43 protein-coding genes and 1 tRNA gene (1 of these 44 running past the window's edge) are annotated in these 57,671 nt (G+C 33.1%); 28 read left to right on the plus strand and 16 right to left on the minus strand.

Going from position 1 to position 57,671, the window contains the following annotated elements; all coding sequences use genetic code 11:
- Nucleotides 1-102: 102 nt before the first annotated feature.
- Nucleotides 103-2,049, minus strand: a complete 1,947-nt coding sequence (locus Q1A73_RS23300; protein WP_299610866.1) for a tetratricopeptide repeat protein — start codon at nt 2,047-2,049, stop codon at nt 103-105.
- A 262-nt stretch (nt 2,050-2,311) separates the two neighbouring features.
- On the opposite strand from Q1A73_RS23300, the gene thrS reads away from it, so the two are divergent.
- The 14 genes from thrS (at nt 2,312) to Q1A73_RS23370 (ending at nt 17,853) form a co-directional block, all read left to right on the plus strand.
- Nucleotides 2,312-4,258: a threonine--tRNA ligase gene (gene thrS / locus Q1A73_RS23305; protein ID WP_299610868.1), complete on the plus strand. Its 1,947-nt coding sequence runs from the start codon at nt 2,312-2,314 to the stop codon at nt 4,256-4,258.
- An 80-nt stretch (nt 4,259-4,338) separates the two neighbouring features.
- Entirely contained in the window at nt 4,339-4,854 is a 516-nt protein-coding gene (gene infC / locus Q1A73_RS23310; protein ID WP_280139552.1) for a translation initiation factor IF-3, read from the plus strand.
- Nucleotides 4,855-4,905: 51 nt separating this feature from the next.
- Nucleotides 4,906-5,103, plus strand: a complete 198-nt coding sequence (rpmI, locus tag Q1A73_RS23315; protein ID WP_027394180.1) for a 50S ribosomal protein L35 — start codon at nt 4,906-4,908, stop codon at nt 5,101-5,103.
- A 107-nt stretch (nt 5,104-5,210) separates the two neighbouring features.
- Nucleotides 5,211-5,555: a 50S ribosomal protein L20 gene (rplT, locus tag Q1A73_RS23320; protein WP_219010935.1), complete on the plus strand. Its 345-nt coding sequence runs from the start codon at nt 5,211-5,213 to the stop codon at nt 5,553-5,555.
- A 170-nt stretch (nt 5,556-5,725) separates the two neighbouring features.
- Complete coding sequence (locus Q1A73_RS23325; RefSeq protein ID WP_299610875.1) at nt 5,726-6,532, plus strand: RNA methyltransferase; 807 nt, start codon at nt 5,726-5,728, stop codon at nt 6,530-6,532.
- A gap of 59 nt (nt 6,533-6,591) precedes the next feature.
- Complete coding sequence (locus Q1A73_RS23330; protein WP_299610878.1) at nt 6,592-7,824, plus strand: M48 family metallopeptidase; 1,233 nt, start codon at nt 6,592-6,594, stop codon at nt 7,822-7,824.
- A gap of 138 nt (nt 7,825-7,962) precedes the next feature.
- A complete protein-coding gene (locus Q1A73_RS23335; protein WP_299610881.1) occupies nt 7,963-10,170 on the plus strand; it encodes a RelA/SpoT family protein in 2,208 nt (735 codons plus the stop codon).
- A gap of 84 nt (nt 10,171-10,254) precedes the next feature.
- Nucleotides 10,255-10,722, plus strand: a complete 468-nt coding sequence (locus Q1A73_RS23340) for a transcriptional repressor (RefSeq protein ID WP_299610884.1) — start codon at nt 10,255-10,257, stop codon at nt 10,720-10,722.
- The gene (locus tag Q1A73_RS23345) at nt 10,722-11,993 is read left to right on the plus strand and encodes an adenylosuccinate synthase (protein WP_299610886.1); all 1,272 of its coding nucleotides are present in this window, start codon (nt 10,722-10,724) and stop codon (nt 11,991-11,993) included. The genes Q1A73_RS23340 and Q1A73_RS23345 overlap by 1 nt, the downstream gene beginning before the upstream one ends.
- Before the next feature lie 183 nt (nt 11,994-12,176).
- On the plus strand, nt 12,177-12,566 hold the full coding sequence (locus Q1A73_RS23350) for a hypothetical protein (RefSeq protein ID WP_299610888.1): 390 nt from the start codon (nt 12,177-12,179) through the stop codon (nt 12,564-12,566).
- 220 nt (nt 12,567-12,786) lie between these two features.
- Nucleotides 12,787-15,117: a TonB-dependent receptor gene (locus Q1A73_RS23355; protein ID WP_299610890.1), complete on the plus strand. Its 2,331-nt coding sequence runs from the start codon at nt 12,787-12,789 to the stop codon at nt 15,115-15,117.
- Nucleotides 15,118-15,218: 101 nt separating this feature from the next.
- The gene (locus tag Q1A73_RS23360; RefSeq protein ID WP_299610892.1) at nt 15,219-16,466 is read left to right on the plus strand and encodes a PepSY domain-containing protein; all 1,248 of its coding nucleotides are present in this window, start codon (nt 15,219-15,221) and stop codon (nt 16,464-16,466) included.
- Nucleotides 16,467-16,535: 69 nt separating this feature from the next.
- Nucleotides 16,536-16,973, plus strand: a complete 438-nt coding sequence (locus Q1A73_RS23365; RefSeq protein ID WP_299610894.1) for a hypothetical protein — start codon at nt 16,536-16,538, stop codon at nt 16,971-16,973.
- Nucleotides 16,974-17,043: 70 nt separating this feature from the next.
- The gene (locus Q1A73_RS23370) at nt 17,044-17,853 is read left to right on the plus strand and encodes an OmpA family protein (protein ID WP_299610896.1); all 810 of its coding nucleotides are present in this window, start codon (nt 17,044-17,046) and stop codon (nt 17,851-17,853) included.
- A 64-nt stretch (nt 17,854-17,917) separates the two neighbouring features.
- Here the strand turns inward: Q1A73_RS23370 and Q1A73_RS23375 are convergent, their stop codons facing one another.
- Nucleotides 17,918-18,763, minus strand: coding sequence for a helix-turn-helix domain-containing protein (locus Q1A73_RS23375; RefSeq protein ID WP_299610899.1), 846 nt, complete (start codon nt 18,761-18,763; stop codon nt 17,918-17,920).
- 588 nt (nt 18,764-19,351) lie between these two features.
- On the opposite strand from Q1A73_RS23375, the gene Q1A73_RS23380 reads away from it, so the two are divergent.
- On the plus strand, nt 19,352-20,761 hold the full coding sequence (locus Q1A73_RS23380; RefSeq protein ID WP_299610902.1) for a vanadium-dependent haloperoxidase: 1,410 nt from the start codon (nt 19,352-19,354) through the stop codon (nt 20,759-20,761).
- 137 nt (nt 20,762-20,898) lie between these two features.
- Here the strand turns inward: Q1A73_RS23380 and Q1A73_RS23385 are convergent.
- The 3 genes from Q1A73_RS23385 to Q1A73_RS23395 form a co-directional block, all read right to left on the minus strand.
- Nucleotides 20,899-20,973, minus strand: a tRNA-Pro gene (locus tag Q1A73_RS23385).
- A 31-nt stretch (nt 20,974-21,004) separates the two neighbouring features.
- Nucleotides 21,005-22,042, minus strand: coding sequence for a cytochrome d ubiquinol oxidase subunit II (locus Q1A73_RS23390; RefSeq protein ID WP_299610905.1), 1,038 nt, complete (start codon nt 22,040-22,042; stop codon nt 21,005-21,007).
- 3 nt (nt 22,043-22,045) lie between these two features.
- Nucleotides 22,046-23,347 (minus strand): cytochrome ubiquinol oxidase subunit I, encoded by a 1,302-nt coding sequence (locus tag Q1A73_RS23395; protein WP_299610907.1) that lies wholly within the window; start codon nt 23,345-23,347, stop codon nt 22,046-22,048.
- Nucleotides 23,348-23,680: 333 nt separating this feature from the next.
- Here Q1A73_RS23395 and Q1A73_RS23400 point away from each other — a divergent pair, with 333 nt between their 5' ends.
- The 5 genes from Q1A73_RS23400 to Q1A73_RS23420 all read left to right on the plus strand — a co-directional run bounded on the left by Q1A73_RS23400 (nt 23,681) and on the right by Q1A73_RS23420 (nt 29,250).
- Nucleotides 23,681-25,582, plus strand: a complete 1,902-nt coding sequence (locus Q1A73_RS23400; protein ID WP_299610909.1) for a tetratricopeptide repeat protein — start codon at nt 23,681-23,683, stop codon at nt 25,580-25,582.
- On the plus strand, nt 25,575-26,228 hold the full coding sequence (locus Q1A73_RS23405; RefSeq protein ID WP_299610911.1) for a response regulator transcription factor: 654 nt from the start codon (nt 25,575-25,577) through the stop codon (nt 26,226-26,228). Before Q1A73_RS23400 ends, Q1A73_RS23405 begins: the two co-directional genes overlap by 8 nt.
- An 11-nt stretch (nt 26,229-26,239) precedes the next feature.
- On the plus strand, nt 26,240-27,001 hold the full coding sequence (locus Q1A73_RS23410; protein WP_299610961.1) for a class I SAM-dependent methyltransferase: 762 nt from the start codon (nt 26,240-26,242) through the stop codon (nt 26,999-27,001).
- 164 nt (nt 27,002-27,165) lie between these two features.
- On the plus strand, nt 27,166-28,095 hold the full coding sequence (locus Q1A73_RS23415; protein WP_299610913.1) for an alpha/beta hydrolase-fold protein: 930 nt from the start codon (nt 27,166-27,168) through the stop codon (nt 28,093-28,095).
- 114 nt (nt 28,096-28,209) lie between these two features.
- Nucleotides 28,210-29,250, plus strand: coding sequence for an alpha/beta hydrolase (locus tag Q1A73_RS23420; protein ID WP_299610915.1), 1,041 nt, complete (start codon nt 28,210-28,212; stop codon nt 29,248-29,250).
- A gap of 50 nt (nt 29,251-29,300) precedes the next feature.
- Here the strand turns inward: Q1A73_RS23420 and Q1A73_RS23425 are convergent, their stop codons facing one another.
- From Q1A73_RS23425 to Q1A73_RS23460, 8 genes are all read right to left on the minus strand, one after another.
- Entirely contained in the window at nt 29,301-30,620 is a 1,320-nt protein-coding gene (locus tag Q1A73_RS23425; RefSeq protein ID WP_299610917.1) for a DUF6242 domain-containing protein, read from the minus strand.
- 178 nt (nt 30,621-30,798) lie between these two features.
- Complete coding sequence (locus Q1A73_RS23430; RefSeq protein WP_299610919.1) at nt 30,799-31,218, minus strand: hypothetical protein; 420 nt, start codon at nt 31,216-31,218, stop codon at nt 30,799-30,801.
- 1 nt (nt 31,219) lies between these two features.
- Nucleotides 31,220-32,959 carry a hypothetical protein gene (locus Q1A73_RS23435; RefSeq protein WP_299610921.1) on the minus strand — a complete coding sequence of 580 codons (1,740 nt, stop codon included), beginning with the start codon at nt 32,957-32,959 and terminating at the stop codon, nt 31,220-31,222.
- 27 nt (nt 32,960-32,986) lie between these two features.
- Nucleotides 32,987-34,246: a DUF3289 family protein gene (locus Q1A73_RS23440; protein ID WP_299610923.1), complete on the minus strand. Its 1,260-nt coding sequence runs from the start codon at nt 34,244-34,246 to the stop codon at nt 32,987-32,989.
- Nucleotides 34,247-34,250: 4 nt separating this feature from the next.
- Nucleotides 34,251-35,045, minus strand: coding sequence for a hypothetical protein (locus Q1A73_RS23445; RefSeq protein ID WP_299610925.1), 795 nt, complete (start codon nt 35,043-35,045; stop codon nt 34,251-34,253).
- A 37-nt stretch (nt 35,046-35,082) separates the two neighbouring features.
- A complete protein-coding gene (gene vgrG, locus Q1A73_RS23450) occupies nt 35,083-36,873 on the minus strand; it encodes a type VI secretion system Vgr family protein (RefSeq protein WP_299610927.1) in 1,791 nt (596 codons plus the stop codon).
- A gap of 688 nt (nt 36,874-37,561) precedes the next feature.
- Complete coding sequence (locus Q1A73_RS23455) at nt 37,562-40,945, minus strand: starch-binding protein (RefSeq protein ID WP_299610929.1); 3,384 nt, start codon at nt 40,943-40,945, stop codon at nt 37,562-37,564.
- A gap of 380 nt (nt 40,946-41,325) precedes the next feature.
- Nucleotides 41,326-43,656 (minus strand): UvrD-helicase domain-containing protein, encoded by a 2,331-nt coding sequence (locus Q1A73_RS23460; RefSeq protein ID WP_299610931.1) that lies wholly within the window; start codon nt 43,654-43,656, stop codon nt 41,326-41,328.
- 265 nt (nt 43,657-43,921) lie between these two features.
- On the opposite strand from Q1A73_RS23460, the gene Q1A73_RS23465 reads away from it, so the two are divergent.
- The 8 genes from Q1A73_RS23465 to Q1A73_RS23500 all read left to right on the plus strand — a co-directional run bounded on the left by Q1A73_RS23465 (nt 43,922) and on the right by Q1A73_RS23500 (nt 53,840).
- Nucleotides 43,922-44,209, plus strand: a complete 288-nt coding sequence (locus Q1A73_RS23465) for a hypothetical protein (protein WP_299610933.1) — start codon at nt 43,922-43,924, stop codon at nt 44,207-44,209.
- Nucleotides 44,210-44,436: 227 nt separating this feature from the next.
- On the plus strand, nt 44,437-44,973 hold the full coding sequence (locus Q1A73_RS23470) for a DsrE family protein (protein WP_299610935.1): 537 nt from the start codon (nt 44,437-44,439) through the stop codon (nt 44,971-44,973).
- A 13-nt stretch (nt 44,974-44,986) separates the two neighbouring features.
- A complete protein-coding gene (locus Q1A73_RS23475; RefSeq protein ID WP_299610937.1) occupies nt 44,987-46,270 on the plus strand; it encodes an amidohydrolase in 1,284 nt (427 codons plus the stop codon).
- Nucleotides 46,271-46,280: 10 nt separating this feature from the next.
- Nucleotides 46,281-47,855, plus strand: a complete 1,575-nt coding sequence (locus tag Q1A73_RS23480; RefSeq protein WP_299610939.1) for an FMN-binding glutamate synthase family protein — start codon at nt 46,281-46,283, stop codon at nt 47,853-47,855.
- Nucleotides 47,856-47,861: 6 nt separating this feature from the next.
- The gene (locus tag Q1A73_RS23485) at nt 47,862-48,386 is read left to right on the plus strand and encodes a hypothetical protein (protein WP_299610941.1); all 525 of its coding nucleotides are present in this window, start codon (nt 47,862-47,864) and stop codon (nt 48,384-48,386) included.
- Between the two features lie 35 nt (nt 48,387-48,421).
- Complete coding sequence (locus Q1A73_RS23490; RefSeq protein WP_299610943.1) at nt 48,422-49,486, plus strand: serine hydrolase; 1,065 nt, start codon at nt 48,422-48,424, stop codon at nt 49,484-49,486.
- Between the two features lie 67 nt (nt 49,487-49,553).
- Nucleotides 49,554-50,465, plus strand: a complete 912-nt coding sequence (locus Q1A73_RS23495) for a YitT family protein (protein WP_299610945.1) — start codon at nt 49,554-49,556, stop codon at nt 50,463-50,465.
- Nucleotides 50,466-50,975: 510 nt separating this feature from the next.
- Nucleotides 50,976-53,840 carry a PKD domain-containing protein gene (locus tag Q1A73_RS23500; protein WP_299610947.1) on the plus strand — a complete coding sequence of 955 codons (2,865 nt, stop codon included), beginning with the start codon at nt 50,976-50,978 and terminating at the stop codon, nt 53,838-53,840.
- Nucleotides 53,841-53,968: 128 nt separating this feature from the next.
- On the opposite strand, the gene Q1A73_RS23505 is transcribed toward Q1A73_RS23500, so the two are convergent.
- The 3 genes in view from Q1A73_RS23505 to Q1A73_RS23515 are tightly spaced (at most 8 nt apart) and all read right to left on the minus strand, a layout consistent with a single transcriptional unit that may run on beyond the window.
- The gene (locus tag Q1A73_RS23505) at nt 53,969-54,892 is read right to left on the minus strand and encodes a patatin-like phospholipase family protein (RefSeq protein ID WP_299610949.1); all 924 of its coding nucleotides are present in this window, start codon (nt 54,890-54,892) and stop codon (nt 53,969-53,971) included.
- Between the two features lie 3 nt (nt 54,893-54,895).
- Complete coding sequence (locus tag Q1A73_RS23510; RefSeq protein ID WP_299610951.1) at nt 54,896-55,792, minus strand: patatin-like phospholipase family protein; 897 nt, start codon at nt 55,790-55,792, stop codon at nt 54,896-54,898.
- A gap of 8 nt (nt 55,793-55,800) precedes the next feature.
- Nucleotides 55,801-57,671 carry the 3' portion of a M1 family metallopeptidase gene (locus Q1A73_RS23515; protein ID WP_299610953.1) on the minus strand. The gene runs 250 nt beyond the window's last position, so only the last 1,871 of its 2,121 coding nucleotides appear in the window; the start codon falls outside the window, past its right edge; its stop codon occupies nt 55,801-55,803.

The following is a 57,671-nucleotide window of genomic DNA, read 5'->3' on the forward strand; positions in this document are numbered from 1 at the left end:
CAACAAAAAAATACAACTATTTTTTAACCTTTTTGTAAAACACTCTAAACATTAAAGTTACAAATCAAAAAAAATAAAATATTTAGAAAAGGAACCAAAACATTATGCTTTTACTCCCGTAATTTCTATATCTAATATAGTACCTCTACCAATAACAGAATCCACAACTAAACTCCCGTTTAACTTTTTAAGCCTATCTCTTACACTCCTCAAGCCTATACCCTCTTGCTTTACCGCAGACTTAAACCCTACTCCATTATCTTCATAGATCATATGAAAGTTATTATTTAATAAATCTAACTGCAATGAAATCTCTGTTGCTTTTGCATGTTTCAATGTATTCGTTAACAATTCCTGAACAACTCTAAAAACTTCTAGTGACAATTTCTCATTCAGTTGATCTATTTCTTTTTTAGGAAATACACTTAATGTTATTTTAATATTACTATTTATAACCATTTCATTTAGATACTCCTCTAAAACCTCCGAGAATCTATTACCATAAAAATTATCAGGAATTAAATTATGAGAAATCTTTCTTACCAATTGATACGTTTCATCCACTTGTTTCTTAATTAAGCCTAAATCTTCATTCTGCTGAGTGTGCGAACCTAATTTTAGATTAATGGCCGCTAGATTACCACCTATACTATCATGCAAATCTTGCGCAATGCGTCTTCTTTCTGTGTTTTGAACATCTAAAGATGTTTTTATCAACTTTAATTCTTGTTCTTTAATCAACGATTTAATTCGCTCTTCATTAATTTCTTCCTGCTGTTTACTCAGCTTATTTTTCGCAGTCAATTTTTGCTTATATATAATGATAAGTATAATGCTCGAAATTGTTACTAATAAAAAACCATAAACAAGAAACCGCATATACCTTCTTTCAGATGTTAATAGATTATCTTTTATCTCCTGATTTTTACGCAATAACTCTATCTTTTTTTCACGATCAAGAATATCGTACTTTACTAATAACTCTGCAATCTCTTTATCCTTCTGTATTTTACGAAGACTATCTTTTAGCTGATATCTTAATGTAGTGTATTCTTCTGCTTCCTTATATTTATTTTGTTTTTTTAAAGTATTACTGAGGTTTTCTAAAATCTGAATTTCAATATCAATAAATCCTTTAGATTTTACTCTTTCTAACAAACCCGAATAGATTTCTATTGCTTTTTTGAAGTTATTTTTTTCATGGTAAGCTTGGGCCATTGTTATTCCTGACAACAGTACAAATTTCAAATTCTTATCTTCAAACATATTTTGTACGAGCTCACCATAATATATAGCCTCATCAAAATCACCCATTTTAAGATAACAGGCACTTATACTCTCTAAACAATATCCCCTAGCCTTATAACCTTCTGGCGCCTCACATGCTTTATTTAAATAAAACAAAGCTTCTTTAAATTTTCCTTTTCTAGAATAAATCTGCCCCAAATTGTTATACGAAAAATACACAGTACTATTATTCTTATCAACCTCTATACTTTTCTTATAATATGGTATTGCCTTATCATATTCTTTTTGATCCAAATAGTAATCCGCTAATCCTCTTATATGATGAACAGACATCTGATTACCCACTACTTTTTTCTCGTATAAATCCAACCCTTTTAAGTGGTATTCACCTCTTATAGTCACCAATCCCTTAAAACCATACCCAACAGCCAACATATTATAAGCTTTGCTTAACCATTGATAAGACAACGAATCTTTTTTTCCTATAGATAGTTCATAAATCTTATTTCCGTAATAAATGGTGGAATCGGCATATTCTTTTTCCATATAGTATCTCCCCAAGTAATCCAACCCCCAGATACGAGCCTTTTTATCATTTAATAAGGGTTTTACTAAAGGAAAGAATTCATCTGGGTTTAGATTATTCATATTCTTAAGTTTCTTCTCCAAATCCTTACGGACGTAATCTAACTCCTGAGAAAACATGGCTTGACAACCTAAAAACAATCCAATCAGAAATATTGTTTTTAAATAGTAATTATGAATGAAGATTTTCTGTTTTTCTGCAAGCGTGTTCATCATGAAATTGTAGGGCAAAGATGCTTACTCTTAACACAAATGAACAAAAAAGAATACATATCTCATTATTTGATGAAGTTTTTTTTAAAGATTTGATAAAAGAATTTGACACCTACTGATAGTATAGTATTCTTTTTCTACTGTAAAGGATGATATCAATTTTCCCTTTAATTGAATTCTTTATTTTATTTACTTTAAATAATTAGTAATTATTGTGAAGATTTTCATTATCGTATTATCTTTGCGCACTTAATAACAAATTATAATGATTAAGATCACCTTACCTGACGGTTCAGTTAGAGAATACAATAGCAGTTTAACTGCTATGGATGTAGCAAAAGATATAAGTGAAGGATTTGCAAGAAATGTTATTTCTGCAAAATTCAATGGTACCACTATAGAAACCTCTACAGAATTAACAACCGATGGTGATTTGGTATTATTTACCTGGAAAGATGATGAAGGTAAGGCGGCATTTAGACATTCTACTTCTCACGTATTAGCACAAGCCTTAGAAGAATTGTTTCCAGGAGTTAAACTCTCTATTGGTCCGGCGATTGATAATGGTTTTTACTATGATATAGACCTTGGAGATCAAACTATATCTGAAAAAGACTTCAAGAAAATTGAAGATAAAATGCTTGAGATTGCGAGAGGGAAACATGATTTTAAAATGAGATCTGTTTCCAAGGCTGACGCTTTAGCAAAATATAAAGAAGAAGGCAACGAATATAAAGTAGAGCTTATTGAAAACCTAGAGGATGGAACGATTACTTTCTGTGATCATGACACATTCACAGATTTATGTCGTGGAGGACACATTCCGAATACAGGAATCATAAAAGCTGTAAAGATCATGAGTGTTGCGGGTGCGTATTGGAGAGGAGATGAAAATAACAAGCAACTCACAAGAGTTTACGGAACTTCTTTCCCGAAGCAAAAGGAACTAAAAGAGTATCTTGAACTCTTAGAAGAAGCCAAAAAACGTGATCACAGAAAATTAGGTAAAGAACTTGGTTTTTTTACTTTTTCCCAAAGAGTAGGACAAGGATTACCTCTTTGGCTACCAAAAGGTGCCGCTCTTCGCGAACGTTTAGAGCAATTTTTAAAGAAAGCTCAGAAAAAAGCGGGTTACGAAATGGTTGTGACTCCTCATATTGGACAGAAAGAGCTTTACGTAACCTCTGGCCATTATGCTAAATATGGTGAAGACAGCTTCCAACCGATTAATACACCTGCAGATGGTGAAGAGTTTTTGTTAAAACCTATGAACTGTCCGCATCATTGTGAAATATACAAAAGTGGACCGTGGTCATATAGAGACTTACCAATTCGTTATGCTGAGTTTGGTACTGTATATCGTTATGAGCAAAGTGGAGAACTACATGGTCTTACTAGAGTAAGAGGATTTACGCAGGATGACGCACATATTTTCTGTACTCCTGATCAACTCGATGAAGAATTTAAAAAAGTAATCGATCTTGTACTTTATGTATTTGGCTCTCTTGGGTTTCAAAATTTTACTGCTCAAGTATCTGTTAGAGATCTCGATAAACCAGAAAAATATATTGGTGATGTTGTAAATTGGGAAAAGGCTGAAAATGCTATTATAAGTGCAGCGAAAGATAAAGGTTTAGACTATGTAGTTGAAAGTGGCGAAGCAGCATTCTATGGTCCTAAGCTCGACTTTATGGTCAAAGATGCTTTAGGAAGGAGTTGGCAATTAGGAACTATTCAGGTAGATTATAACTTACCAGAGCGTTTTGATTTAGAATATAAAGGTAGTGATAACGAAATGCACAGACCTATAATGATCCATAGAGCTCCTTTCGGAAGTATGGAAAGATTCATTGCAATCTTACTAGAACATACTGCTGGAAACTTTCCACTTTGGTTAATGCCCGAACAAGTTATTGTCCTATCAATCAGCGAGAAATATGAAAAATACGCTGAAAAAGTTTTAAATTTGTTAGAAAATAACGAAATTCGCGCCCTTGCCGATCATAGAAATGAAACCATGGGTAAAAAGATAAGAGAGGCAGAAATGAAAAAAATTCCTTACATTGTAATTGTAGGGGAACAAGAAGAGAAAAACAACACGATATCGGTTAGAAAACATGGAGGTGAAGATATCGGAGCGATTAGTATCGAAAAGTTCACAGAAATAATAACAGAAGAAATAAATAAGACGTTATTACCATTTAATGGATAACCGAAATAAATTTTAAGTTTAATTTAAATTTTTAAGTCATAGCAATAAGAAGAAGAAGGTCTCAGAAACCACTAAGAGTAATTAAAGAAGATGCTCACAGAATCAATCACAAAATTAGAGTTGATGAAGTGCGTCTTGTAGGCGACAATGTAGAAGTTGGTGTTTATCCAACTAAAAAAGCACTAGCACTTGCTGAAGAGCAAGAATTGGATCTTGTAGAAATTTCTCCAAAAGCGGTACCTCCTGTTTGTAAAATAATGGACTATAAAAAGTTCTTATACGAGCAGAAAAAAAGGGACAAAGCTCTTAAAACCAAAGCAACCAAAGTAACCATTAAGGAAATACGATTTGGTCCAAATACAGATGAACATGATTATGAGTTTAAGAAAAAACACGCAATCAAGTTTTTAAGTGAAGGAGCTAAATTAAAAGCTTATGTTTTCTTCAAGGGACGTTCTATTATTTATAAAGATCAGGGGCAAATTTTATTATTAAGACTTGCACAGGAACTTGAAGATTATGGTAAGGTAGAGCAAATGCCGAAACTAGAAGGGAAAAGAATGATTATGTTCATTGCACCTAAAAAGACTAAATAAGTAAAAAGAAGTTTAAAATAATAAGTGAGATTATTATAAAAACAAGGATCAATGCCTAAAATGAAAACAAAATCCAGTGCTAAAAAGCGTTTTAAGCTTACAGGAACTGGTAAAATCAAAAGAAAGCACGCTTTTAAGAGTCACATCTTAACAAAGAAGTCTAAAAAGCGTAAGCTAGCTTTAACGCACTCTACGTTAGTGCATAAAAGCGATGAAAATAGTATTAAAGAACAATTACGTTTAAAGTAATTATTTTTTAATCAGGTTAAAATTATTATAAACCCAGGAGTTGGGCCTTTTATAAAAAAGACAAAGTGTCAAATTATTGACCGCCTACTACTAAAAAATTTAAAATTATGCCAAGATCAGTAAATTCTGTTGCGAAAAGAGCTAGAAGAAAAAGAGTTCTTAAGCAAGCAAAAGGATACTTCGGACGTCGTAAAAACGTTTGGACAGTAGCAAAAAATGCAGTCGATAAAGCAATGTCATATGCTTATAGAGACCGCAGAAACAAAAAAAGAACTTTCCGTGCTTTATGGATCACTCGTATTAATGCAGGTGCTCGTTTACACGGTATGTCTTATTCTCAATTTATGGGAAAAGTGAAAGCTAATAATATCGAATTGAATCGTAAGGTTCTTGCAGATTTAGCAATGAACAACCCAGAAGCTTTTAAAGCGATTGTAGAAAAAGTAAAGTAATTTTTTAAACAATAATATTATCTCACTTATAAAAAAACCTCGTCATTTTTGACGAGGTTTTTTAATTGCATCTTGTTTTACAATAGTTTTCAATAAAATTAAAAGAACAATTATTGTATAGGAATAAGAATTACCTTTATTTTACGGATTGATCAAAAGTTATACGATTCATGCTCTTAATATCCAGTTTACAAAATCCAAAAATCAAGTTTTTACATCAGCTAAAAGAAAAATCTAGGTTACGTAAAAAAGAGCAAAAATTTGTGATCGAAGGAAAAAGAGAAATCTCTTTAGCTATTCATGGTGGATATCAGCTATTACAAATTTACTATTGCCCCACAATTATTCCGAATGAAGATGTATCCGCTATAATAGATAGAACTTCTCGTACTATTGACACTTTTGAAATTACTACAGAAATTTATCAAAAATTATCACATAGGTCAACTACCGAGGGAATTTTAGCCATTGCAAAATCTAAAGAAGCGTCATTAGACAATCTTGATTTAGATAATAAAAACCCATTGATTTTAGTGGCTGAATCCCCAGAAAAACCAGGGAATATAGGCGCGCTATTACGTACAGCAGATGCAGCAAAAGTGGATGCCGTTCTCATTGCTAATCCTCGAACAGATCTCTACAACCCAAATATCATTAGATCTAGTGTAGGATGTGTTTTTACAAATAACATAGCTATGGGCACAACTGCGGAAATAATCGCCTACCTAAATCATAGAAACATTGCTATTTATGGAGCTGCATTACAATCTTCAGAAAATTATTACACACAAAATTATACTAAACCAACAGCAATTGTCGTTGGTACTGAAGATAAAGGCTTAACCGATGAGTGGTTAAAGAACACTACCCAAAATATCAAAATCCCCATGAGTGGTGTTATAGATTCGATGAATGTTTCAGTAGCTGCAGGAATTTTAATTTTTGAAGCAAAACGGCAACGTGATTTTGTTGTCTGATATTTAAAAAATCATTAACTTACTTAACCTACAAATCCCAAAGCTACAAACCTATACAAATGACATCAAATATGCTCTTTAATCTATTGATAGCTATTATCATAATAGTTTTTCTCATAGATTCTTTACTAGATATACTGAATGCTAGGCATTACAACAATAACATCCCTGAAGAACTTTCTGATGTATATCCAGAAGATGAGTATCAAAAATCGATTGCGTATAAAGAAGCTAATTATAAATTCAAGTTAGTTTCCTCTTCTATTTCCTTATGTATCATGTTACTTTTCTTTTTCCTAGATGGTTTTGCGTGGGTGGATGGGATCGCAAGAAGTTTTTCTGACAACTCAATCGTAGTTGGGCTTATTTTTTTTGGGATCATTATGATCTGTAGTGATATACTATCTACTCCTGCATCGTATTACAAAATTTTTGTTATTGAAGAGCAATTTGGTTTTAATAAAACTACGATAAAGACCTTTTTCATAGATAAGATAAAAGGTATTGTGATGATGATTATTGTTGGAGGCGGACTATTAGCTCTAATTATGTGGTTTTATGAAATTACTGGTCAATATTTCTGGTTATACGCTTGGGCGCTTATCTCTATTTTTACACTTGCCATGAACATGTTTTATGCAAAACTTATAGTACCTTTATTTAATAAGCAAACACCTTTGGAGCCTGGAGAGTTAAGAGATACTATACAAGAATATTCAATGAACGTAGGTTTTCAGTTAAAGGATATTTTTGTTATTGATGGATCCAAAAGAAGTACTAAAGCCAACGCTTATTTTTCTGGTTTAGGTAGTGAAAAACGAATTACCTTATACGATACTTTGATTAAAGATTTAAACAAAGAAGAAATTGTAGCTGTACTTGCGCATGAAGTGGGACATTACAAAAAAAGACATGTAATTATCAATCTCCTTTTATCCATTTTACTAACAGGAATAACACTTTGGTTTTTGTCTCTTTTTATCGCAAACCCTCTTCTTTCTGAAGCTCTATCCGTAGAAGTTCCTTCTTTTCATATCGGATTAATAGCCTTTGGAATTTTATATAGTCCGATATCAGAAATTACAGGTCTAATTATGAACATTGTTTCTAGAGCATTTGAGTACCAAGCGGATGATTACGCAAAAAACTCTTATGATGGAGAAGCACTCATCAATAGTTTAAAAAAACTATCTAAAAACAACCTAAGTAATCTGACTCCACATCCAGCAATGGTTTTCATACATTACTCACATCCAACACTTTTGCAAAGGATTAAAAACATACGCAAATAAATCAAGTGAAATAGACTTGGTGGTTACAATTCTTAGTTGTATTTTTAACTATTACTCTAGTATTTTTCTAGACAAGAAAATTTCTGGAGTTTTTCGCACAATCATATTGAAAAAGGCTTTCTAAGAAAACTTTGTAGTATGACCGAAGCCGCTATAGAACAGGAAAACAAACAAATTGCAAAGCAATATAAAGAATTGCTTCGTATAAGTTATAGAGACCTAAGTAAGGATGATAAGAAACTTATACGACAAGCATTCGATGTTGCTGTAGATGCGCATAAAGACCAACGTCGAAAAAGTGGAGAAGCCTATATCTTCCACCCTATTGCTGTTGCTAAAATTGTAGCAAGTGAAATTGGGCTAGATGCCACTTCCATAGCTGCAGCATTGTTACACGATGTTGTAGAAGATACCGAATATACCTTAGTGGATATCGAGCAAATGTTTGGAGAAACAGTTGCTCGAATTGTAGATGGATTGACAAAAATATCTTCTCTAAAAAAGGATAAAGATATTTCGCTACAAGCGGAAAATTTCAGGAAGATGCTACTTACCCTTAATGATGATGTTAGGGTTATTATCATTAAAATTGCCGATCGACTACATAATATGCAAACTATGGATGCGATGCGACCAGATAAACAGGTCAAAATTGCTTCCGAAACATTATATATTTATGCTCCTTTAGCTCATAGAATTGGGCTTTATAATATTAAAACAGAGTTAGAAGACTTAGGATTAAAATACACAGAACCTGAGGTATACAAGGACATTTTTGAAAAAATAAAAGAAAGTAAAGAAGAGCAAGATGCTTATATCAAAAGGTTTTCTGATAAGATCAAAGAAGGATTAGACAAAGAAGGGCTAGATTACGAAATCAAAGGAAGACCTAAATCTATCTTTTCTATTAGACGTAAAATTGTAAAACAAAATATTTCCTTCGATGAAGTATATGATAAATTCGCAATTCGAATTATCTATAAAGCGGAAGATATTGAAAATGAAAAGTTCATTGCTTGGAAAATCTATACTATTGTTACCGATTATTATCGCCCTAATCCAATAAGGCTTCGAGATTGGATTTCTCAACCAAAATCTACTGGTTATGAAGCATTACACATTACTGTTATTGGTCCAGATAGCAGATGGGTAGAAGTACAAATTCGTAGTGAGCGTATGCATGAAATTGCGGAAAAAGGTTATGCTGCCCACTATAAATATAAAAACACCGAAGAAAAACAAGATCAAGGATTAGATGGTTGGTTAAACAGGCTCCAAGAAGCATTAGAAAACTCTGAGGCAAATGCGGTAGATTTTGTAGAAGAGTTTAAATTAAACCTATATTCCAAAGAAATCTTTGTTTTTACTCCAGAAGGTGATCTTAAATCACTACCAAAAGGAGCTACCGCTTTAGATTTTGGTTTTAGTGTTCATACAGAAGTTGGACTTAGAACCAGAGGCGCACGAGTAAATAATAAATTAGTCCCACTAAGTCATGAACTAAAAAGTGGAGATCAGGTCGAAATCATAACCTCTGCAAAATCAAAACCAACATCGACTTGGTTAGATTATGCTACCACTGCAAGAGCACGATCTAAAATTAAATCTGCTCTACGAGATGAGAAAAAACAGATCGCCGAAGAAGGAAAAGTAATCCTTAAAAGAAAACTACGCTCTCAAAAAATCACTATGGGAGAAAAAGTGGTTAATGAACTGGTTTTATATTTTAAATTAAAAACTAGTCAAGATCTTTTCTATAGAGTTGGAATAGGTACGATCGATAACCAGAAAATCAAGGAGTTTGCTACTGCGCGAAGTAATGTTTTTATGAATTTTATTAAAAACAGAATTCGTCGTGGCAATGCAAAAGATGTCAACAAAGATGAAATTACTTCTAAATATGATTTATTAGTATTTGGTAAAGACTCAGAAAAATTAGAGTACAAACTATCTAATTGTTGTAATCCTATTGCAGGAGACAATGTTTTTGGTTTTATTACTGTAAATGAAGGTATTAAAGTTCATAAAAAGGACTGCCCGAATGCCTTACAAATGCAGAGCAATTATGCTTACAGAATTATTCAAGCAAAGTGGATAGATTCTAGCCAAGAAGAGTTCAAGGCAGTAATTAGACTTAACGGAATTGATAATATCGGTGTAGTTAATGAGGTGACACAGATCATTTCTAATAATATGCACCTAGCTATTTACAATATGAATTTTGATACTAATGACGGTGTTTTTACAGGAAAAATAACCGTTGGTGTGAAAAACAAAAATACTCTTAAGACTGTTATTCAAAATCTTTCTAAGATCAATGGAATCGACAAAGTCATTCGAGAATAATTGATCTTACTTTTTTATTAATAAGTATTCATAAATTGGTCTCTCACTAATAAAAAATAATGTAAATTTGTTTTTTAAATCATTATGAGTACCAAAACAACTACGCAAAACGATCAAAATATCGTTAAAAATGTGTTTACTAGTTTTCTAGAAGAAAACGGTCATAGAAAAACACCTGAGCGTTACGCTATACTTCAAGAAATATATGAAAGTGAAGAACATTTTGATATAGAATCACTTTACATCAAAATGAAAAACAAAAACTATCGTGTTAGTAGAGCTACTCTATATAATACTATAGAATTACTCTTGGATTGCAAATTAGTACGTAAGCATCAATTCGGTCAGAGTCAGGCACAATACGAAAAATCTTATTTCGATAGACAACATGACCATCTTATCTTAACAGATTCTGGTGATGTTTTAGAGTTTTGTGATCCTAGAATACAATCCATAAAAAAAACAATCGAAGAAATTTTTGATGTAGAAATAACAAATCATTCATTGTATTTCTACGGAACTAAAAAGAAACCAACTAATCAAGAAAACTAATGGCGGTAAACTTATTACTTGGTCTTCAGTGGGGAGACGAAGGTAAAGGAAAAATTGTAGACGTTCTTACAAAAAATTATGATATTATAGCGAGATTCCAAGGCGGACCAAATGCGGGACATACCTTAGAATTTGACGGAATCAAACATGTTTTACACACGATTCCTAGTGGAATTTTTCATGATAAAGCTGTTAACTTAGTAGGAAACGGTGTGGTAATCGATCCGGTAATCTTTAAAAAAGAACTTGATAATCTTGCAAAGTTTAATATCGATTACAAATCAAAACTTCTTATATCCAGAAAAGCACATTTAATTTTACCAACACATAGAATTCTAGATGCGGCCTCAGAAGCTTCTAAAGGAAAAGCGAAAATAGGTTCTACACTAAAAGGAATTGGTCCTACATATATGGATAAAACGGGTAGAAATGGTATTCGTGTTGGAGATCTAGAATTAAGCGACTGGAAAGAACGTTATCGCAATCTTGCGAATAAGCATGAGGCGATGATCGATTTCTATGATGCAAAAATCGAATACGATTTACAAGAACTAGAGCAAGATTTTTTTGAAGCTGTAGAAACTCTAAAATCATTAACATTTATTGATAGTGAAGAATATCTACATAAAGCGCAAAAAGATGGTAAGAAAATATTAGCTGAAGGAGCACAAGGTTCATTATTAGATATTGATTTTGGAACATATCCGTTTGTAACTTCTTCTAATACTACTGCTGCTGGTGCTTGTACTGGTTTAGGTGTGGCTCCTAATAAAATCAAAGAAGTATTTGGAATCTTTAAAGCATATACCACACGTGTAGGAAGTGGTCCTTTTCCAACTGAATTGTTTGATGAAGATGGAGAAACAATGGGACGTGTTGGGAACGAGTTTGGTGCTACTACTGGTAGACCTCGTAGATGTGGTTGGTTAGATTTAGTAGCCCTAAAATATGCTGTTCATGTTAATGGAGTTACACAATTAATGATGATGAAAGGTGATGTTTTAAGTGGTTTTAATACGCTTAAGGTTTGCACCGCTTATAAATATAAAGGAGAAACTATTGATCACCTTCCTTATAATATCGAACCAGAGAATGTTACTCCAATCTACTCAGAAATGAAAGGTTGGTCGGAAGATCTTACTAAGATGAGTGATAAATCAGAATTTCCTAAGGAATTAAATGAGTATATCGAGTTTTTAGAAAAAGAATTAGAAACTCCTATTACTATCGTTTCTGTAGGACCTGATAGAACACAAACAATTCACAGGTAAAACTATCGATTTTTATAATATTAAATCTCTCAAATGACAATGATTTGAGGGATTTTTTTGTTTATCAAAACAAACTAGCAATTAAAACTTCTTTGATAAACATTCACATTTTTTATAGTTTGGCTTTCTATTAATTTCTGTCTAGAGTAGTATATTTGCAAAAAATATTAGAACCTACACTCTTTGAGAGTCTTTTTTTCCATATTAATCTTTATTGCCTTTGTGTTACGACCTACTATAGAAATTAGTAACATACTCTATTATCAATTAAATATTGATAGTATTATAGAGAAGTATTGTATTAATAAAGAAAGACCCAAGTTAAACTGTAACGGTAAGTGTTATTTGATGACTCAGATGAAAATGAGTTCGATGGCTGATAATAACAATTCAGAAGCTTCGATTCCAATTCTAGAAGCTTTTCTCCCATTATTTTTTGAGGATAACACATTATGTATAGCAAGTGTTCCTAATTTTCAGTTCTCACTTCAAAAAAATTGGAAACCGATGAACTTTCATCCAAAAGATGTTTCCAAAGTTATAGATCATCCGCCAGAGATATATTTTTCATAATTATCAATCACTAATTGATTGTGATTTTTTTACAAACCGCTTATAACAATTATTTGTGGGCACAATACTCTATGCATTATTGTAACAAAAAGCTAAGAATTTTTTGATGGTTTTATATACCTAAAAATGAATTCGTGATAGCGTATTAATTTAACTCTAATCATTCAACTTAACAAATAAGCACACATCAGTCTAAACTGATTGCTTACAGAATTTAATAATGAAAAATATCATACTATTAGCTATACTTCTTTGTGTAGGAGTATATAGCTATGCACAAACTTTTCAAGGAAAAGTTGTGGATAATTCTAACAATCCATTACCAGGAGCAACCATATCGGAAACCAGTACACCTTCTAATGGTGTAATGTCAGATCTAAATGGATCTTTTGAAATTAACCTTCAAAACTCAACTAAAGTAACCGTTAGTTTTTTAGGATACATTACCAAAACAGTACAGCTTACAACTGGAACAAATATCATTCGCTTAACTGTTGACAACGTAGCTTTAGAAGAAGTATTAGTAACGTCAGCTAGTAGAGAAATTCAGAAACGTTCTGAAGTACCTGGATCTATTGCTACGATATCTGCCAAAAACATAGAAGAAACCAAAGCTTTTGGTATCGATCAATTAGTAAATCAAGTACCAGGTGTTTTTATGTCTACATCCAGAGCTGCGAGTAATGAACAACATTTTATGGCTGTTCGATCTCCGATCTCCACAAAAGCATTGTTCCTATATCTAGAAGATGGATTACAGATTCGTCCTACTTCTGTATTTAATCATAACGCTTTACTAGAGATGAACGATGTTTCTTATGAGCGAATTGAAGTTCTAAAAGGTCCTGCTTCAAGTATCTACGGAAGTGAATCTATCGGAGGTAGCTTTAATTTCATCACCAAGAATCCAACAGAAAGTCTAAGCGGAAGTCTAGGATTCCAAATTAATGATATCGGTTTATCTCGTTATGAATTAGAAGTATCTGATAAAACAAGTGATAACTTCGGTTTTTATTTAGGAGGTCATTATGTACAAAGAGAAAATGGGACAATAGAACATAGTGATTATGAAAAACTTGCTGTGACTTTTAAAACTGTCTATGACTTCTCCCCTTCTACAAAATGGACTACGGTTTTAGATATCATAGACTATAGATCAGACATGACCGGTTCTCTTAGTGAATCAGATTACTTAGGAGGAAACTTTGAAAGTGATCAAACATTTACAGAGCGAGAAGCTTTGGCTTTAAGAGTCAGAACTACCTTAGATAAGTTCTGGAATGAAAATAATAAGACATCATTCAATTTTATATTCAGGGATAATACTATGGATCAAAATCCGTCATATAGAGTTCGTCAGTTTAGAGATCAAGGACAGTTAACAGGTTTTGGATCTGGAGAAGTAAACTCTAATCAATTTAAAAGTTTTGTGGGATTGATTCAGCATAAACTAGATTTCAACTTTGCAAATTCATCATTAATTCTTGGCGCGACTGGAGATTTTTCTCCTCAGAAATACGTTGCCGAAACTACCAGTATTATTGTTGATCCCGAAACCGGAAGAAATATTGACTTCAGTATTAATTCTGGAGATTTTCTGTTAAACTACGAAGCAGATATCTTTAATTATGCGGGATTTTTACAGTATGAAATTTCTCCTATCGATCCACTAAAAATTACCGCAGCAATACGATATGACGGTTTTGAATATGATTACGATAACAAAGCAGATGGTATTGTAGGTGTAGAAGATACCGTTGATAATTTTAACAATCTAACTCCTAAACTTGGAATTAATTATAATTTCTCTTCCAAAGCTGGAATGTACGCAAATTACTCTCAAGGTTTTACGCCTCCGCAAGTATCTACATTATATAGAAATACAAATCAAGTACAGGGAATAAAACCTAGTCGATATAATAACTATGAAATTGGAGGATATTTTACGATTCCTTCTAAACTAAAACTAGATGCTGCCGTATATCTATTAGAAGGTAAAAATACTTTAATCACTTTACGAGATGATGATGACAACTTTTTTAATACGAATGCTGGTAAAACCAGATCTTATGGTATAGAATATGGAGTTACATGGAACGTATTAAAAGAGTTATCTATATCTCATAATGGTAGTTATGCAAAACATCGTTATGTAGACTTTTTTGATAGTGGAATTGATTACTCAGATACCGAAAGAGAAACAGCACCTAATCTATTAGGAACTTCAGGAATTACATATCGTAATACCTTTGGAAAACTTGGTTTTACGATTACCGCAGAACACGAACTTGTTGGAGAATACAATACAAGCTTTGAAAATCAAGTGGAAAATGAAGATGGAACTTTTGGGACAGCAACCTATGATGGACATAATGTATTTAATCTCAGAGCTACTTTTAATTATAAAGGCATTGAAATTTGGGGGCATGCACTAAATGTTTTTGATGAATTATATGCTGCCAGAACCTCTTTCAACAGATTTAGAGGAGAAAATAGTTTTACGATTGGAAATCCTAGAGCATTTCATCTGGGGATGAGATATAATTTTTAATAAACCATTTAAACGAATTTCTGCTGCTACAATAACCAATATAGCATATCTATTAAAGTGTAGCAGTAGACTTTTTAAGTTTTCTTTTTAATAATTACATTATGAAAAAAAAATCGAAATTGAATGCTTGGCTTTGGAAATGGCACTTTATAGCAGGATTAATATCGCTTCCGTTTGTTCTTTTGCTTTCTTTAACCGGAATCATTTATTTGTTTAAATCGGATTATGAAACGCCCAGACAAAAACATATTAAAGAAGTTACGGTTACAGGAACTCCCATTTCATTACAAGAACAATGGGATATTGCAAATAAAAACGCTATTAAGAAACCAAACTCACTTGTATTAAAAATATCTCCAAACCAAGCCACAGAGTTTGTTTCTGGAAGATTTAGTAATAAAAGTAGCATTTTTATCAACCCTTATACTGGTGAAGTTTCTGGAGAAATCATCGGAAAAAATACTACCATGTATAGCATACGAAAATTACACGGAGAATTACTAATGGGTGGATTCGGCACTAAAATCATTGAGCTTATTGCAAGTTGGATGGTTGTACTCATTGTAACTGGATTATACATTTGGTGGCCAAAAAGAGGATGGAAATTAAAAGGGTACTTTATACCAAGAACCAATATAGACAAAAGAACATTTTACAGAGATTTACATGCAGTTTCTGGATTTTGGATATCCATCCTATTGCTAATGATTCTTGCTGGAGGTTTTCCATGGACGGATGTTTTTGGGCAAAATTTTAAAACCATACAAAAAGTAACAAACACCGGATATCCCAGTACATGGCACGGACATCAACTAAAATCTACTATTTCTGGAAAAGCTTTTACACTAGATCAAATGGTAGTTACCGCAAAAGCTTTAGAGCTATCAGGAGTTGTAAGCTTAGGATTTCCGAAAGGACCATCTGGAGTGTTTAGCGTTTCAAACTTCAATCCTTCAGACTTAACATCTCAACAGAGTATCCACTTTGATCAATATTCAGGAGAACCTATACTCAAGCACACCTGGAAAGATGTAGGGATTTTAATGAGAGGACGAATGTGGTTTATGGCTTTTCATCAAGGAGAGTTTGGAGGTTGGAATTGGTGGTTAATTCTAATCACAGCCATTTTATTAACCATTATGAGTGTTTCAGCTTTAGCATCATATATATTAAGAAAAAGAAAGGGAAGCTGGGGAGTTCCAAAAGTTCCTGCTTCCTTTAAAGTTGGGTACGGAGTTATACTACTAATTGGTATATTATCTATTATTTTTCCGTTGTTTGGTGCCAGTATTCTAATCATTTTAGCAATAGAATATCTAAGAAAATACAGATTCTCTAAAATTTCTTAATCCATTATGATGATAGTAAGCCGATTATTTAAAAAAACAATACATTTGAAATATTAAAAAAACATACCAATGAATACCAATAAGTTATGGTCCCTATTATTAATCGTGGGACTTATTTTCAATTTTTCTTGTAATGAATTATCTAAAGAAGAACAAGAATTCGATGCACTTATGCAAAAAGTAATCGATGTTCATGATGAAGTAATGCCCAAAATGGGAACAATGAGTTCTTTAATAAAAGAATTAGGTACTAAAATTGATACTACAGCCGCTGGAAAAAATTATGAAAAAGCACAAAAGGATCTAAAAGACTCTTACGATTTTATGATGGATTGGATGAGTGATTTTAGTTCTAAATTTCCACATGGAGAAGATGTTACTACCGAGGATATGGAAAAATTTACTGCTAAGATGAATATCTTAAAAGAAGAAGAAGTAGAAGTAAATAAATTGAAAGAGCAAATCAATTCTAGCATTGCAACTGCAGAAAAGCTGCTAAAAAAGTAGTAATCCTCTTTTGAAAAGCATAGTTTATAAAATTGTTTATTTTTGCCACTGCAACAAATCGCTTAAACCCATGAGAAAAATTATTTTATTAGCCTCTGTACTTTTTTTAACCAATACTGTGGTACAAGCTCAAAAAAAGAAAGATTTATTAGCTGAAATTGATAAGCTTAGACAAGAACTTAGAACTAAAGATGGAGAGCTTGTAGAAGCCAGAAAGAATGAAAGAGTAAGTCAGTCCAAAGTAAAAACTATGGAAGCACAGGTAGCAGATCTTAAAGAGACCAATGCTACTCTGCTTGCTAACATGAATAGTTTTACTGAATTATCAAACAAAAAAGCGAGTAATCTACAGACATCTCAAGAGATTATAAAGGAAAAAGATAGACAATTAAACGTTATTAACGATGCAATAACTGCCAATGACTCTATTAACCTTGCTGTATTTAGCAAATTTAAAAACGCTATCGGTGGTGATAATCTAAAAATTAGTAACGGTACTATCCATATTATTTTACCAAATACTACTCTTTTTGGAGAAAATGATAAAAGTTATATCGTTGATGATAAGGCGAAACCTACACTAGAAAAAATTGCGGCAACATTAAATGCGAATCCTGATTTAAACATAATCGTAGAAGGAAATAGTAATGCCTTAAAATTAGATGGCAAAAAGTTAATCGATAATTGGGATTTAAGTTCTAGACAAGCTGCTTCTGTAGTTAGAGTACTACAGACAGATTATAAAGTAGATCCTAAAAGAATGGAAGCTTTAGGAAAGAGTGAGTATGGTACCGAAGGAATTGAAACTGTCACTAGGATTATCATAGATCCTAAGTTTAATGACTTTTACAATTTGGTAAAAGACAATATGAAGAATTAAATAAAATTCTATTTATAACTGAAAAACCATCTGCCTGAGGTAGATGGTTTTTTTATATCTTTTTTTATGAGCTTGCTAATTTTTTACTCTTAAATTCTGATGGGTTCGATCCAGCGTGTTTTTTGAAAAATTTCGAAAAATGGCCTGCTTCTTTATATCCCAACTCATAAGCAATTTCTTCTGATGTTTTATCAGAGTATAATAATAACCTTTTTGCTTCTACAACAATACGTTCATTAATCGTAGCTAATGGAGACTTATCACTGTACTTATGAAATAAGTTGGATAATGTCTTAGGAGATTTAAAAAGTAAATCCGCATAATCAGCTACTTGATGTTTTTCTCTAAAATGCTTTTCGACAAGAACATTAAATCTTCGAATAATATCTAATTGATTATTGGGCAATCCAGGATCTGGTAATTCTTGTTTAATCAGTCTCCTCGATTTAATTAAAAAACTTTTAAGGAGTGTTCTCAACATTTCACCTTGTATTTGATCCTTATTCTTAAATTCTTCCTCAAAAGAGTCAAACATAGAGCAGAAACTATCTTTATCCTTACCTTTTAATGTTAATATTTGCGGAACCGAAGAACCAAAAAACAAAAAACCATTACAAGAAACTTCCTGATCATGATCCTGAATACAATAGAACTCTCTATTAAAAACTAAAGAAACAATCCCTTCAGTATCCTTATCTATTTCTAACACATTAATAGGTGTACAAAAAATGATCTGATCTTTCTCTAATTCGATCAGTGAACCATCAACTCTAAAACTTACAGCTTGTCCTCGACTCCATAGAATTTTATAAAGTCCTTTATCTTTCAGTAAATCTAAAGCAGGAGTACAATTAAAGTCGGTTAGAATAAAGGTGCTCTCATCTTTTATACTAGCATAATCTAATCTCATATTCAAATTAACAAATAAATTTCATCATAAAATAAAAATCCTTTGTTCTTAAGGAATAATTTACATTCTTTAACCTTTTCTAATTTTCAAAAACATAGAATTACTTTAATAGGTTAAATTCATATCATCCTTCAAAAAGTATTTTCTATTTCGTCATAATTTTTTTCTTTTCCTTTCTCTTTTTTTAAAATAATTATGGGTTTCACATTACTCCTAAAATGGTGAACCACAACTGTTATGATTTTAGGTAAAAATGCTCATTTACTGAAAATAAACATCGATTCACTGAAGATAAAACATCATTCAATAGTCCTCGGAAACATTCTGCTGAAAGGGTAATATCCCCTTGCAATATAAATCCAAGATCTTAAGTTATTCTTTCTGTAACACACTTAGCTAAGCTTCGAAAAAGGTTTGTATATCCGCTCTAAAAATGTTCGAGCAAACTATAACAAATTCCTTTTTGAATTCAACACTTACATTTTTTAAAAATTGCTTGGTACCAAAGCAATTTTTAAAGGAAAATAATCTTCTTTTTCTAACATGAAAGGTGAAGATTTTTAGTCTAACAATTAACTATTCAAATTTATGAAACTAACAAATTTCAGAATACTACTGATATTCTCGATAACAGCAATTTTAATACAATCTTGTTCTTATGATAATGAGGAATTAGATGAAGAAGCTTTAGGATCCGAAAGTATTGACGATGCTAGTAAAGGATCCAATGATTCTGATACTACTACTGATCTAATTATGGATTGGAATTCTTTATGGGTAGAACTAGATCAACATGCCTTCGGAATGCGACCAAATGCCACTGCAAGAGCTTTGGCGTATATACACTTGGCTGCATATGAAACTGCTGTACAAGATATGCGTGGATATAGATCTGTAGAAAACAGATTTGATGAATTACAAATAGACCAACGAGAAAGAGACAGAAATATCAGTTTAGATCTGGCATTAAACACGTGCTATGCTCTTGTCTTTGATCATTTCATGAATAACATTGATCCTATAATAGACGCTAAAATTGGTCAATTACAATCCGAATATGAAGACGAGCTTTCTAAACGCTTAAGAAGACGTGACATCCGAAATTCTATTGAATGGGGAACTCATGTGGCAGAACAAGTTATTGCATATAGCCAAACAGACACTGAAGCTGAAACACAAATTCTAGAGCCACAACCATTAGATTATGAACCTCCTATTGGTCCAGGTTTATGGAGTTATAGCGCAGAGCAAGAACGTGGTTTATTTCCTTATTGGGGAAAAGTAAGGACTTTTATAATTTCTTCTGAAGAAACAAGCAGTATTCCACCACCAATTACTTATAGTACCGATCCACAAAGCGATTATTATGCTGAGATGGATGAAGTTTATACTGTAAGTACAAAAGCCGCTGAAGAAAATAACGAAGATCTATGGATCGCAGAATTTTGGTCTGATGATGTTGAAGGTTTAATGGTAAGTCCTCCAGGTAGGCAAATCGCTATTGCCTATCAACTTATTGATCAATATAACCTTGATTATGCTAAATCATTGGCGATGTTACTCAAATTAGGTTTTTCTCTAAATGATGCTGCAGTTTCATCTTGGGCAGATAAATATGAATATTTAGTTATGCGTCCTAGTGTATATATTCAGGAGTTTATTAATCCTGATTATCAGACAAATTTATTCAAGTTTATTTTTTGGCCAAATCCAACATTTCCTGGCTACCCATCTGGCCACTCAACATTTGCATCTGCTGCTGCAGGAATATTCATAGATGAGTTTGGAAACGATATTAACTTTACAGATCGTACACACGAAGGAAGAACTGAGTTTTTAGGAGATCCAAGACAATTTGATTCCTTTTCTGAAATGGCAGAAGAAAATGCATTCTCCAGAATTCCTCTGGGAGTTCATATTAGAATGGACTGTGTAGAAGGATATCGTCTAGGTTATGAAATATCAGATGCAGTGAATAAATTCCGATTAAGGAACTAGTAGTACTGGTATCAAATAACTTGCTATAAAACTGCTCTTTTGCTTTTCTAAAATGATCATGAATATTGATCTTTTGTAAAAGAAAAAAGAAAAATAAAATCCAATAGTCTACTAAATCAGACTATTGGATTTTTTTGTCGGGTAGAGAGGATTCGAACCTCCGATCTCTGGTCCCCCAGACCAGCACTTTAACCGGACTAAGCTACTACCCGAAAATGGGACACAAATATAAAAATACTTTCGTTATTGCGAAGGATTATTATGGCGTTCTAAAATCTTAATCATTTTAAATGATTTTAATAAATGAAACAACCCAGGAAGAATAACTGCGCCACCGATAATTAGTGATATCCCAAGTACATTAATTACACTATCAGGAGCTATATTATCTAATAAACTCACCTCATTGGTTTTGGTAATAATTATGTTCGGAAAATGGGCTACAAATGCTGCGAGAAGAATTAAAAAAACCTGTAAACCTGCAAAAAATCTGCTTAACACTCTACGTCCTTTTTTTATAGTAATCCAAAGAGGAATTAAAAGTAATCCTGAGATAAACATAGCAACAATAGCATAAGGATCTGTAACAAATACGGTAACAAAACTATATTCGCTGATATATCCGTAAATAAAAGTTATTAAACCTGTTATAAAAACTACAATAGTGGCTATTCCTGCCTTTCGGATATAAATATTTTCCTTTCCTCTTACCGATTCCCCAATAAGCAATACAGAAGATAAAAACGCACATAAAGCTGCAAAAAACAACCCAACTAAAATACTGAATACATTAAACCAAGGTTTTATAAAAACATCATAGAACGAAAGATTCTCGACATCTTCTGTTAGTATAATTTGTCCGCTAATCAATCCTCCGAAAACCATACCTAAGAATATCGGTGTAATCAAACTAGATATTTTAAACATAGCATCGTATAATTTCTGCGAATTATCAATGACAGCATCATAATGTCTAAATACAAAGGCAACACCTCTAAGGGTAACTCCTAATAAAACTATCGTTAATGGAATATGTAGATTCACTACTAAGATATTATAATACGCAGGAAATGCAATCCATAATATTACTATGAGAATAATGATCCAAATATGATTGGCTTCCCATACGGGTCCCATGACTCTATAAATTGTTTTTTTTGTGATTTTTTGGTTTTCCTCTGAGGAAAACATCTCTACAATCCCTGCTCCATAATCCGCACCACCTAGAACAACGTATAAGTACAAGGAAAATATTAAGAAGAATAAAACGACGTATAGCATAGACTAGTTATTTTGAGCATTAAGAACTTTGATCTGGCGAATCATTAACCAGGTAACTGCAATCGATAGTGTAGTATAAACCACAATATAGGTATAGAAACTTACCACAATTCCTGGCATAGGTGTCACTGCATCTTTTGTTCGCATTATTTTATGAATAATCCAAGGTTGTCTTCCAACTTCTGTTACAATCCAACCAGCTTCTAATGCTAAAAATCCAAGTGGTGCTAGTACTATAAACAATAACCAATATTTTTTATTGGTAAGCCATTTTTTCTTTTTTAAAGAAACAAAATATAATAATCCTGCTAGCATCAGGATACCACCAATACCAACCATCACCTGAAACGCATAATGAACCATAGGAACATTAGGGCGTTCATCTTCCGGAAAATCATTTAATCCTTTTACTTCAGCATCAAAATCTCCAAATGCCAAGAAAGATAGCATTCCAGGAATAGCAAGCTTGTATTTTACTTCTTGAGTTTCGGCATCTACAATACCTCCGATATATAAAGGAGCTCCTTTTTCTGTATTATAATGAGCTTCCATCGCTGCTAATTTTACAGGCTGTCTTTCTGCAATATCTTTTGCCGAAATATCTCCACTAATCGGTTGCAAAATTGCCGCTATTGCTCCAAAAGTGATTGCTATTTTAAATGCCTTGGTATGCAAAGCCACTCTTCTACCCTTAAATATTTGATAGGCATGAATTCCTGCTACGGCAAAACCCGTTGCTGTAAAAGCGGCTAAAGTCATATGCAAGGCTTGGGTAAACCATGCAGGATTAAGCATTGCCTTAACAGGATCAATGTTTAAGAACTGTCCATCTACATAATCAAATCCTGACGGTGAATTCATCCATCCATTTGCCGCAACTACTAGAATTCCTGAGGCTACTCCAGACAATCCTATAATGACCCCAGTAAACCAATGAAACTTTTCCGGTAATTTATTCCATCCGTACAAATAAAAACCAAGTGCTATCGCTTCTACAAAAAAAGCAGCACCTTCTAAGGAAAAAGGCATTCCAATAATAGGACCCGCATGTTTCATAAATTCGGGCCATAACAGCCCCAACTCAAAAGACAAAGCAGTTCCGGATACGGCACCTGTGACGAAAAAAATTGCCACCCCTTTTTGCCAGGCTTTTGTTAATGTTAAATATAGTTGATCTTTTGTTTTTAACCACTTATAATGTGATACTACCATAAAAAAAGGCATGACCATTCCAATACAAGCAAAAACGATATGAAATATAAGCGTAAATGCCATTTGGAGTCTTGCTGCATCAAGGTTTTCCATAGAAAATATTTAGAGAAAGAGTGTGATTCTAATTACTCTATAAAGATACGACACAAAGCCCATTTTAAGAAGAAAAAACCTGAGTCTTTTCGGTTTTTTGAAGCTTTTTTTAATCACAATTTTAGTCATTTCCAAAACACCAAAAACCGTATTTAAAAGCAACAAAAAATTGCATCTTTTACTTACCTAAAAGACAGTTAATTAAACTCCCAACAAACGTTAATATGACTAATAAGACATTGTAATCCATGAAATACTACTATATTTAAACTAACCTAATTAATAAACCTTTTCTTTAATTAGAAAACCTACATAATTTTTCACCCAGATTACATGAATATCAAAAGAAAAATATTCATAGCACTACTCCTACTCAGTGTTTCTATCGGATACGGACAAGAATCAGCTACTTTAAGACTCAATAATGCTGTGGATTCTTTGGGTGTAAATCCTTCCTATTCGTATAAAGAACTATCAGAAATAGTAAAGGATAAAAACAATCAAGATTCTACAAAAGCAAAAGCAAAGCTTTACCTCGGAAGTTATTTTAACTCCATTGGTGTCATAGATTCTTCTGTTTATTATACAAGATCGTCCTTAATCCATCTTAGAAATAAAAAATATTTATCCCAAGCCTATCGATTATTAGGATCTGGATATAGAAGAAGCGGTAAAATCGATGATGCTATCGAAATTCTATACAAAAGTTTAAAGATTTCTGAAGAAATCAACTACTTAGATATGATTGTTAAGGTAAAATCTGATTTAGGGATTTTATCAGCTAACAAAGGGGATTACGATAAAGCTATTCTTTTTTTTGAAGAAAGTAATGCCGTTACAGACGATCAAAAAGTTATTTGTTCTAACTACATTAATATAGGCGCTGCCTATTTTAAAAAAGACGATTTTGAAAATGCTGAAAACTTTTTCAAAAAAGCTCTTGAAATACTCCCACCAAACTCCTCTCCTAATGCATCTTCTACACTTATCTTAAACTTAGGTTCTGTACTTTATAAAAATAAAAAGTATAAGCAAGCGATTGAATACTTTGATAAAAGTAAAAAGATCGCGGATGAATACGGTTTTATAGATAAAAGCCTTAATGCTACTGCTCATAAAGCTGAAGTTATAGGAGTGATGGGAAATTATTCGGAAGCGATACAAATGCTAAATAAAACCATAGCGCAAGCAAAAGAGATCTCAAACATAGAAATACAAAAAAATAGTTATGATAATCTAGTTACTGTATATACAAAAGCAAATAATCATAAATCCGCAAATGAAGCCTTAATACAATTTCACAGACTAAGAGATTCTTTAAATAATAGAAAACAAAAGAAAGAGATCACCGAACTCGAAGTAAAATATGAAACCGCTACCAAAGAGAAAGAGATTTTGCTTTTAAAAGAAGATCAACTTCTTAAAGAAAGTGAAATTAAAAGACAACGTTTATTAAAACGGTTTTACGTCATTGGTTTTATTATTGTTTTAGTACCAATCATGGCACTTCTTTTTGTGTACTATCAGAAACTACAAGTTAAAATAAAATACAATGCTCAAAAAGAAGAGATTAATAGACAGAAAACCGCTTCTTTTCTAAAAGAACAAGAACTAAAATTAGCGAATACCTATGTAATTGCTCAAAATGAAGAACGTAGCAGAATTTCTAGAGAATTGCACGATAGCATTGGAGGAAATTTAGCTGCGATCAAATTACAAATTGTGAATGTCCAAAAAGACCTTGAAATAAAAGATACATTAATCGATCAATTAGATGATACGTATCAGCAAGTTCGAGAAATATCACATAATCTGATTCCTAAGAAAATTAACCAAACAGCTTTTGCAAATTATATCAGAGAATATATAGATACGATAGAAAAGGTTACAGATCCTGAAATTACATTTATACCTCATCCTGTAGAAAAAATAAACAACATAAACGACAATCAGAAAGTTGAGATTTTCAAAATCATTCAGGAATTGATGACGAATGCTTTAAAACATGCCAAAGCTAAAGTGATCGAGATTTGTCTAAATGCATACCAAGATTCTATAGAAATTATTTTTGAAGACGATGGAATCGGATTTGACACAGATAAAGTAACGAATGGTATCGGTTTACAAAATATTCAAAAACGCATAGCGTTATTAAAAGCAAAAATGGATATTGACTCTTCAATGAATAGAGGTACTGCCATTCGTATTGAAATACCCACAATAATACATGACTAAAAAGCATACATATAAATTAGTCGTAGCAGATGATCATAAAATGTTTTTGGACGGTTTGATAAGTATCATCGCACATGAATCTGACTATGAAATTATCTATACAGCAAGCAACGGGAGTGATCTAAAAAAGTATTTAGATATCAATACCGATGACCAAATTGATTTGGCAATTTTAGATATTAATATGCCTAAGATGGATGGAATAGCTTTAAACCAACATATAAAGAAGAATCATCCTGGTATAAAGACGCTAATCGTTAGTATGCTATCAACTCCTGATAAAATTTATGAACTTACTCAGGATGGTGTAAATGGTTATATTCCTAAGAACTCTAGAAAAGAAGAATTATTAAAAGCTATAGAAACCATCCTAAAAGGTTCTAATTACTTTTCAGACAGTATTAAAGAAACATATACCAAGAGTGTTTTTGAACAAAAACAATCCAATGAAATCAATCTTAGTAAACGTGAGAAAGAAATCCTGCAACTAATTGCTAAAGAATATACCACACAGGAAATTGCTGATAAACTATTCTTAAGCAAATATACCATTGAAGGTTATCGCACCAGTTTGATTTCTAAACTAAACGTAAAAAACGTTGTTGGGTTAGCAAAACATGCGATTAAAATGGGACTGGTAGATTAACTATTTAATTTATACTACAGTTAAAAAATAATGAAATGAGCAGTTTGTATACAGATTTAGCTGAGGTTTACGAAATGATGTATGCAACATTTATTGATTACCAGTTAGAATATGACCTATATAAAAGTTTTCTCAAAAAGTATGACAAAAACAGTATTCTGGAAATAGGTTGTGGAACAGGAAATTTATCTCAACGTTTTATTAACGACAACTATGAGTATTGCGGACTTGATTTTAGTAAAGAAATGCTAAAAATAGCTAAGGAAAGAAACCCTAACGCTAGTTTTATTCATGGAGATATGCGACATTTCAATTTAGAAAAACCAGTAGAAAGCGTTATCATGACTGGGAGAACAATAAGTTATTTAGTTAAAAACAAAGATGTAGAATCCACTTTTGCCAGTATTCATAATAATATGAAAAAAGGAAGTATCTTTTGTTTTGATTTCATAGATGCTAACGAATTCATACCAGAAATAAGTAATAAAAAGGAAATTACCCATGAAGTTAACCACAAGAATATAACTTACCTAAGGAAAAGTAAATGGAATCCCAATATCCTAAATAGCTGGTGTTTCGATTGGGAATCTAACTTTTATAAAAAAGAAAAAAATAATTTGCTAAAAGTTGGAACAGATCACTCTACTGTAAGAACGTTTACAAAAAATGAAATTGAGCTTTTTCTAATTTTAAATGGATTTGAGGTACTAGAAATAATTACAAGAGAATCTTACGCATTTCCTACCTATGTCGTAGTTGCTCAAAAAAGATGAATTAGTAAAGAAATATTTTCAAAAAGCTAGAGAGCTTTCCAAAAACTAATTGAAAAATGACTTTCAATCTTTTAACATATTCCCATCTAACATAGGATTGGTAGATTGATTTATTTGGTATAAATTAAGCCCAGAATAGCAGATATATCTAATGTAACTAATAGATGAGAAAAATAATAAATAGCGTCATAGTCTTATCACTAATTTTTACTGCAAAAGCTCAAAACACGCTTCCCGAAGTCGTATCCGGAAAAGTGGATCGTATAGAGAATTTTGAATCAAAGCATGTAACCCCCAGAAATATTGATATATGGGTACCAGAAGCTTATTCTTCTTCTAAAAAATATGCAGTACTATATATGCATGATGGACAAATGTTATTCGATCCTAAGAGCTCATGGAATAAACAAGCCTGGAATATAGATAATGTAGCTTCTAAATTACTTGAATCGAACAAAATAAAAGACTTTATTGTTGTTGGTATTTGGAATGGTGGAGCAACAAGACATTCTGATTACTTCCCCCAAAAACCATTTCATTATTTGTCACAAAGTCAAAAAGACACCTTAAATACACAACTTAAACATTCGCATGTACCGATAAAAACATCATTTATTCCACAATCTGATAACTATCTTAAGTTTATTGTTGAAGAACTAAAGCCCTATATCGATAAAAACTATTCTGTTTCTTCAGATCAAGCAAACACTTATATTATGGGAAGTAGTATGGGAGGTTTAATATCTATGTATGCTATTTGTGAATATCCTGAAGTATTCGGAGGAGCTGCTTGCTTATCGACTCATTGGCCAGGTTCTTTTACACTTAAAAACAATTCAATGCCAGAGGCGTTTATCAATTATATGGATAGTCATCTTCCTAATCCCAAAAATCATAAGATCTACTTCGACTGTGGTGATAAAACTTTAGATGAATTATATCCAGATATCCAGAAAAAAGTTGATCAAGTTATGATAAAAAAAGGCTACAATGAAAACAATTGGAGTACTCAATTTTTTCCAGGAGAAAACCATAGTGAAAATGCCTGGAGTAAAAGACTACATATTCCTTTAGAGTTTTTACTTAAAAAATAACCTCGTAAACATAACCTTTATCCAAATATATTCTTGGATTAAACTGTAACATTCTTAACGTTTATTAATCATTACTACAGGAACACTTGTAATAAATGACTATAAATTTTAAGAATGAATAGAATCATCATAACCTCAGCTCTTTTTCTAATTCTTATGAATTTGAAGGCTCAGAGTAGCAGACAAATCATAAACTTCGAATTTGAAGGAATACAACTGAATGGGGTTTTAAACCTTCCGAAAGGTCAAAAACCTAAAGGAATTGTAATGCTAGTGCATGGATCTGGAAAGACAAATGCTGTTGCTCGGGAATGGTATATAGATATAAGAGAAACATTTGTAAAAGCAGGTTATGGTATCTATATGTGGGATAAAATGGGCTGTGGAAAAAGCGGAGGTGCGTTTAATTATAATCAGTCTATTGAAAATAGTGCGCAAGAAGTAATTGCTGCGATCAATACTTTAAAAGAAAAGCAAATACCAGGTTCGGATATTATCGGTTTATATGGAGTTAGTAGAGCTGGCTGGGTAAATCCCATAGTAATAAACACATACAACGATATAGCATTTTGGGTTTCTGTAAGTGGCGTTGATGACAAAGAAAATTTTGGATACCTACTCGAACAAAACTTGCGAATTGATGGATTGCCAAAAGATTCGGTTAATTTAATTGTTGGAGAATGGAAAGCAGCTGTAAAAATTCATCATTCAGGTGGAAGTTATGAAAGTGCTCAAAACGCTACACCCAATCTAAGGAAAAACGATTTTATATTAAGATTTAATAATGGTAGCACCATTACAGAAGAAGAATATTATAATTATCAGAAGCAACTTATGAAAGAAGAACTTGACGAAAAAACTGGCTTGCCCATTGTAGTTAAGGATTTCAAAACGATCTTATCGAACATCAAATGTCCCGTTTTGGCATTATTTGGAGAAAGTGATATGAATGTTGATTGGAAAAAGACCAAGTTGTTATATGAACAGACGTTAGCAACAAATACAGATTTAGAAATACAATCATTTCCGAATTGTGATCATAATATTCGCGAATGTAAAACTGGTGGATTCTACGAATTTCAGGATAACAATTTACCTTTTAAAAGATGTACCGGTTTTTTGGAAACTATAGAAAACTGGCTAAACCAAAGATAAAGCTACTCTTTACCTTGATGAACATATGCCAATTGCCTTTTTTATTAAAACTACCTCGCAGAACAAGTTACTCCATCATCCGATAAAATTTCGGTACCTGTATTCACTAAGTCACATACTGCTGTAGGCATAGAAACAATTCCATTTTCTGAAAGATCTAATAATTTCAAATTAATGAGATTGCTTATTTGATTCGGAACCATCTCTATCATATTTGTACGTAGATATAGGTATTCTAGATGAAACATATCTCCGATACTAGTATCGATATCTACCAACATATTACCCGACAATTGTAATCGCACCAGATTGGTAAGTTTAATAATATCAGATGGAATACTTGTTAAGTTTGTATTATACATATCTAACCTAGTTAGCGATTGTAGGCTTAATATATGTTCGGGAATAGTTCCAATAGGGTTACTAGACACTCCTAGAGTTGTTAATTTAGATAGCTTGGTAATTTCCTCTGGTATCTCTGTTAATCCAATATTATTCATAAATAAGACATTTAACTCCGTAAGATGAAACAACTCTGATGGCACCTCTTCTAAGGTGTTATTTGATATACTTAGTTCTCTAAGTTCTTTAAGACTTTCTATACTCGTTGGGATCTCGGTAAGTTGATTTGTATAGATCCTAAACTCCACAAGCTTTCTCAGACTAAAAAACTCTTCTGGTATAGCTTCAATTAAGTTAGCACCAAGATTTAGTGTTCTTAAATTATTAGATAAGTCTTCTATTTCCTTAGGAATTTCGGTTATGCTATTACTTTCTAAGGAAAGTGTTTTTAGGTAAAACAAATCGCAAATCTCTGGTGGTAGTACGGTTAGTCCTTTCTCATTCAACTCTAGTGCAACTACCTTATCATCGACTACCACTACTCCTTCCCAGGTAGAAACATCTTCATTTTCTAGATTCCATCCTAAAGTATTATCTGGGTTTTGATTGAAGAAAGAAGTCAATATTTCTCTGGCTGTACTAGTAACTACTCTTACAGAGATCGTGTAATCTTTGGTTGATCCATCCTCCGCTAGAACACTATAAACAATAGGTTCTGAAAAATCAAAAGTCGTATCAATATTCTGAACTACAATTGCTCCATCGGATACAACTATGCTAGGTTTTAAAGCTCTTATCGGTGTGCCGAAAGGTAATACTACAGAGATGGTATTTTTAAGTTGATCTATATTAGCCGTAATGTTAGTTTCTAATTCGCCATTCTCTGATGTTAAAAAACTAAATTCTAAGATTTCCTTATCAGAATTTAATAAAGTTATATCAGATCCGTCTATTTCTTTGGAACAAGAAAACACCATTAGACTACACACTAATAAAAGTGTGTTTCTGCAAAATAATAAGTCCCTCATTTGGTTTTAGTTTTAAGAGTTTTGTGTGTTTATTTTTATGTAAGATATAAAGTTATAAGGATAGAAACATCCTTGATTTTTGTGGAAATTATCCCCTGAAAACCACTATTTATTGATATAAGTAAAAGATTATTAAAAAATTATTCGATGCCAATCCTGTATCAAAATACTTATATATTTACTTTCTTTTTAGTTCAATATATTTCTCTTCACACTCGTTAAATAGTATATAATTGTTTAGAGAGTTTCCATAATTCTGAATTACTATATAATCATCTATAAGTTCTGCAGTCAAATCTTTTTTTAAATGATCTTTATGGACATTTTTAAACCGAAGGAGAACTGATTTATCATTAGAATTAATTTCTAATGTATCCTTTACTTGATAATCTCCATTTTGAAGAGTATAGTCCAAACCTGAAATTTTTATCGATATAAAACAATCAGGGTTTTCTGATTTATATTCGCCATCAACATTTTTAATCGATTGAAAAGAATTTTGTTCAACAGGAATATTAAGATCTTGATATGCACCATTGATCCCTAGCAAAAATGTTATGGAAAATACAAGGTGTTTTATTTGAAAACTTTTAACCATTTCAATTTTTTAAACTATTCAATCTACTTTCTACAAAACTTCGTATACTATTCTTATTATATCCATACCAATTCCTAGAAGGAGTTGTTCTTCCTGCTGCATTATTTAATGAAATAAAACGTTCGTAACCTTCTATAGCCTTTGCTCTATTTTTGGTACATCCCCTTTTATTTGTACCTGGATCATGCCATGCACCCCATCCAAAAGATCCCTTTTGTTCATTGTATGTTTTACTTTCTGAGAAAGTATAATCGGTAGTTTCGGAATTGGAATTACCACAACTATTTAGTAACACTTCAAACCCTCTGTTTACATATTCAAGACGATCATTGTATCCATTGAAACCTCCATTAATTCTATAGGTAATATAAATTAAATCATTATCATCGGCATTATCATTTAATTCCGCATTTTGCGCCCAAAACCAACCCGCCGATCGAGCAGCATGTGGATTAACTTCTAATTTCTCCTTATTTTCTTGAGAAGAAGTAAAGTCTTCTCCCACAAAGTTACCATATGCTTGATAGTTAGAGCGAAATGTAAGTTGCATTAATCCTCTTCCTTTAAAACCTCCATAAGCATCTTCTCCAACTCCTAATTCTTCCGTATATCTAAAGCTTCCTGATTCATGTATAACTTGAGCAAGAAAATGTAGCCTTCTTAAACAAGTATTTATATCATTATCCTTAAATGCTTCATTTATACCACTTAAATGAGTCTCTACATTACTTTCACGAGCATGAACAGCAATATTCATAAGTTGCTCTTTTGTCATATCTTGACTACAACAATTATTTCCCAATTGAAAATATCCATTCCCAATCTTCAAAAACTCTTCCTCATATTCTTGTTTGTCTCCATTTGCTTTTACTTTCAGCCATAAAAGATCTATAGTTTTTGGTGGTTTATGTATTGTTGGTGCTACAGAGGTGTCTAAATCATCAGGTCTTGGTTGTGGTCTTATACTTGTTTCAACAGCACCAGTTTCATTTGTTGATGTTTCTACAATAGGTTTGAACTTTTCTTTCCAGTCGTTAAAAACGTCATCAGGATCTTCTACTTTTGGTCTAAATTTAATTTTTACTACAGCTTCTCCTCCATCATTAAAAGTTGCCTTTAATTGTGTTTTATTAACACTTTCGTTAGGTTCTTCTGCATCCAAAGAATCATATTGTATAACGGTCAGTGGTGTTTCGCTTTCCATTAACAAAAAAGGCTCCTTTTCAAAAATTTCTATGGTCGCTTCTTTGTCCTTTAAAGCAAATCCTTTTACAACTATATAAGCTTCTCCACCCAAAGTTCCTGAACTTATTTTTTGATAGGAAATTTTTTCTTCAGTTTTAAAAATTTCAAAAGTTACTGTATCTCCATTACTATTACTATAACTATCATTTACTAATGCTGCTGTTATTAATTCTATTGCGGTATGCTGTCCATTCTGTTCTAACTGAGGAGAAACTCTATCAAAAATTATCTGAGCTATACGCCTTTTTCTATCTCCTGTACTGGTATCATTAGTGCCACCAAATGTATAGGTATGAGTCCCATCTGGTATTCCAAATTGTCTAGTTACTTGTTCCGCAAAATATGCATCTAATAATCCTTCTTCCGCTTCATTAGTAGCAAGAGTAATTTGATTCGCTTCTTCACTCCATTGCCCAAATCTATCTTCTATCCTTTGTAGACGTGCATTAGCATTATCTCTTGCTATATTTTGTACAGTGTCATTATGTCCGCTCATAGTTACAGTATTTTACCATTACCTAGTTTATGTACGATCAAAATTATTAAGGAATGAAGGCGCATAAGCAAAAAACTCTTTTTCGAATGTTATCTTGGTTAAAAAAGGTTTATAGCCTCTTAAATGTTGCAACACAAACCAAGCTCTAAATCCAGCGCCTAACGAATAAAACTTTTGCATATCTGGCAGATCTAATCCAAAGTGATCCCAGTAAATGACTTCGTATTTAATATCATATCCATCTTCCTTTTTGGTATATTCTATAATACTCACTTCATAACTCCAAACATCATTTACCGCTATGGTCATTCCTTTAAAAAGATTATTATCCTCACCTCTTGCAAATGAGGGTGATGCTCCTGGTCTCCTTTGCCATCTTATCGTAGTATTTTCTGCTCCAGAGATGTCGCCACCAGCATTTTGAATTCGTTGTGTGATATCACGTTCTAGTGCTTCACAAAACCGCTTTGTAGCAGAACTTTCCTTAGCCGCATCATTGAGAGCATCATTCTCATAAATTCCTCCTTCATTACTCTGAAATTTATCAATCATCGATGCGATATTCTCTCTTAAAGCTCCGGAAGAAAGTTGAAACGCCATGATTCTAAAGTCGCTAAAAAGCATAAAATCAAAATTCAATCTTGTAATATTGAAAAGAAAAGGTCTTAATTCTGTAATTTCATTGGTGCGATAAATAGCTTTGTCCGTTATTCGGTCTCCATTCGCAAATTTTATATGTTCAGAATCATTAAATCCATTCTGTATGTATTCTTCTGTATATGATTGTATCTCTTCTTCTGAATAAATTAGTGTACTTGGTTCTCCAAAACCGTACGTCATATCATCTGCTATAGCATTTCCAGATGTGTTTAATCCTGGTATTCTAAAGCGTTCTACATAAAAGGGTACTTCAATTTCTTTTAAGGTAGGTTCTTGCAAATCTGTTGGCACATCTATTTGGGCTGTATCTTCGATGGCAATATCTACTCCACCTGTGCTGCACATGATGGTAGAATCTTCTAATAGCATGAATTCTCCATCAATTTCGATATCTGTCGCAACTCCTTTCCATTGTGTTGGAGCAATAACACTAGCACATGGTGGAGGACTTTTTCTCCATTTTTTACAGACTCCACCGAAAACAAGATTGGTACCACTTTTATCTCCATTCGTAGCACAAGGCGTATCTTGTAATTGTACTTGGGTGTGGGATACCACTAAGGTACCACTGCTAGAACAAAGAGGACATTTTAGTGTAGCTCCGTTTTTTACAAATTGCCCAGCCATGGTTTTATAATTGAATTATATTAACGGTATTTCTGTATTCTTGTCTCCCATATTTTTCGATACAAGAAATAACTGCTCTTGTTAACCAAGACTCTTTAAATCCCGAAAAATTATAGGTTCCATTTACAGAGACATACTCTTCTTTCTCTGGATAATGAGCTTGCAATTGTAATTGGATATCTTCACTTTCGCTTGCAGACTGTAATAAGAACTCTTCTTTGGTAGTTACTTTACCGTACTTTGTGGTTAAACACTGAGAAGTTTCACTGCACGACTCGGAACTAAATTTCTGATAAACAGATTTTAACAAACCACCAAAGTTCTGATATAGCGTAAGATCTTTTATGATCTCCTCTTCTAAGTTTAAAATAGTATCTGTTTTCAGAATAAAACGTTGTACCTGATCTCCTTTATATTTACTTTCTAGGTATTCTTTTATAACGATCCATTTCTGTCTAATTACGTCAATGTTATCAATAGCTACAATTTCGCCTAAATACGACAACTGTAAACTTATACTTTCATAAACCGAAGCCGTTTTTTGAATAATATCTTGCATAGCAAAAGAACCGTCTGAGAATTTAAAAGTATCTCTCTCTACAGCTATATTCACTGTTCGAATGTAAGGTTGTTCTTCATGCTCATGTATAGCAATACTAATTTCTTTTTTACGATTGCAACGTATAGCACCAGTATAATTAATATAGTTTTCTGTTTCTATTAAATACCTGCGTACGCCTTGTTTGGGGATTTGCAATTGAATTTCTTGAGTTCTAAATGTATATTTACTTGGAATCATTGACTTGCGATTGATTTATGTTTACGTTAAAGAGTTATTATCCTTTGCTTATTTTTACATTTCCTCCTCCCTGAAAAGAAGCTGTTGCTCCGCAAGCAATTTTCATATTTGCTTTACTTTGAATTTGAGCATTTCCACTATTCTGTATTAGATCACCTCCTATTGTATTTTTCATTTTGTTTTCTACAATATTTGTATGATTCAAAGAAGATGTATCGAAATTATTACCTGTATAAATAACCGTATCTCTACCAATATTTAAAGTAGCATCTTCCTGAATATTCATTTCGAAATTTTTAGCATTTAACGTCATCTTCTCCAATGCTGTAATGGTGATATTATTATTGGCAGTATCTATATGGATCGTATTTTGATTTTTATCTATGATTGTAATAAATTCAGATTTTTCGGTATCATTAAGTTCAATAGTATGCCCACTTCTGGTTCTGATAGCTTTCACATTATTTTTATCCGTTTTCCAGCTACCTGGTTTTGCTGTTCCATTATACAGGGCGCCCATAACATAGGGTCGTTCTGCATTTCCTCCTTCGAATCCAATAAGAACCTCTTCTCCTACTTCTGGAATAAAATGAAATCCTTTATCTCCACCAGAATGAGGTGTCATGACTCGTAACCAAGGGGTATATACTCCTAAAGGTTTCTGCCAATCTAACTGAGCTCTGATCCTTCCTAAACCTTCTGGATCATTATTAGCAGTAACGGTAGCTACTTGAGTATCACTTTTAGGATTATTACGTATATCTGTATATGGATATACATCTTGATCTACTGCGATTCCTTCGAAATGATTGATATATTTTCCATTCTCTGCGGCATTATGTGTTATTTTTATGATTCTATAACTTCCTTGGCTTTTACCTTCTTGTTTTATTTGTACTACTTTACCTAAACATACTCCTGGATTATCACTTTTTCCAGTGATCAAAACCTGTTTGATCTCTTCTGCCTTTTTTTGTTCGGTTACTAAATGATTTAATCGCTGCTTCGTTTGTGGATCATTATAAGTGTTTAGAAAAACGTTGGTGTCGTGTGGAAACATCTCCTGACTTTTATTAGAAGCATAACCGTTATATCCATTTATAGAACTTGTAATTTCTGAAGTTGTTATCTTATGTTTTTCATTATTTAGATAATCATTGGTAAAAAAAGAATAGCTATTAGATCTAGGATTTAGGCTTCTGGAAAATTCCATTAAATCTACACCATAGGTTAAAACAACAGGTTCTGAATCCATTGGTTTTCCGAAAACTAAGTATTCTCCATCATAATAAAACCATTCTCCATATTGCTTGGATAATCTACTTGCAAATTCAAAACTACTCTCTCCATTCTGAACACAGTAATGCAATGTATCTTTCGATCTGGTTTTTATAGAAGTATTTAGTTTAGATCTATCATATTGCTGAAACGACTGAGTAAGAATGGATTCTAAATTTTCATCGCTAAATGATGTATAATTTGGTCCGTCATCTGTTAGAATAGAATTACTTTTAGCCTTAATTAGAATAGAATCTCCTGTGGATTGATGAAAACCATTGGTAAGCTTCACCTCGGTAACGATTCCTTTAAATTTTAATTCTTTATAAATATCTACAGCATCCAAAGAAGAAATCGTAAGCGTTATCGTTTGCCCCAAAAAATCATTGCTTACCTCTTCGTCCAAATTAGATGCATTTTCTAATACATCTCTACGACATAAAAGTTCTAGAGTATGATGGTTATCAATTTCTTGTTGGAGTGTAAGTTTTTTAAAGGCCTTTATACAAAATCCCCCTATAAATAGCTGTATTTTAGATTGAAGTGCCATTGTTAAGTTTTAAGATTAATGTGTGAATCCAAGTCAGAAACAAGAAATCTTACCTTCAACCAATAAGTGAAAATGAAATTAGGTTAAGTAAGAGTTACATATTTCTATGATGGTTATTTCAAATGTAAAACACAACTGCCTGTAAATCAACCAGACATTCAGTGAAAAGAAACCCCTGAAAACCACTGTGGTTATAAAAGGTTAGTTATTAAAAAAGATAAGGGTTAGCCGTAAAAAACAATAAAGAAGAAAAGTATACAGAGGAGAGTAAAAAAGAAAAACTGGATATAAAACAATATTTATATCCAGTTATATTAAGTAATTAGTATACATTTTACTGGGGATTTATTAATGAAAGTCTATCGGTGAATTGCATGGCTACTTGCAGCTGGTAATTCCTGTAAAAACTTTCTCAAAATACTCCAATTAATCTTAAATGAAATAAAATTTGTCATAACTCCTAAATTTTAAATTAATAAACTTTTTTAACTCGTACTGATAATCATCTCATCAGTTGTTTATTAAAATTCAAAACGCGTGCCAAACTTTACACAACTAAAAAACCAAAGTATAATTAATTGAAATACAGGTTTTTAAAAATTTCATTTTTTTATTTAAATCATCAATAAAAAAACCTGCCCAAAAAAATAATTCTCTAGACAGGTCTTAAATCAGCAAAATTTATTGGTTACTTTACCATTTTCAGCACTTTCACATTTTTGTTGGAAACGATCTTAAGAAGATAGATTCCTTTTGGAAGATTAGCTGTATTCATGGTTACAGTATTTGTTTTGGTATCTTTTGTTATGGATGTATTTGTATTTTTACCAGCAAGATCAAATATTTCAATTCGTACACGATTATCTTTCATATTTCCTGTAAAAGATAAAGTCAATGAATCATTAAAAGGATTTGGCCATGCCTTTACTAATTGCAAAGCGTCTCCTTCTGGTTTCTGATCTACAAAAGATCCTTTGATATCTTCAGAAGACGGACAATCACTCGGGCAATTATCAAACCATTGGTTATCATACCATCCGTCTATAGTTCTAAATAAATCATCTGACTGAGATCCTCCATTATCATTAAATACAATTCCTACTTCTACGGATTCATCTATCGTATAAGAATACCAAGGTGATCCTGCGATTTCATTCATCGCTACACCTGGCCAAGCTGGGAATCCAGGGATTGAAGTGTTCGCATTTTTATCGAATAGATAAATATAAGCTGTACTCCAAGACGAAGGTTTTTTAAAGAATACATCAAATGAATCATCTGGAGTAATACCAGGACATTCTCCAGGACAGGTATCTGTCCACCCATTATTGTACCATCCATCTGTAGTTCTAAACAAATCATCTGACTGGGATCCTCCGTTATCATTAAATACGATACCTACTTCTACAGTTTCATCTATTGTATAGGAGTACCAAGGAGAAGTTGACAATTGTGTCATTTCGATACCTGGCCATGCAGGGAATCCAGGAATTGCTGCATTCGCGTTTTTATCAAATAAATAGATATATGCCGTTCCCCAAGTGTCAGGTTTTCTAAAGTTAACCGTATACCCAGCTACATCTTCAATAGTATATGTACGACTTTCTATCGAAGAACTTCCAGCGTCGTTCATAGCGATAGCGTTTAATTCTGTAGTTCCAACAGAAGATATAGCAAATTCACCTTCATATAAAGTACTGGTATTATCAGGAATAGATCCGTCTAATGTATAGTATATAACTCCAGTGTTTGTAGCACTCATCGATACCTCAACACTTCCATTATATACTCCAGAATCTGGAGAAACCGTTAAAGTAGGTGGTTGTGGTCCTGTAGGACAATCACTTGGACAAGTATCAAACCACTGACCATCATACCATCCTTCTACAATTCTGGTTAGATCGTCAGATTGTGCACCTCCATTATCATTAAATACAATACCTACTTGTACATCTTGATCTATAAAATAAGAATACCAAGGAGTTCCTGCTACACCATCCATTTGTTCTCCTGGCCAGGCTGGGAATCCTGGTAATGGATCTCCTGTATTTTGGTTAAATATATAAATATAAGCTGATGACCAATCTGATGGTTTCTTAAAATACACATTAAATGGCTCACCATCACCAATGATATAATCTCTAGAAACAATAGCAGATTCATTCCCATCAGAATCAATTGCAATTGCTTTTATTGAAGCAGAGCCATTAATCGTAAAAGGTGCTGTATATAACATACTTGTAGCAGAAGGATCAGATCCATCCGTTGTATAGTAGATAGAAGTACTTGCTCCTTCTGCAGTGGTAGAAGCTGTCATACTTACTGTAATAGCATCATTATAAAATCCAGAAACTGGATCAATTGACAAGGTTACAGAATCTGAAAGATCAAAAGGTTCTCCTACCAGTACAATTCCAAAAGTAGTTCCGAAAGTAACTGTTCCTCCTGTTACAGTTGCGGTTGTATCAGAAAAATAATCTTTTAACAATGTACCATCAGGCCACATGCCAAATACATTTAAAGCTCCCGCAAAATCATTATCCTGTCCTTGGAAAACAAGAGCTTTATCAGACTCTCCATTACGATCATATTCACGTTTAAAGATATAAGGCGAATCGCTTAATTTTTGATGAGATCCTCCTCCAATAGATATGTGTTCTCTTCTAAATTTCCCAAGCTTTCTCCAATGTAATAATAGAGCATCATCTATAGAATCCCAATTCATATCAGAACGATACCCAGCATCTACGTAAGTAGTAGCGTTAAAAAACTGTCGCCCAGATTCATCTCCATAATAAATCTGCGCTCCACCAGGAGATAGTAATAATTTTACTGCTCCTTCAAACATATTACCTGTAAAGAACTCGCTAAAATCATGAGATCTTAGGTAGCTGATCATATTATACTCCCCAGGAGTATTAAAACCATTATCGTTATTATTTAATTTTGCAGCAAAAGAACTAAATATTTCTTCCTGTCCTAAATCTGTATATGCTTCTTTTGGAGAACGGAAATTAATCATACTATTAAACTTTCCTACTGTAAAATCATCTGGTAAAGGATCCCCTACATTACCAATAATATTTACACCAGAATGCTCTCCTGTCATGTAAAAATCAAGATCATCTAGTTTTTTTGTTGGATTATTTTGTTTCCATTCTCTCAAAGCAGAAACTGCTTCATCTTTTAACTCTGCCCATGCATCTACACCTACATGCCTTTCTGTATCTACTCTAAATCCATCGATACCGTATTCTCTTACCCAATCCGTTAACCATTTGATTAAATAATATCTAGGTGCTCTTGGTTTTCCAGTTCTAGAGAAATAAGCATTAAGCTCATCCAATTCTTGCTGTCTTCTTCCTTCAGCATCCCACTTATCTATTAACCATTGTGGCAACGCTACTGAATTGAAAGATTCTGTACGAATATCAGGTAATCCGAAAAGAGGGGTAGTTAAATCATCGCAAGGAAGTTCTCCATTTTCTGAACCGCATTGTAGTCGTACCCAATCCGATGGATAATCTTCGTCTACAAACTCTAACTGACCATTTACATTTTTATAGGTACGATAACCTGAATGATTCATCACAATATCAAGTAACACTCTAATTCCATGATCATGTGCAGTGTCTATAAATTTTTCGAAGTCTTCTGCACTTGTAAAATTAGGATCAAAAGCAGTCCAATCATTTGTATGATAACCATGATATGGATAATCTCTAAAAGTAGGATCATCTGCAGGAGGGTTATTAAAGCCATGTCGATTTTCTACTACAGGAGTAACCCAAATAGCACTCACTCCTAACTCATCAAAATAACCTTCTTCTAATTTTTGAGTAACCCCTGCGATATCTCCTCCATGGAAATCTAATTCATTATTTCTACTATCCTGAAAACGATCAAAATTAGAATCATTGGTAGTATCGCCATTGTAAAAGCGATCTGTTATCAAGAAATAAACCGTTAAGTTATCCCAAGAAAATGGAAGATTTCTTTCTGCTTGTGATATTCCTATTTTTGGTAAACATAGGCAAACCACTAATAACCCTAAGTAGAGTATTTTTTTCATAATTAAGATTTTGTTTGTGTGTTAATAAAAGAACAACGGGATAATTTATATGGGGAAATTATCTCAATCGTTGTAATAAATATTTCTAAAAAAAAATCGAATAATATAATTATGAGCACATCGAATTTTCACGAAAACGATTGAGTGTTGATATTTTGTTTTAAAGAAGGTTAAAAAAGTAGTAACCAATCAAAAAAACACTTAATATCTTGACATATTAAGAGATATATCTGCAAAATCTAAAGAGATCAGAACCTCGCAAAAAATGAAGCGAAAATTTGAAAGTTTCCCAAAAACAAACCACGGTAATTATTGTTTCCTTACCGATACAATAATTACCGTGGTTTTATATTCTAGATAATACAATGAGAATGTTTACTTTAACCTATGACTTTCAGTTTAGCAAATCGTAATAAGAGTTTCTTAATCCCTCCATTTTCAAAGTTAATTTCAGCCTTTCTATCTTGTCCTACTCCTTCTAATTTAAGAACTTTTCCTCGTCCAAAACGCATATGCTCTACAATAGTATCAGGCGCTAAATCCCCATCAATACTATTGGTTTTTGAAGCACTCTGAGTACCGTTGGTAATCGGCCGCAGCTTACGCAGTTTTCGTAACTGCTCTTCTGTAGGTCTATGCGATACTGGTGGAGATCCAGATACTGGTTTTTTTAGTCTCAACTTACTTTTATCAACTTCTCCAAAAATATCTGTATCCACCAAAGGCTTATATCGATATGTATCAATTGGAGTTATATATTCTAAATATTTATCATCAATTTCTTCGATAAACCTACTGGGTTCCGCATCTACAAGTTTCCCCCATCGATATCTTGATTGCGTATAGGTTAGATAAGCTTGTTTTTCTGCTCTTGTAAGAGCTACATAAAACAACCTTCGTTCTTCTTCCAACTCTGATCGGGTATTCATACTCATTCCTGATGGGAATAAGTCTTCCTCCATACCAACTATATATACATAAGGAAACTCTAATCCTTTTGCTAAATGGATTGTCATTAGAGCAACTCTATCATCATCTCCTGTATCTTGATCAAGGTCTGTAGCTAGTGCTACGTCTTCTAAGAATTCTGCAAGCGATCCGGTTTCATCAGCAAGCTCTTTTTGCCCTTCTACAAAATCACGAATACCATTGAGTAATTCCTCTATATTCTCAATACGAGCAATACCTTCTGGAGTTCCATCTTTTTTAAGCTCTTGTAGTAATCCAGTATTTTTTGCTACCATTTCTGCCAGCGTAAAAGCATCAGAAGTTTGGTTAGTGACCTGAAAACTTTTGATCATATTCATAAAGTTTTCCAATCGAGTTTTAGTTCCGCTATTAATTTTTAAGTTAATGCGATCTAAATTTTCGATTACTTCAAAAATAGATCGATCATAATGATTAGCGGCAACAACTAATTTATCTACTGTGGTACTACCGATTCCCCTTGCTGGATAATTAATTACTCTTTTTAACGCTTCCTCGTCCTTTGGATTAATGATTAATCGAAGATACGCAAGTACATCCTTGATTTCTTTTCGCTGATAAAAAGATAAACCTCCATAAATCCTATACTTGATATCACGTTTTCGTAATGCGTCCTCCATTGCTCTGGATTGTGCATTGGTTCTATACAAAATAGCAAATTGACCATTATTAAGCTGATGCTGCATTTGATTCTCGAAAATAGAACTCGCTACATATCGTCCTTCATCCCCATCGGTAAGCAATCTATTTACTAAAATTTTCGGACCTGGTTCATTAGCGGTCCAAACCACCTTGTCTAATTTGGTTTTATTTTTGTCGATAATAGAATTCGCAGCTTCTACAATATTCCGAGTAGATCTATAATTTTGTTCTAAGCGATATTGCTGTACATTATCATAGTCTCTTTGGAAATTCAGAATATTATTGATGTTTGCCCCACGAAATGCATAAATACTTTGGGCATCATCACCTACTACACATATATTCTGAAATTTATCAGATAAGGCCTTTACTATAAGGTACTGAGAGTGGTTTGTATCTTGGTACTCATCCACCAATATATATCTGAATCTATTCTGATACTTCGCTAAAACATCGGGAAAACGATTCAATAATTCATTCGTTTTCAACAATAAATCATCAAAATCCATCGCTCCCGCTTTGAAACACCTATCTACATAATGTTGATATATCTCTCCCATACGAGGTCTTTTGGCCATGGCATCTGCTTCTACCAATTCAGGGTTTTGAAAATATGCTTTTACCGTGATCAGACTGTTTTTATAAGAAGAAATTCGAGATTGAACCTGTTTGTATTTGTAAATATCTTTATCCAATCCCATTTCTTTAATAACAGAAGCTATTAATCGCTGAGAATCTTGTGTATCATAAATAGTAAAATTAGAAGGGTATCCAAGTTTATCTGCTTCTATTCTTAAAATTTTGGCAAAAATAGAATGGAAAGTTCCCATCCATAAATTCTTAGCTTCACTAGCCCCAACGATATCAGCAATACGTTTTTTCATTTCACGTGCTGCCTTATTCGTAAAAGTCAAAGACAAAATATTAAATGCATCTATTCCTTGATACATAAGATATGCTATCCTAAACGTAAGCACCCTTGTTTTTCCAGAACCAGCACCCGCAATTACAATCATAGGACCATCTTTTTGTAATACAGGAGCTCTCTGAGCGTCATTCAATCCAGCTAAATACTCTTCCAAATTTTCAATTTTTTATAAGCTTCGAAATTTAAGTAAACTATCTTTTTTTAAGAACTAATATGATTGATATTTATAAACAAATCATTAACTATAAAAAGATTAAAATTTTTCATCCGGGGAAATATTTCACAAGACAATTCTGAATTTTTATGCAAAAAACATCGTTTAATTACGGTTTTATAGGATAAAATACGTATCTTAGGAAAAGCTTATCTAAAACACCTAGATAACGCCTTAACCCCAACATTCACCTAATATTTTTGTTATGTCCCCAAACATGAACATCCAACCTATTGAAAAAGAACAAATTAAATTTCTAATCTTTCCAAAAAAAGACGTACTTGAGAAAAGAAAAGACCAAATTGATAGAGTCTTAGAACTTAAGAGAGCCTTATCATTAGGCAATCTAGAACGTCATAAAGTAAAAATTGTTTTTGTGGATAATAAAGGATTTAAAAAAGTAGAAACGACTATCTGGGGAATCACAGATAAAGAAGTTATTCTAAAACAATCAACAATTATTCCGTTAGAACGAATTATTAGTATATCCTAATAAAAGTAAAACTACTTATTTGAAAGCTCTCAATAATATTTAATTGAGAGCTTTACTTTTTATTTATGTTAAAACTAATTACTACCGACACCTTTTGTTTTATCATAGATCATATTCCGAATACAAACTTTTCTGATGTCTTTTTTGGCTATCATGATTATCAAAAATATATTTTAACTTTCCTTTTATAGATTTTTGAATATCTTTAGAAACCAAAAAAAAACGGCTTGAAACACACTTTTTTCTTTCTACTCGCTATATTTCCAATGATCCTTTTCTGTCAAAAAGAACCTCAACAAGGTGCTGTTATTAAAGAGTTTGGGAACACATATAAGGTTGAAAATCCTGATTTTAAAACAGACTTAGAAAATGATCTAAAAGTTGTTTTTGATGTTGGTCGTTCATTCGGTGATAGTACCAAAGTAAATCCACTGATGAATACAGCTGCTCGATATCTCAACATGCACGTAAATGCTGGAGTACCGTTTAAGAATTTAAAAGTAGCATTAGTGATTCATGGAAATGCTGCTAATGATATTTTGAGAGATAAAGCATATCAAGCTAAATTTAGTATTAAGAACCCAAATACTGATTTGATCACTGCATTAAGTGAGAAAGGTGTACAGATTATATTATGTGGACAAACAGCAGCACATAGAAAAATCACCAAGTCAGATATACATCCTAAAGTTCAACTAGCTTTATCTGCGATGACCGCTTTGGTACAACTACAAAATAAAAACTACAAACTCATTAATTTTTAACTCAACGTATCCTATGAAGAACAGCATATTCATCCTTATGGTATTAGTGTGTTACTTAACGAACGCACAAAAAATAGATCCCGATGTGGATGCAATGTCGGACAAAGTAGAAAGTAAGGTTATCAAATGGCGAAGAGATTTTCATCAGAACCCAGAACTTTCGAATCGAGAATTCGAAACTGCCAAAAAGATTGCTGCTCACTTAAAGAGTTTAGGGTTAGAAGTAACAGAAAATGTTGCAAAAACTGGTGTTGTAGCTCTTCTTAAGGGAAAACAAAAGGGAAAAGTAGTTGCATTAAGAGCAGATATTGATGCACTTCCTGTAACCGAGCGAGCTGATGTTCCCTTTAAATCAACTGTAAAAACAACATTTCTTGGTAAAGAAGTTGGAGTATCTCATGCTTGTGGTCATGATACTCATACAGCTATTCTTATGGGAGTAGCAGAAGTATTAAGTAAGAACAAAGATAAAATACAAGGAACCGTAAAATTTATTTTTCAACCTGCTGAAGAAGGACCTCCTCCTGGAGAAGAAGGTGGTGCCAAATTAATGATCAAAGAAGGAGTTTTAAAAAATCCTGATGTAGATGCTATTTTTGGGCTTCATATCAATTCTGGAACTCCCGTTGGAATGATCCGTTATAAACCAGGTGGTACGATGGCTGCAGTAGAACGTTTTGTAATTAACGTAAAGGGAAAACAAACACACGGATCTGCACCTTGGACAGGTGTTGACCCGATATTAATCTCAGCAAAAATAATTGATGGACTACAAACCATTATTAGTAGAGAGTCTCCGTTGGTAGATGAAGCCGCTGTAATTACAGTAGGTAAAATTACTAGTGGTGTTCGTTTTAATATTATTCCAGAAAGTGCTGAAATGATAGGAACAGTAAGAACATTAGACCCTACGATGAGAAAAATGATTATCCGTAGAATGAGTGAAATGGTACCTGCAATTGCAAAAGCCTATGGAGGAGAAGCAACAATCGATTTTCAGAATAATACTTCCATCACCTACAATGACCCTGCTCTGGTGACACAAATGTTACCCACAATAGAGGGAATTGCAGGAAAAGAAAATGTAATCCTATCTAAAGCTACTACCGGAGGAGAAGATTTTTCGTACTTTCAGGAAGTAGTTCCTGGATTTTATTTCTTTTTAGGGGGAAAACCTCATACTGAAGCAAAAGCACCTTCTCATCATACACCAGATTTTTATATTGATGAGAGTGGTTTATTACTTGGTGTAAAAGTAATGTCTCAATTAACTCTTGACTATTTAAACGCTCAATAATATTTATTACATGGAAGCTTTCTTAAATTTTCTCGGCTCAATATCCTGGTGGATGTGGATACTCCTGGCGTTAGGCTTAATAGCCATACGAGATATGTTTTTCAATAAAAAACACACTATCAGTCATAACTTTCCTATTGTGGGACATCTTAGATACCTTTTAGAAAGTATTGGACCAGAAATGAGGCAATATTTTGTTGCCAATAACAGAGAAGAACTTCCATTTAATAGAATAGAGAGAGGATGGGTATATGCATCTTCTAAAAACGAAAATAACTACGAAGGCTTTGGAACCGATAGAGACATTTATCAGCATCAACATATTTTTATAAAAAATTGTATGATTCCTTTTCAAATGGAAGCGGATCATCCTAATACTGTAGACAAAACATTTCTGCCTTGTGCAAAAGTTATGGGCGCTTACAATCAACGTAAAAAACCATATAGACCTGCTTCTATCATTAATATTTCTGCGATGAGTTATGGATCTCTTTCTGCTCGCGCTGTAGATTCTTTAAATATTGGAGTTCTAAAAGCTGGAGCTTATCATAATACAGGAGAAGGCGGGTTATCTCCGTATCATAGCAATGGAGGTGATGTAGTATTTCATTTTGGAACAGGTTATTTTGGTGTTCGTTCTGAAGACGGAAATTTTTCTATGGAAAAGATGAAGGAATTGGTTCGCAACAATCCATTTATAAAAGCCATAGAAATTAAGCTTTCTCAAGGTGCTAAACCTGGAAAAGGTGGCGTATTGCCCGGAGCAAAAATCACTCCTGAAATTGCCAAAATCAGAGGGGTTGAAGTTGGGAAAGATGTATTATCTCCTTCTAGTCATAAAGCATTTAAAGATGTACCCGAATTATTACAACTGATAGAAGATATTGCTGAAGAAACAGGTTTACCTGTGGGAATTAAAGCGGCAATTGGTAAAACCGAACAATGGGAGCTACTCGCAGAACTTATGGTTAAGTCTAATCGCGGACCTGATTTTATTGCGATAGATGGTGGTGAAGGTGGAACTGGAGCTGCTCCTCCAAGTTTTGCAGATCACGTTTCGTTACCATGGATTTATGGTTTTAGTGCGATTTATAAAATATTTCAAAAACATAATCTTACAGAACGAGTTGTCTTTATTGGTAGTGGAAAGTTAGGTTTTCCTGCAAAAGCTGCAATGGCTTTTGCCATGGGTGTTGACTGTATTAATGTAGCTCGAGAAGCTATGATGAGCATTGGTTGTATCCAGGCTCAAATATGTCATACTAATAAATGCCCAGCTGGTGTTGCTACACAAAGCAAATGGCTACAAAAAGGAATTAATGTACCACTAAAATCAGATCGTCTCGCGCAGTATTTTAAATCTTTTAGAAAAGAACTAATAGAGATAACGCATGCTGCTGGATATGAACATCCATCACAATTTACAATGAAAGATATTGATGTTAATGTGGATGATGGAGAGCTCACAAAAACCCTAGAAGATTCTTTTAAATATAGCAAGACACCTGTAGAATTTACCTGTATTCAGGATCTCAAAGATTGCTCATATCTAGGAGGACATTATAAAGAAACAAAATCAAAATAATATTACATGAAGATAGAAATCATTCCTTTATTAATCTCGCTTATTCCTTCTCTTTTTATCACTCTACTAGCGTTTTTCTATTTCAAAACGCATACAGATAATGAAGAAAAAAGAAGAAGATACTTACTTCATAGAGAAAATCAAAAGCAGGCGCTACCATTAAGATTACAGGCTTACGAGCGTATGGCTTTATTTATGGAGCGAATTTCGCCTGGTAAACTATTACTAAGAACTCCTCCTGTGGATAATGATAAAAAAAGTTATGAATCCTTATTGGTAAGTACTATAGAACAAGAATTTGATCATAATCTAACCCAACAAATTTATATTTCGGATGAGTGCTGGAATATGATTAAAACTGCTAAAAACGGTACTATCGCATTGATTAGAAAAAGCGTATTAAATGGTGAGGTAGATTCCGCCAATAAAATGAGAGAATTTATATTAACAGAAGTAGTAGAAAAAGGAGCTCCAAGTGATAAAGCACTATCTGCCATTAAATCTGAAGTAGAAGATCTTTTTAGTATCTAATTATGAAATAAGACAGGTCTAAAAATCTAATTTATATGAAGCATATAGCCTTTAACGTATTCATTTCATTATTTGTTACTTTTGGTTTTGCCCAAACAACAAAACATGAATTTTCTTATGCTTCTCCAGAGTCTAAAGGCTTCTCTACAGAAAAACTAAGCCTATTACAACAGCATTTAGAAAATAGCGGATCTTCTTCTATGATTCTTATGATAGACGGAGATATTATTTTTGAATGGGGACAGACAGATAAAAGACATCTCATACATTCCATGCGAAAAGCCTTATTGAACTCTCTTTATGGTATTGCAATAGAAAATAAACAAATAGACACTTCTGTAACACTTAAATCGCTAAACATAAATGATATTTCGCCGAGCTTGAGTGATAATGAACTTAGTGCTACAATAAGCGATTTATTAAGATCACGTTCTGGAATTTATCATAATGCAGCTGCTACGAATGATGCGATGCTCAGAGGTCGTCCCGAAAGAGATACTCATCAACCAGGAGAGTTTTATTATTATAACAATTGGGATTTTAACACCTTAGGCACCATATTGGAACAACAAACTGGAAAAAGTATATACCAGCTGTTTTATGATCAGATTGCCATGCCTATTGGTATGATTGATTATACTGGAACCTATGAAAATATTGATGGAGAATCAGATGACGAAACTATTCCAGATACCGATGGTATTTATCAGTTTGAAAAAAGCAAGTCTAAATATCCTGCCTATCATTTCAGGATGTCAGCCAGAGATCTCGCTATCTATGGACAATTGTACCTAAATCACGGTAATTGGAATGGAAAACAAATTATTCCAAAAGAATGGATAGATGTATCCACCAAACCCTACTCTATCTATAATCCTAAATACGGTAACGCCTACGGAATGCTCTGGAACGTACGAGTACCTGATAAAAATACCAAAAGAAACTCTTTTTTTCATACTGGCGTAGGTATACATATGCTAGGTGTTTATCCTGATTCAAAACTGGTTTTGGTACATAGAGTAGATACTGAAAAAGAAATCAATTACAACCAAGGTGATTTTTATAAAATGATTGGGCTAGTTTTTGGTGCCAGAAAATAATCTACCGTAATATTACTTAAAGCATTGGATTAATCGAATAGAAATTAGTGTGGTAAAATAGAACCCTATGAAAAGAACACTGTCAGAAATTTTTCAAATTGCTTTAGGTATTCTACTCGCTAGTTTGGGATTAAAAATGTTTTTACTACCAAATGGATTTTTAGATGGCGGAGCCACTGGTATTGCTATTTTGCTTAGTGAGCTTTTTGAGATTGACATATCTATTTTTCTATTGTTGGTCAGTATTCCTTTTTTGATTTTAGCTTGGTTCAGCCTCACTAAAAGAATTTTTGTTAAATCGTTATTATCAATCATTTCTCTTGCAATTATTATTCACTTTGAAAACTTTGCAGCTATTACAGATGATAAACTTTTGATAGCCATTTTTGGCGGTTTATTTTTAGGTGCTGGAATTGGATTAACTATCAAAAACGGTGCTGTTTTAGATGGTTCTGAAATTCTGGGGATCTTCATAAATGAAAAATTAGGAATAAGTATCGGAAAAATTATCCTTCTGTTCAATATTATTTTATTCAGCGTCACCGCCTTACTTCTTTCTATAGAAATCGCTATGTATTCTATTCTTACCTTTATTATCACTGCAAAAGTTATAGACTTTATGATAGAAGGATTCGAAGATTACGTAGGTTTAATGATTGTATCAGAACAAACCGATGAAATCAATAAACAATTAATTGATATTATAGGCACTGGAACAACCATTTATAACGGCTCTGGAGGTTTTGGAAAAAGAGGTCCTCAATCCGAAAAAAAAATTATTCATAGTGTAATTAATAGAATTGATATCCGAAGAACATATAACTTAATAGATACCATTGATAAAAACGCTTTTATTATTGAATTTGATGTAAATAACATAAAGGGAGGAATGTATACTAAGTTTTTATCTAAAGAAGGATTAAAAAAATTATCTTCTTCTTCTTCCATTAAACAAAATACTTCCAACGATAATACGTAGAACACTTAGCTAAAAATACCGTAACAAGAATTCTATTTTAATAGAAACCTCTATTAAATATATAGTTGATCTAAATCATCTAATTTTTATGTAAGAATTCCCGCATGAATCAAATAGTTCTCAAGCTATTTAACTTCTATGTAAAAAACTATATAACAACGCATTAAGTTAAAAAAGAATCGTGACCGTTATAATCTTTAGTAGAAAACCAACGCTTTAGCATATAAAACGTTTCTATTTCACATACTAAAACCAATATTTTTCAGTTTAGTAAATATGTTTTACTTCGTAAAACAACATTGCAACGCTTGTGTAATTTGATGAATACTTTTTTAAGGACTTCAGACATCCTTAAATTATCGCCTGAAACCAGACCCTTTAGGCAATCTTTCATCACCTCCCCTTCTTCAGCACAAGAAAAATATCTTAAGGATATGAACATTTTTTCATATCCCAGCAAGTCATTTGAACATTGAATCAAACCGTAATTACAAACTCAATACACATCAAATGAAAACAATTGCACTCTTAAAAACGACGAAAAAGCAGTGTTTTAAACAAATCAAATCCAAATCAGTCAAAACCTTATCATTACTCTTAGTGATATTCTTTTATCAGACAGATATCTTTTCCCAAAAGAATGAATCCTTTAACCTGGGAAATGAAAAAACATTCTCCAATAAATTTTGGGGAGCAAAAACAAACAAAATTACTCTTCAAGTCTCTAAAGAGATATCATATTCTGGGGTTATTACAAAGAGGAATGGAAACGCCAATTCTTATTCCATCATAGGAAGTATTGGCGATTCCAAAACATCTACATTTCATATTACGAAACAAGACAATCTCATCTCTGGTCAAATTGTATTGTATGAAGATAAAATTGCATATCAGTATTCCTCGGATGATGCGAAGGCTGTTTTCATAGAAGAAATTGATATTCATAAAGTACTTTGTGTCGATTACGAAAAACTTCCTTCTGTAGAAGTAACATCGTATCAATCAAAAATGGTAGTTCCTACTTTATCAAGTCTACCAGGATCTGCATTTACTGTCTATCTGGATTTTGATGGCGAAGTGGTAAGTGACACTTGGTGGGTTAATGGAGGAACCATTAATGCGCAACCTACTGGCTATAGTGATGCCAAAATTACTGAGATCTGGAGAATTATGGCAGAGGATTTTAGACCTTTTGATATTAATATCACTACCGATAGAGCTACTTTCGAAAACACTCCTATCAATCGTAGAATGATGTGTATTTTCACTCCTACTACTGATGCTGCGCCAGGATCTGGTGGTGTAGCTTATCTTAATTCTTTTTCAAATAATAATATCGACAACCCATGTTGGGTGTATAACAATGGAACCAGATCTGCAGGAGAAACGGGATCACATGAAGTTGGACATACCCTAGGATTATCGCATGATGGAGTTCCTGGAAATCAATATTACTCAGGTCATGGATCATGGAGTCCTATTATGGGATGGAGTGCCAGCAGAGCTATCGGACAATGGAGCCAAGGTGAATACGACAACGCTATTACTCAGGAAGATGATATGGCTATTATTTCTGGAAATAGAAATGGTTTTGGATATAAAGAAGATGATCATGCAGATACAGTTTCTGAAGCTACTCCAATTCAGGTAGGTTCTAATGGAACAGTAGATGCATCTTTGCATCAGGCACTCATTTCTACAAGAGAAGATAAAGATGTATTCTCTTTTATTACTGCTGGTGGCGAAGTAGACTTTACCATTGATCCGGATCCATATTATCCAAACCTAAACATACAAGCTAGAATTATAAGTGGTACAGGAGAAGAACTGGCCATATCTAGTCCACAAGATAACCTAAGTGCCAGTATAAATACTACCTTAGCAGGAGGTACTTATTTTCTAGAAATTGATGGTGTGGGAGAAGGTAATTTATCCAGTGGATATTCTGATTATGCTTCAGTTGGTTTTTATGAAATTTCTGGATCTTACACTCCAGGAAATAACAATCAACCTCCAATTGCTAATTTTGAAGCTACGATCGATTGTGATCAGGTTAGTTTTAGAAATACCTCTATAAATACCGTTACTTCTGTATTGTGGGATTTTGGAGATGGAACCACTTCTATGGAGCAAAACCCAACACATACCTATACTGCTGATGGAAGTTATACGGTATCATTAACGGCAACGAATACCATTGGAGATGATACCAATACTCAAGAAAACTTTGTTACCGTTACCATTGCTTCTTTACCTAATAATGACACGCAATCTATTTGTTCTGGTAATGTAGATACGATCACAGCTTCTGGTAGTAATGGGTATATCTGGTATGATACTCTAGATGGTGATACTGTTTTAGGAACAGGACCAACTTTAGATGTATCAAATATTACACAAAACCGAACTTTTTATGTGGCTGGAACTACAGAACCAATTGTAGAAGCAGTTACTGGAATTACAGACGTTGCAAGCATAGTTGGTAATATACATCAGGGAGGATTTAATTTGGTATTCGACGCTGATCAACCTATTATGTTAAAAAAAGCGACCGTTATAGCACAAGGATCTGGTAATAGAACCCTACAATTGATAGATGCTAGTGGAACTGTTTTAGAAACTAAGACTATAAATATTCCAGATGGAGAAAATGTTATCGATATTAATATGAACATCCCAGCTGGAAATGATATGGAAATAGGATTTTTAGAAGAAGCGAATCTTTTTAGAAGTAATGATAATGTAAATTATCCATATACGGTAAACAATATAGTTTCTATTAAAAGAAGTTCTGCTACCACAAATCCTCAAGGTTTTTATTATTATCTATATAATTGGGAAGTTTCCACACTCGGTGGTTGTAGTACTTCCGATAGAGCTGCTATTCAGGTAAATGTATCGGATGCTCCTACGGTTCCTACAATAAATGTAGACGCACAAACTAATGAACTCTCGGTAACCGAAAATTATGAATCATATCAGTGGTATTTAGATGATCAACCAATTACCGGAGCTAATGCTGCTACCTATATTGCCGAAGAAACAGGAACTTACACTTTAGAAGTGTTTAATGAAGGTGGATGTAGCACATTTTCTGAAGCTGTAGAGATTCAGGCATTATCTACACCAGATCTTCAATCACCAGAAGATCAGATTGTACTATATCCAAATCCTGCGAATGAAATATTACATATTGATGGCGTATCCGAATTAAAAGATAAATTCTCTTTAAAAGTTGTAAACGCTTTAGGACAAACAGTAATTCGTAAATCAGGTGTTCCAGAAACTATAGACACCACAAAACTTTCTGAAGGATTATATTTCTTGCTGATTAACAACAAACAGGTAGATAAATTTCTAAAAATAACACGTTAAGAATGATCTAAGTTCCTAAAAGGTATTTCTTAAACCAGTATAGCCAAATCAAATTATCATTTTTAAAAATAAGAAGTGATTATTTGATTTGGCTATTTTATGTAAAGATGGATACAAAGGAAAATATTTTATCCCGCCATATCGATTTCTTTCAGTTTATTTTCATCTGCTTGTTTAGCTTTTTCCGCAGCATAATCAAAACCTTGTTGCCACCAACTTCGCATTAATTTTTTATTAAAAACTAAAGAGTTTTCCGTTAATTTAGAAGGTGTATAATATAGGTTTAGTACAACATCTTTATTTTTTGCTGCTAATTTCCCAACTACCGTATCATGACCTTCTACTTGATCGAACATAAAACTGAATAAATTAACCATGAGCGAAAATGGATTTTTACCCAACACCTTATTATGTTCCATATTTTCAGACTCTAAAATTACAGCATCTACTTCTGTTGCGCCTCTTTTAATAGCTTCTCTAATAGGAACCATACAACCAAATCCACCATCGGCATACTCACATCCATTTTTAGTCACTAAACTCATAAATGGAACATAATTACAAGAGATCCAAATCCAATCACAAAAATCTTCATAAGAAAAGTCGTTAATAGACTTATATTCGGTAGTGTTTTTGGTTAAATTAGAAACTGTAACCACAATGTCCTTGACTTTTTTCTTAGCCAATTCGAATTCTATTTCAGAAAAATTTCTACGAATATTTCTACGCAAATTTTTACTCTCTCCGAATGTACGTTTGCGCTTTAAAAATTGAACTACGGTATTAAAGAAGTTAATAGAAACAAACTCACGATTTCCTTTTTTGCGGGTTCTAAAGGGATTAACACTAAAAATAGTACTCTGATTAACATTGGTGTACATATCATACACCTTGTCTATATTTCCGAGTGCCAATTGTGGTATTAACAAGCTTCCGGTAGAAGTTCCCAAAAAAAGTTCATACTTCCTGCCTTGTTCCTGAATTAAGTATTGAGCTACACCACCAGCATAAGCTCCTTTACTTCCTCCACCAGATATAACTAATGCTCGCATATTCTATTCTAATCGATTTGATTTGTTCTTCTCTTTGGCAAACTCGTACCCTTTCTTCCACCATTTTTTCATTTTTTCCTTTTCAAAAATTAATGAATTGGTAGTCAGTACCGTTGGTGTATAATAAAGATCCATAGCTACATCCTTTCTTTTAGCTATAAACTTACCTATTCGAATGTTCTGATGCTCTATCGTATCCATCATAAAATCCACCATACTAGTAATTAGTGTAAATGGATTTTTGGTAGGCATACGATTTAGATAATTGATCTCTGTTTCTAATATAATGACATCTACTTCTTTCGCTCCACGTCTAATTGCTTCTTCTATCGGAACCATAGAACCTAATCCTCCGTCTACATAATCACAATTGTTCTTTTGTACCAGACTCATAAATGGAGGATAATTACACGAAATCCAAACCCAATCACAGTACTCCTGATATGTACACTCTTTAATCGACTTATACTCTACTTCATTCGTAGACAAATTAGTGACTGTAATTATGATGTCTTTTCGGGAATCTTTAAGCGTATTAAAATAACTTTCGGTAACAGACCTTCTGATAAGATCTCTAAGATTTCTGCTATCTCCAAAGGATTTATTTCCTTTGATCAAGTTTCGTAATACATTAAAATGATTAATCGTGATGAGGTTGTATCCTTTTCTTTTTTTGATCACAAAAGGACAATTCCTAAATATCGAAGATTGATTTACCGAAGTATATATCTCTTTTATTTCTTTTATTTTAGATAGTGCTAAATGAGAGATCAATAAACTTCCGGTAGAAGTTCCTACGTACAAATCATACTCTCTCTTTAGGTCCTGAATAAGATATTGCGCTACACCACCAGCAAAAGCTCCTTTACTTCCTCCACCGGATATGACCAATGCGCGCATACGTTTGTTTATGGGGTTAATTTCTTTTCTAAAAATTCTTGTTGCCTCTTTGGCAAATTATTCTTTAAATCTACATATTTCTTTTGATATGCAGGGTTCTTCAGAAGGTTATCCAACACTTTTCTACAAAAGTTTCTAAATCTCCAGTTATGATGTACCGCTCCATCTACAAGATCAACCAACGATTGTTCCGAAAAAGCCTGAAGACTTTCTAGATACGTAAAAGCATTTTCTCTAGTACTAAAATGATGAACAGGAGACGAATAGCCTGACAGTTCTTTATAAAACTCCTGATGCTTTTCTGGTTGATATTCTTGTGTACTCAATGCCAGTACTAACCATAATATTCTCACATTTTTGTCGTGAAACCCTATAACTCCTTTCGTCTGTTCTAAATAAGAAGTTCTATCAGATGGAAAATTAGCCCATAAATGGTACAAAGCCGGTTCTATGGTAGCATAGGATTCGTCAGTTAGTAAGGATTCATATTGCTTCTTTAATTCTCTTGGGATCGTATTCATTGTATTAGCAATCGCCTGACGCACAAAAATATTGTTTGTTTCGAAAGCTTTGGTAAATAATCCTAATGACTCTTTAGAAGTATCTCCTTCCAATTGATAAATTACTTCTTGCCCTAGGTATTCATTAATAGGAAAGTCTAAAGCAGTTGCCAGTGTACCCCACTTACCTGCTATGGGCTGTGTACGTTCACCAGCTAAAGTTAAATAGCGTTTTATAAATGGAGATTTTGTTAAAATATCAAGTGCTTCCTGAGAAGGAAAAACAATGGCTTCTAACCATATTTTTTGATAATCCGATAAATCCTGACCACTTACCTGCTCTGCCTCTCTAATAAAATCAGAAGTGGTAACATTACCAAACTGATGTTTTTCGAGGTATTGCTTTACTGTCGTTTTAAAATTATCAGCTCCAATCATATCCTTCAAAGCGTGTAATGCCCAAGCACCTCTTTGATAAAAAGTAAGAGAACTGGCTTTAGGGTCTAATAAAGTAGTGGCATTATCGGCTTTGGATTGCTCAGTAAGTTGTTCTGCGCTTTCATATAATTTGTATTGAAAATAATCGTCTCCAAAAATCTCTCTTTCTGCCAATAAAGCATAATAGGTTGCAAAACCTTCTTGTAACCAATGATGTTTCCCTTCAGTCTCGGTTACTAAATCACCAAACCACTGGTGCGCTAATTCATGCGCATTTACATTGATATAATTCCGATCATTAAAACCTATATCATCCACTACAAAAGCATCAGAAAATATAGTGGTTCCCGTATTTTCCATACCTGCATACAAAAAGTCCTTTACAGGAATTTGTTTATAATTTTGCCATGGAAATGCATATCCAATTTCTTTTTCCAAAAAATCGAATAGTTGCTTACTATGTTTGTAGGTAGACTCAAATTTATCCTTATCATTCGGATAATAATACATCTCTAGAGGGATTCCACTTTCAGAAGTTTCAACGACCTTTTCATACTTTCCTATTGCTAAGGCCAGTAAATAACTACTCATCGGCTGTTGCATATCGTATTCCCATCTTTTTATCGTGTCATTAACAGCCTGGGTTTGTAGTAATTTACCATTGGCTATCACTTCATATTCAGCGTCATAATGAATCACCAGATCAAACTCTACTTTTTCATTCATATCATCAAAACTTGGCAACCAATTAGAGGTATATTTTCCTTGTCCTTGTGTCCAGATCTGGTCTTTGCCTTGATAATCATTTAAAAAATAAAGTGCCTTTTTCGGAACTGCGATATATTGAATTTCTATCCTATGTTCTGAATTTGCAAAAAAATTACCCCCAACCTTTATTTTTTTAGAGTCGTAATTTATCGCGGTCTTTTCTCCGTCTAGCA

The sequence above is a fragment of the uncultured Aquimarina sp. genome (assembly GCF_947492115.1).
In the GTDB taxonomy this organism is placed as follows: Bacteria; Bacteroidota; Bacteroidia; order Flavobacteriales; family Flavobacteriaceae; genus Aquimarina.

Excerpts from the sequence above, each read along its gene's own strand:
- Q1A73_RS23370 (WP_299610896.1), top strand. The coding sequence starts at position 17,044 with ATGAGAAAAATTATTTTATTAGCCTCTGTACTTTTTTTAACCAATACT.
- Q1A73_RS23380 (WP_299610902.1), top strand. The coding sequence starts at position 19,352 with ATGAAACTAACAAATTTCAGAATACTACTGATATTCTCGATAACAGCA.
- Q1A73_RS23445 (WP_299610925.1), bottom strand. The coding sequence starts at position 35,045 with ATGATTCCAAGTAAATATACATTTAGAACTCAAGAAATTCAATTGCAA.
- Q1A73_RS23330 (WP_299610878.1), top strand. The coding sequence starts at position 6,592 with ATGACATCAAATATGCTCTTTAATCTATTGATAGCTATTATCATAATA.
- Q1A73_RS23340 (WP_299610884.1), top strand. The coding sequence starts at position 10,255 with ATGAGTACCAAAACAACTACGCAAAACGATCAAAATATCGTTAAAAAT.
- Q1A73_RS23355 (WP_299610890.1), top strand. The coding sequence starts at position 12,787 with ATGAAAAATATCATACTATTAGCTATACTTCTTTGTGTAGGAGTATAT.
- Q1A73_RS23420 (WP_299610915.1), top strand. The coding sequence starts at position 28,210 with ATGAATAGAATCATCATAACCTCAGCTCTTTTTCTAATTCTTATGAAT.
- Q1A73_RS23325 (WP_299610875.1), top strand. The coding sequence starts at position 5,726 with ATGCTCTTAATATCCAGTTTACAAAATCCAAAAATCAAGTTTTTACAT.
- Q1A73_RS23505 (WP_299610949.1), bottom strand. The coding sequence starts at position 54,892 with ATGCGAGCATTAGTTATATCTGGTGGAGGAAGTAAAGGAGCTTATGCT.
- Q1A73_RS23360 (WP_299610892.1), top strand. The coding sequence starts at position 15,219 with ATGAAAAAAAAATCGAAATTGAATGCTTGGCTTTGGAAATGGCACTTT.
- Q1A73_RS23485 (WP_299610941.1), top strand. The coding sequence starts at position 47,862 with ATGAAGATAGAAATCATTCCTTTATTAATCTCGCTTATTCCTTCTCTT.
- Q1A73_RS23365 (WP_299610894.1), top strand. The coding sequence starts at position 16,536 with ATGAATACCAATAAGTTATGGTCCCTATTATTAATCGTGGGACTTATT.
- Q1A73_RS23390 (WP_299610905.1), bottom strand. The coding sequence starts at position 22,042 with ATGCTATACGTCGTTTTATTCTTCTTAATATTTTCCTTGTACTTATAC.
- vgrG (WP_299610927.1), bottom strand. The coding sequence starts at position 36,873 with ATGGCACTTCAATCTAAAATACAGCTATTTATAGGGGGATTTTGTATA.
- Q1A73_RS23425 (WP_299610917.1), bottom strand. The coding sequence starts at position 30,620 with ATGAGGGACTTATTATTTTGCAGAAACACACTTTTATTAGTGTGTAGT.
- Q1A73_RS23465 (WP_299610933.1), top strand. The coding sequence starts at position 43,922 with ATGTCCCCAAACATGAACATCCAACCTATTGAAAAAGAACAAATTAAA.
- Q1A73_RS23495 (WP_299610945.1), top strand. The coding sequence starts at position 49,554 with ATGAAAAGAACACTGTCAGAAATTTTTCAAATTGCTTTAGGTATTCTA.
- Q1A73_RS23480 (WP_299610939.1), top strand. The coding sequence starts at position 46,281 with ATGGAAGCTTTCTTAAATTTTCTCGGCTCAATATCCTGGTGGATGTGG.
- Q1A73_RS23395 (WP_299610907.1), bottom strand. The coding sequence starts at position 23,347 with ATGGAAAACCTTGATGCAGCAAGACTCCAAATGGCATTTACGCTTATA.
- Q1A73_RS23455 (WP_299610929.1), bottom strand. The coding sequence starts at position 40,945 with ATGAAAAAAATACTCTACTTAGGGTTATTAGTGGTTTGCCTATGTTTA.
- Q1A73_RS23405 (WP_299610911.1), top strand. The coding sequence starts at position 25,575 with ATGACTAAAAAGCATACATATAAATTAGTCGTAGCAGATGATCATAAA.
- Q1A73_RS23500 (WP_299610947.1), top strand. The coding sequence starts at position 50,976 with ATGAAAACAATTGCACTCTTAAAAACGACGAAAAAGCAGTGTTTTAAA.
- Q1A73_RS23475 (WP_299610937.1), top strand. The coding sequence starts at position 44,987 with ATGAAGAACAGCATATTCATCCTTATGGTATTAGTGTGTTACTTAACG.
- Q1A73_RS23430 (WP_299610919.1), bottom strand. The coding sequence starts at position 31,218 with ATGGTTAAAAGTTTTCAAATAAAACACCTTGTATTTTCCATAACATTT.
- Q1A73_RS23335 (WP_299610881.1), top strand. The coding sequence starts at position 7,963 with ATGACCGAAGCCGCTATAGAACAGGAAAACAAACAAATTGCAAAGCAA.
- Q1A73_RS23415 (WP_299610913.1), top strand. The coding sequence starts at position 27,166 with ATGAGAAAAATAATAAATAGCGTCATAGTCTTATCACTAATTTTTACT.
- Q1A73_RS23435 (WP_299610921.1), bottom strand. The coding sequence starts at position 32,959 with ATGAGCGGACATAATGACACTGTACAAAATATAGCAAGAGATAATGCT.
- Q1A73_RS23440 (WP_299610923.1), bottom strand. The coding sequence starts at position 34,246 with ATGGCTGGGCAATTTGTAAAAAACGGAGCTACACTAAAATGTCCTCTT.
- rpmI (WP_027394180.1), top strand. The coding sequence starts at position 4,906 with ATGCCTAAAATGAAAACAAAATCCAGTGCTAAAAAGCGTTTTAAGCTT.
- Q1A73_RS23375 (WP_299610899.1), bottom strand. The coding sequence starts at position 18,763 with ATGAGATTAGATTATGCTAGTATAAAAGATGAGAGCACCTTTATTCTA.
- Q1A73_RS23300 (WP_299610866.1), bottom strand. The coding sequence starts at position 2,049 with ATGATGAACACGCTTGCAGAAAAACAGAAAATCTTCATTCATAATTAC.
- Q1A73_RS23345 (WP_299610886.1), top strand. The coding sequence starts at position 10,722 with ATGGCGGTAAACTTATTACTTGGTCTTCAGTGGGGAGACGAAGGTAAA.
- Q1A73_RS23510 (WP_299610951.1), bottom strand. The coding sequence starts at position 55,792 with ATGCGCGCATTGGTCATATCCGGTGGAGGAAGTAAAGGAGCTTTTGCT.
- Q1A73_RS23400 (WP_299610909.1), top strand. The coding sequence starts at position 23,681 with ATGAATATCAAAAGAAAAATATTCATAGCACTACTCCTACTCAGTGTT.
- thrS (WP_299610868.1), top strand. The coding sequence starts at position 2,312 with ATGATTAAGATCACCTTACCTGACGGTTCAGTTAGAGAATACAATAGC.
- rplT (WP_219010935.1), top strand. The coding sequence starts at position 5,211 with ATGCCAAGATCAGTAAATTCTGTTGCGAAAAGAGCTAGAAGAAAAAGA.
- Q1A73_RS23490 (WP_299610943.1), top strand. The coding sequence starts at position 48,422 with ATGAAGCATATAGCCTTTAACGTATTCATTTCATTATTTGTTACTTTT.